Raw genomic sequence first — 55382 nt, 5'->3', positions numbered from 1 at the left:
CGTCGACCAGGTGCGCGGTCGTGTTCGACCCCAGGTCGTAGTCGGGGCCGTCCGCCAACGGCGTGCTGCGACCGCACCCGCGCTGGTCGAACAGCACCGCCCGGAACGCGGTCGGGTCGAAATAGCGTCGCGCTCCCGCGGTACTCCCCGAGCCCGGTCCGCCGTGCAGGTACACGACGGGGGTCCCGGTCGGGGTCCCGACGGTCTCCCAGTACACGCGGTGACCGTCGGAGACGTCGAGGAGTCCGGACTCGTACGGCTCTACCGCCGGATACAGTGCGTCGCCCACCGCCTCACCCTGCCACGACGCCGGACGTCCGCGCGTCACGAGATGGATTGCGGGTCCTGTCCGTACTGTGATCTCGATGCACTTCGGACTGACTGATCTGATCGACCCGCGCCTGCTGCCTCTCGTCGACGCGTCGCGGGCGTTCTACGCGAAGCGCGTCGCCGGTCGGAGTCCGAGTAGCGGGGCGGAACTTCGATCGGTCCGAGCCGATGCCCCCGCCCCCGCCCCGTCGCAACCGCCGGCTGTCGAGGAGGTCGTCGTCAGCGGTGGTCTTCGAGTCCCGCTGCGGATTCACGCCCCCGTCGGCCGGGCCGCGACGGGTGTCTACCTGGAGATCCACGGCGGCGGCTTCTACATGGGGTCGGCTGCCGGCAGTGACGTCCGCAACCGCCGACTCGCGGACGCGCTCGGCGTCGCGGTCGTCAGCGTGGACTACCGGCTCGCTCCGGAACACCCGTGGCCGGCCGCACCCGACGATTGCGAAGCCGCCGCACTCTGGCTCGTCGAGCACGCCGCGGACCGCTTCGGGACGACGAAGCTCTCCATCGGCGGCTTCTCGGCCGGTGCAACGCTCGCAATGACCACGCTTCTACGGCTGCGCGATCGGGGGATATTCGCCATTGATTCCGCCGTGCTGCAGTTCGGAACGTACGACCTCAGCGCGCAGACACCCGCCGGACGCCTGATCGCCGACGAGTACTTCCTCGACGCCTACGCGGGCGCGGCGTCGGACCGCACTCATCCCGACCTCTCCCCGATCTACGCCGACCTCACCGATCTGCCTCCGATCCTGATGGTGGTCGGGGACGCCGACATCCTGCTTCAGGACAACCTGGCAATGGCCGCACGACTGTCCGCTTCGGGCGTCGACGTCGATCTCCGTATCTACCCGGACTCACCCCACGGATTCACCGGCCACCCGACCCCGATGGCTCGGGCGGCCCACGACGACATGCAGATGTGGCTGAACGGCCACCGACGCGAGACTGCAGGAGGTGGTCGGCATCAGTGAGCACCGTTCGAATCAGTTGTCCGATAGTTCCGTAGCACCGATCGCGGCGCTCTGGGATCGCGGCGAGGTGATCGGCGCAGCGGTGCTGGCGGTCGCGGGGATCGCTTGGTTCGGCTGGGCGCAGCAGGACCCGCCCGCACCGTGGGTCCCGTACGTGGTCGCCGGGTCGGTGATCTCGGCGCTACTCCTGGTCGCGCTGGTGGTGCTGCTGGTGCGCCGACTGACGACGACCGGCTCTCCGATGGCAGACCCACGAGTCCGCCGCCGCTACTGGCTCACCGTTGCGGTGGAGGTGGTTTTGATCGTGGTCGGAAACCTCCTCCTTGCCGCGGTCGGGCATCAGGCGTACGACGCGGCGTGGACGCTGTTCGTCGTCGGTGTCCACTTCATTCCGCTGGGCAGGGTCTTTCACGCCCGGGGCCTTGCTCTGACCGGTGTCGTCGCCCCGCCCGGACGGGTGACGCCCGGTAGCCGACGCGCTCAGCAGTCGAACACCGACCAGCAGATGTCGTTCCGCAACCGCTGGTCGTCGAGGACGAGTTCGCGAATCGCCTCGGGGAGTTGGTCACGCTGCCAACGGCACTCACGTCGTCCCGCTGCGTCGCCCTCACCCGCGGGCGCGGCAGCACGTGCGGCTTTGATCGCATAGGCGGCGGCACCGAGTTCGTGCGCCGCGACGTGCGCGACCGCCCCGGCCTGCCCCGCAGCGTAGGCGGCGTGCCGAGCGGCTCCACGCAGGTCTCTGGCCGCGCCCATGGCATGGCCGCCGGCGGCGCGGGCCTCCATCATCTTGACCTCCCCACGTACCCAGGCGCGGGCGTTCTCGATCGCGTCACGCGGTCGTGGGTCGTCGGGCCGAACCGACTCGAACAGGTTCAGCACGTGCTCCGCGCACGATGCCGCCCACAGGGCCAGAAGCTGGTGATCAGCGTCGGTGAGGGTGCCACCGCGGCGGATCGTCACGAAGCGCGGGTCTCGGACCTTCGGGAGGATCATGGCTAGATCTTCCAACACGTGCACCCACCCAACCGACGTTCCCGGGCACCGGCGCTTGACCCTGACACAGTGACAAGGACTCGAATGGTCGGCGAAGGAGGTGGTTGTCGTGAACACAACCAACCAGGGTGGGCCGAATGCTCACCTCGTCGACGCTCTGGCCGCGACCGACGCGTCCGCCCGGCTGCGGGCGGCGCTCGCTGCGGGCACGCACCCCGATCCCCGATTCGCGGACGCTCTCGTCGATCGGTGTGCCGTCGAACCGGACTTCTACGTCCGCGACATGCTGACCTGGGCATTGTGCCGCCTGCCGGCCGAGGTCACGGTGCCGAGACTGGTCCACGAGCTCGGGTCCGGCTCCGCGCAGGCCCGCAGTCAGTCGCTGCACACCCTGTCCAAGATCGGGGATCGGCTCGCCTGGCCCGCGGTGTCCGCACTGCTGCACGACGAGCACGACGAGGTCGCGCGCAGCGCGTGGCGGGCGGCCGTGGTCCTCGTCCCACCCGGCGGCGAGGCTGCGCTCGCGGCCGAACTGATGATCGAACTCGGACGCGGCGACCATCAGATGCACCTCAGTCTGAGCCGTGCCTTCGTGGGACTCGGGGACGCTGCCCTACCGGTCCTCGACGCAGCCGGGGCCAGTCCCGATCCGCACGTTCGCGCGCATGCCGATGCGACGAGGCAGCTCTGCCACGACCCCGACAGCGGATTCGCCCTCTCACTCGAGATGGCGACGCGCGTCGCGGTCGCCGGTCCGGACACGTAAGGGAGGAGATGGGGATGTTGATCGGCGAGGTCTCGCGGCGGTGTGGTGTCAGCACGCGGATGTTGCGCCACTACGACAGGTTGGGACTGGTCGAGCCCACCGGCCGCACGTCGGGTGGCTACCGCGAGTACTCCGCCGATGACATCCGACGACTCTTCCACGTCGAGAGCCTGAGGACGTTGGGGCTGTCGTTGAACGAGGCCAAGCGCGCACTGGACGAGCCCGATTTCGCACCGGCCGATCTGGTGGGAGACCTCATTCGGCACACCCGCCGGCGGATCGCCGCCGAGGAGGAACTGCTCGGCAGGCTCGAAAGCGTCGACGCTGCCTCCCCCGCGGAGTGGGACGACGTCCTGAACCTCGTGACCCTGTTGCGGGCGCTCGAATCGGAGTCCGCCGCCCGGCGTCAACAGGCGATCTTGTCTGCCAGCGGGAAGGCGTCGCTGCCCGTCGAGGCGTTGGTCGAGGCCGCCCTCTCGGAGGACGACCTCAATGTGGCCGGCGCGCTGCAGTGGTCGTTGGCGAGGATCGCCGGTCGAGGACTCGCGGATCTCGCCAACGGCCTGGACGCGGCGGAGGTCGACGTCCGGCGTCGCGCCACCACCGCGATAGCGGCAATCCACACCGAGGAAGCCGTCGTACATCTGAGACGTGCCCTCGACGACTCGGACGCCACGGTCCGCGGGTACGCAGCCCTGGCGCTCGGCTCTCGCGGGAACAGCGAGTCGATACCCGTCCTCCTCCAGATGGTCGTCACGGGCCGGCTCGACGTCGAGGCCGCCGAGGTGCTGGGTCTGCTGACGACCCTCTCTCCGACGGCCGACGACATCGTCGGGGCCATGCAGGACACGCTCGACACTGTCGACGACGCGCCCACCCGGTTGCGGATCACGCAGGCCCTCGCCGAGATTCCCGGCACCGCGGCACGGACGGCACTCACCCGGCTGACCCACGACGGCGACCGGACGATCGCGTCCACCGCGGCAGCGATCATGCAGGCGCAGGATCGCGGATAATTCCTGACACAGGATGTCAGGGTCTGGGTGCGAGCATGGTTTCACCACCGACAGACAAGGACCTCCATGCGCGAAACACCCGAAGAGCTCGGTGAACTCCAGCGACTTCTCGACGCCTCGCTGTCCCGCTCGACCGCACATCTACGTTCGATCATCGACACCGAGAGAACACTGACCGCGGAGCAGCTCACCCAGGTCGTCACCGGCATGTGCACGCTTGCGCTGTCGACCGTCACAGCCACGGGCGAACCGCGGATCAGCGGAGTGGACGGGCACTTCCTGCACGGGAAGTGGCACTTCGGCACGGCGCGCGGCGCGGCCAAGGCCCGCCACCTCGCCGCCCGGCCCGCCGCCAGTGCCGCGCACATGCGCGGTGAGGACCTGGGCGTGTTCACGCACGGCACGGTGGAGATCCTCAACCCGCAGGACGGCGAGCCGGCCGCGGACTGGCCCGACCTGCTCGCCTACTTCAAAGACTTCTACGGCGAAGACTTCTTCGACTGGGACAACGACGTGGTCTACTACCGGCTGCATCCGCACTGGATGACCGTCTACGCCGCGGATTTCGCGAAGCTTGTCGCGCAGTCGGATTCACGACACTCGATCGATCCGACCGACCGCTCAGTGTGATGACGATGCCTGCATGGGATCGCCGGAACCACAGCGCGACGGGACGATGTTCCGTCGGGCGCTCGACGACAGAGTGTTGCACTGGATCGAGGGCACGGTGAAGACGCCGTACTGGGACATTGCGGCGGCCCTCTACTTCCCGCCCGGATGCGACGAGTGTGCTTCTGTGTGGCTGGCCAATTCGATCAACGCGGACCGGTAGATGTCTGTGATCGCCGCTGCGAGTTCGGGTTCACTCTCGGGGGAGGGGGATGCGAAATCGGCACTCCACACGACTTCGGCGCCCTCGGGATGGGGGTTGACGGTGAAGTTCGAGGAATAGAACGACAGGGGCAGGGGCCCGGAGACGTACTCATAGGTGTAGCTTCGCTGTGGATCGTCGTGGTGGACGATCCGCTCCGTCGCTTCGCCACCGTCGTCGGCGAAGGTCGCGTACCGCAGGTCACCGTGTTGGTGGGACTTTTCCAGCGCGGGGATCCAGTCCGCGACGTTCGCGGTGTCTCCGCCGATTTTCCACACGGCATCGGGTGTTGCCCGGATGACGTAGGTTTCAGTTACTCGCATGCGGCGCTCACTTTCTTCGTTGCGTCGTCGTGGGTGAGGAGCAGTTCGGTCAGTCGGCGGATCTCCTCCGGCCCTATACCGTTGTCCTGGAGCAGGTTGCGGGTCCCGCCGTACCGACGGTCGACGTTGCCGAGGAACCGTTCCATCGCATCCGCGGGCGCCGTCCATGCCTCCGGTGGGTAGAGGTCGGCGGCGGGGCCGTACGACGTCATCTGCCGCAGACGCCGCATGGATACGGCGACGTCGTCGGGGGCGGCCGCGTAGTCGGCGGCGATGTCCTCGCGGAGCACCCCGATGGCGTCGAGGAGCAGTGCCACCGCCACCCCGGTCCGGTCCTTGCCGACGGTGCAGTGCACCAAGACCGGGAGAACGGCGGGTTCGAGAAGCCGTGTGGTCAGGGAGACGACCCCGGCGGCATCCTCGGCCAGGTATTTGAGATAGCGGGTGACCAGCGGATCGTCGCCGTCCATCGGGGCAACCGCCGAGTCCTCGGCCACGCGGTCGCCGATGCTGAACGGGTGACGGAAGTGGCGAACCCTCAACTCGTCGAGAGGTCCTCGCCCTTCCACCGCGACCTCGTGGGGCAGCCGCAGATCGATGGTCGCCCGGATCCCGGTGTCTGCGATCAGTGCCCGCGCCGACTGCTCGTCCAGGAATTGCGGTGTCCCGCTGCGGAAGAGCACTCCGGACCGTACGTGCCCGCCGTCCCGGGTTCGCAGTCCGCCGACGTCGCGGAACCCGAGAAGCCCTGCGTAGGTCGCGGTCATGACTGTGTGGACAGGATGGTGACCACGCAGGCGTTGCCGTCCATTCCGGCCGCTCCCCCACCCATCGTCTCGACGAGCCCGACCCGGTGCCGGGCGACCTGCCGCGGTCCGGCCTGTCCGCGCAGTTGCCATGCGATTTCGGCGAGCTGCGCCATTCCGGTTGCGCCGAGGGGGTGCCCGCGCGAGAGCAGCCCTCCGCTCGGGTTGACCGGTTGCGCACCGTCGCGGGTGGTGTGGCCGGAGGGGGCGAGTTCGGCACCCTTGCCGCGGGGTGCGATGCCGAGCGCCTCGAGGGTGATGATCTCACCGATGGTGAAGGCGTCGTGCACCTCGAGCACGTCGATCTCCTGCGGGGTGCGATCGGCCTGCGCGAATGCCTTCTCGGCGGCGCGGGCGACGCTGGCAAATCCCCAGACGTCCTCGCTGCGCTGGTCCCACAGGGCACCGGAGACCATCGCGGAGGCCTCGATCCGCAGGTCGGTGCGGTTGCCGCGGTCGCCGCCGACGATGGCGGCGCCGGCCCCGTCGCTGGTGGGGCAGCACTGCAGGAACGTCAGCGGTTCGGCGATCATGCGGGAGTCGAGCACCTCCCGAATCGTGGGCACCGTGTCCCGCAGCTGGGCGCGGGGGTTGTCCATCCCGTTGGTCTTGTTCTTGACCGCGATGGCCGCGAGTTGTTCTGGGGTGACACCGAATTCGCCGACGTACCGCTGCGCCTGCAGGGCGTAGAGCCCCGGCAACGGCAGCGACGCAGCGCCTTCCGGGTCCGTCGCCTCCGGCACGATGGCACCGGAGAACAGGGTCGACATCTGGTCGACCCCGAGAACCAGCACGCACGTGAATCGACCGTGCCGCACGGCCTCGACCGCTTCGTGATAGGCGGCGGTGCCACTGGCGCAGGCGTTCTCGACGGTCCACATGGGCACGGAGGGAATGCCGAGTCCGCGTTGGATGCGGGTGGCCACCCCGGGCGGGCCGAACACGGATCCGACGATGATGGCGTCGATCGCGTCGGGCCGGATGCCGGCGTCCCGGACCGCTTCGGCGACTGCGGTCCAGGCGAGTGACTCGACTCGCTGGTCGGGGAATCGGCCGTAGAACGAGGTTCCGACGCCCCACAACATGGCCTGGTTCATCGCTGCACCTCCGAAGTGGCGACGAGGTCGCCGTCGTCTGCTCCGGTGATCTCGAGCCGTGTACCGATCTCGAGTACCGCGGGTTCGCCGAGGTGAACGAGTACCCGAGGGCCGTCGTCGAGGTCGACGTACGCCAGCCCGAACGGTGGCCGGCGGGTGCCCACGGGGATCGCGACCACGGTGGATGACCAGGTCCTGCCTGTGCGGGCGAAGCGGGCCGGTTCGGTGGAGGCGTAGCACACCGGGCACCACGGCAGATGCTGTTGCGCGGTCGGGTACCGGCACACCGTGCACCGGGAGCCGAGCACGGCATCGCCGTCGAGGACCGGCCGCGAGTCGGCGACGGGCAGTCCCCCGACGGCGGAGCCGGCACGGCGCTTGGTCGGCCGCCCCACACCCAGCTCGCTCATCGGTGATCGCCTTCCAGGGTCAGCGAGAAGTCTTCGGCCTCGATGTGCAGGTAGGCACCCACGGACGTCTCGACGAGTTCACGGATGTACTTCATCTGCTTGCTGGTCGGGGCGAAGTCGCGGTTGCGTTGCGGGGTCGCGCGCATGACGTCGATGTCGTTCTCCGGGACGAGCAGTCGCAGGAGCAATTCGTCGTCGCTGATCGATTCGCCGAACTTCTTCCGCAGGTCGCCCAGGCTCGGCTGCGGAGGCTCCCAGTTCTCGTAGCTCTTCGCCTTGGGCGAACTCATGATGGTGTCGTACACGTTCGGATCCATCGGGGCGACGGGTTTGCCGTAGAAGCCTTGCGAATAGATCATCACCTCGTCCGGAACCACGGAATACCGGGATCCCGTCACCACGTTCAGCACCGCCTGCGTACCGACCAGCTGCGAGAACGGGGTGGCCATGACGGGGTAGCCGAGTTCTTCCCGCACCCGGGACATCTCGTCGAGGACCTCCTCGAAACGATCTTCCATGCCGCGGTCACGCAGCTGCGCTTTGAAGGTGCCCGCCATTCCGCCGGGAAGCTGGTGCCGGTACTGGAACAGGGAGTACTCGGCCGGCTGGCCGACCGGCAGGTCCTCGTACTCCGCGACGCGCAGGAGGTGCTGTTCGACTGCGGCGAAGCGGGATTCGTCGAGGTCGACGTCGAAGCCGGCGTAGCGCAGGTTCGCCACCGTGTTCTCCGTCGAGGGCAGCGACACTCCCGCCGCGAGCGGGCGGCTTGCCGTGTGCACACGATCAGCGCCGGCTAGGACGGCTTCCAGGTAGTTCAGCGGCGCGAGCGCGTTGTTGCTGTGAAAATGGACCTCCACCGGCAGGTTTCCGGCCGCACCTTTGATGGCCGCGATGAGCGAGCGGGTGCGCTCGGGGGTCAGCAGGCCGGCGGCATCCTCGAGTTCGATACCGTCCGCACCGGTCGCGACCAGCTCCCGTGTGCGGGCGGCGTAGTACTCGTCGGTGTGGTACGGCGTGTCGGCGTAGAGGATGCACGGCAGCGCCTGACCACCCTCGGCCTGCACGGTCTTGACGAGGCGGCCGATCTTGTCGATGTTGAACAGCCCGTCGTAGATCCAGAAGCTGCCGACGCCGTGAGCGCTGAGCCGCTGCACCCACAGGTCCATCACGCTGTCGGCAGTGAGGCCGAATGTGACGATCCCGTTGCTGCGGGTTCCTGCTCGGACCGTCGTCTCGGGCATCGACTTCGACAGCGAGATCAACTGCTCCCACGGATCTTCCTTGCAGTGCCGCACGAGCACCTCGAAGATCGAACTGCCGGCGAGATCGATGGTGTGAAAGCCGGTGCGGTCCAGCTCGGACGCCATGGGCAGGCCCATGTCCTTGCGCAGCCGCATGCCCCACCAGCTCTGGGGGCCGTCGCGCAGGGTCTGGTCGACGATGTCGATCTTGCGCTTGCTGCCGTCGGCGTTGCGCGGGGCACTGTCGAGGAAACTCATGAGATCTTCTCCAAGTAGTCGGGGAGGCCCCGAGAGGCAATCCAGTCGGTGGTGACGGTGCCGGCGCGAAAGTCCGCATGGTCCAGAGCCACCCGCGCGAAATCCGCGGTGGTGGGAACTCCGGTCACCCCCAGTCGGCCCAGGGCGGCGACCATCCGGTCCGCGGCGACGTCCCGGTCGGGGCCGTGTGCCACGATCTTGGCGAGCAGGGAGTCGTAGTAGGGGGTGACGACGTAACCAGGTTCGCAGTGGCTGTCGACGCGGATGCCCTCGCCCTCCGGCGGTTCCCAGGTGTGCACCGTCCCGGGGTTGGGGATGAAGCCGCGGGCCGGGTCTTCGGTAGTGATGCGGACTTCGATGGCGTGTCCGGTCAGGTCGATGTCGTCCTGGGTGAACCGGAGCGGTTCGCCGGCCGCCGAGCGCAGCTGCTCGGCGACGAGGTCCACGCCGGTGACCATCTCGGTCACCGGGTGTTCGACCTGGATTCGGGCGTTGAACTCGAGGAACGCGAACTCGTGGGAGTCTGCGTCGTAGATGAATTCGACGGTTCCGGCGCTGTCGAGCCCGAGCGCCTCGGCGAACAGAACCCCGCTGCGTCGGATGTCCTGACGAATCTTCTCGGGCAGATTGGGAGCAGGCGATTCCTCGACGACCTTCTGGTGACGCCGTTGCAGGGTGCAGTCGCGTTCGCCGAGGTGGATGACGTTGCCGTGTTTGTCCCCGAGCACCTGGACCTCGATGTGGCGGGCGTTGCGGATGAATCGCTCGACGTACAGTCGTCCGTCGCCGAACGCCGATTGGGCCTCGGCCGCAGCCGACGACCAGCGGGCCCTCAGCTCGGATTCGTTCTCGACCACTGACATTCCCCGGCCGCCGCCGCCGGCGGCGGCCTTGACCAGGACGGGATAGCCGAGCTCGGTGGCCGCGGCGACCGCGGCCTCGGTGGAGTCGACCACCGGCGATCCCGACAGCACCGGGATGCCGGCCGAGCGGGCGAGTTCACGGGCGCGGGCCTTGTCGCCGGCCTGCGCGACCGCTTCCGGCCGCGGTCCGACGAAAGTGAGTCCCTGGGCGACGCAGGCGGCGGCGAATTCCGGGTTTTCCGACAGGAACCCGTAGCCGGGATGGACGGCGTCGCACCCGGCGCCGAGGGCGGCGCTGAGCACCGCGGGGATCGCCAGGTAGCTCTGCGATGCCGGGGCGGGGCCGATGCACACGGCGCGGTCGGCCATCCGGGCGGCGAGCCCGTCGCGATCCACGGTCGAGGTCACGGTTACCGTTTCGATGCCGAGGGCCCGGCAGGCCTTGATCACGCGGACCGCGATCTCCCCGCGGTTGGCGACCAGGACCCGCCGGAGTGGCGTGCGGTGCGGTGATTCGGTGGACAGGGTCGACGGGCTAGCCATCGGTCGGCCTGATCAGGAACAGCGGCTGGTCGAATTCGACCAGGTCCGCGTTGGTGGCGCAGATCTGCACGATCTCTCCGCCTTGTGGAGTGACCACCGGGTTCATCAACTTCATGACCTCGACGATGGCGATCTGCTGCCCTGCCTCGACGGTCTGCCCGACCTGGACGAACGGCGGCTCGCCGGGGCCGGGGGCCACCCAGAAGGCGCCGACGGTCTGGGCTCGCACTTCGATGCAGCCGGTGGTGTCGACGGCCGGCGGCGCCGCCGGGGCGGGCGCGGGCGCAGACGACGCTGCCACAGGGGCAGGGGCAGGGGCAGGAGCCGGCGCGGATGGAGCCACAGCGGTCGAAGCCGGTGCCGGCGGGCCGTCCTTGCCGACGGTGACGCGAATACCGTCGAGTTCGAGGGTCATCGAAGCCCATCCCGACTCTTGGAAGGTACGGAGAATCTCCTGCACCTCGCGATGGGTCACACGATCCGCCGTGGTCATGACGTGCTCCTCTGGTGTGCGATGGCTGCAAGAAGCACCGGCAGCCGATGGGTGGTGACAACCGCTTCGACCCCGGCGTCGAGGGCTGCCCGGACTCCGTCCGGAGCGCAGAACACCGCTCCACAAACGGTTTTGGTTCCGGGTGGGATGTCGGGTATGTGCTCACCGATCTCTTCGGCTGCAAGGGAGTCGGCATCGAACACCGGCTCCGCCGCCACGTCGGGACCCACTCGCAAAGAGGTGGCACTGCTCGCCCACTCGGTGAGGCGGCGCAGATCCTCGTCCTCGCTCTCGTCGACCGCCGAGGTCGGCAGTTCGCCGGCGTAGACCCGGCCGGTGGTCGCGTCCACCGTGACGGTGCGGCCGACCAGGCTTGCCACGGTGTCGGTGCCGCAGCCGACGACACAGGGGGTGTCGAGGGCGCGGCTGACGACGGCGGCGTGTGAGGTTGCGCCGCCCTGCTCGGTGACCACCGCGGCGGCCGCGATCATGCCGTGAACGTCGTCGGGGCTGGTCGATTTGCGGACCAGGATGCTTCCCGGGTTCGCCTGTGCCGCTTCGGGAGTGTCCACGACGACACCTGTGGCGACACCCGGGCTGGCGGCCACCCCGGTCACCAGTACCTCTGCGGTGTCGGCGGCACCAGGTGCGATCTCCGGGCGCAGCAGCGTGCGGATCTGCTCTGCGGTGACCCGGGACAGGGCCTCGCCCGGTTCGAGAACACCCTCGTCGACGAGTTCGACGGCGATCCGCACGGCGGCGCGGGCGGTGCGCTTCGCCGGCCGGGACTGCAGCAGGAACAGCTCGCCACTCTGCACGGTGAACTCGACGTCCTGCGCGTCGCGTCCCTCCCGGTCGAGTTGCTCGGCGGCGTCGAGCAATTCGGCGTGCACGGCCGGCCAGCGCTCCTCCAGGTCGGTCAGGGGTTTCGGGGTGACCCGGCCGGACACGACGTCCTCGCCCTGCCCGCGCTGCAGATATTCGCCGTACGGTTCGCGGGAGCCGTCCACCGGGTTACGGGTGAACAGCACCCCGGTGCCGGAGTCGTCGTCGAGGTTGCCGAACACCATCGCCTGCACGGTGACCGCGGTGCCGAGATCGTCCGGGATGCCGTAGTGCTTGCGGTAGGCGAGGGCACGCCGAGATCGACTCGATGCGAACACCGCGGCCACCGCGGCGCGTAGCTGCTCCCACGGGTCGGCCGGCACGGTGTCACCGATATCGGAGGAGATCGCCGCCCGGACCGACGCGGTATCGGGCAGATCTTCGAGTTCCTCGGTGCAGCCGAGGACGAGACGGCCGTAGAAGCCGGTGAAGCGGCGATGCACCTCGGCGGCGAAGTCGCGGTCGCCGCTTTCGGCGGCCAGGGCTGCCTCGACCTCGTCGTTGCAGCCGAGGTCGAGGATGGTGTCCATCATGCCGGGCATGCTGATCGCGGCGCCGGAGCGCACCGACACCAGCAGCGGGCGTTCGGTGCCGCCGAACGTGCGGCCGAGTTGCTTCTCCAGCAACCGGATTCCGGTGATCAGTTCGTCGGCCAGGCCCTCGGGCAGGCCGCCGTCGGCGAAGTAAGCCTCGCAGGCCGCGGTGGTGACAACGAACGCCGGTGGCACCCGCAGGCCCAGTGACCGCATCCGCCACAGGCTCCATGCCTTCCCGCCGACCAGATCGCGGCTCGGCTCGGCGGCGTTCTCGTCGGGGACGACGAGCCAGCGAAGTCCCGTTGCGGTGCTCATTCGGGGCGCTCCCGTCCGGTGAGGCGGAGGATGTGTTCGTGCATCTGGAACCACACGGTGTGGACGGAGTCGACGCGGACGCCGCTGACGTAGTCGGTCTCGCCGCCCTCTGCGCGGATCAGCGCCGCGCCGATCCGGTCGAGGAATCGATCGACCAGCGGGTTCTGCTGGGCCAGGGGCTGCAGGACCTTCTGGGTCTTCTCGTGCACGCGGCCGAGCTTCTCGACGATCTTGGCGTCGTAGTCGGCGTCGGCGTGATCGTTGCTGACGCGGGCGCCGTCGACCTCGATGGTCTGCCAATCGGTGGTCAGGGTGAGGACCTGCTTGTTGACGCCGGTCTCGAAGGAGTCCATCGCGTCGGTGACGGCCGGGTCCGCGCGCAGACCGGCGAAGGCGCGGGCGTACACGTCGTCGAGGAATTCGCGGCCGGCCGGGGTGATCATGAAGTTGCCGCGTGCGGCCATCACCGCGCCATCCGCGACGGCCTTCTCCAGCGCCGCCTCGACGTCGGCGATCGGGAGGGCGTTGATCTCGGCGAGTTGCTCGGCGGATCCGAGCTGACGCAGGGTCAGGGTGTGAACGGTGAGTTCGTTGGGGTCGAGCATGATGGGTCCTTTCGGTGTCGGGGTCACGCCTGCGCGGCGACCATGCGGTCACGCACTTCGCGGCGCAGGGATTTCCCGACCGGACTGGTGGGGATGTTCGGCCAGATCTCCAGGGAGCGAGGTCGTTTGAAACCGGCGAGTCGATCGGCGCAGAACTCGAGGATCTCGGCGGGCTCGGCGGTGGAGCGGGTGACGACGGCGGCGGCGACCCGTTCGCCCCACTTCTCGTCGGGCAGGCCGACCACCGCGGCCTCGACGACGGCGGGGTGTGTCAGCAGGGCGTCTTCGACCTCGCGGGGATAGACGTTGAACCCGCCCGAGATGATGACGTCGTGCCTGCGGTCGAGCAGGTGCAGGTATCCGTCGTCGTCCCAGCGTCCGATGTCGCCGGTGTGCAACCAGCCGTCCGGTTCGATCGTCTCGGCGGTGACGTCCGGGCGACGCCAGTACCGGCTCATCGTGTGCGGCCCCCGGGTCAGGACCTCCCCGACCTCGTCCGGTCCGAGGACCGTGCCGTCGGCGGCCCGGACCTGCACCTCGACGAAGGTGTAGGGCTTACCGGCGGAGGTCAGCCGTTCCGGTGTGTGCTCCCACGGCTGCAGGCAGGTGATCGCCAGCGGCGCCTCCGCCTGACCGTAGAGCTGCGCGAAAACCGGTCCGAGGATGTCGATTCCGCGTTGGAGCACACTGGTCGCGATCGGGGCTCCGCCGTAGCACAAGCGCTCGAGGGCGAGATCCGCTGTTGCCGTGGCGGGATCCTCGAGCAGCATCGCGATCATCGTCGGCACCATGAACGTCGACGTGGCCCGATACTTCTGCGCGGCCTCGAGGAAGGCGCCGGGCGAGAACTTCGACACGATGACGTTCGGGGCGCCCTTGACCAGGTGCGGCAGGAAGAACGCGCCGCTGCCGTGGGTGATCGGGGCGGCGTGCAGCATCACCGAGTCCGGTCGCAGGTTGGGCAGCAGGTCGACCAGGAAATTCGCCACCTCGGCAAGCTCGCTGCGCGTGGTGAGGACCACCGCCTTGGGCTTGCCGGTCGTGCCGCCGGTGTAGGCCAACCGCAGCGGTTCGTCCTGGTCGCGCCGGACGTCACACGGGCCGTCGGGCGCGCCGGCGACGAGTCCGGGCAGCTCGTCGGCGGTGATCATCAACTCGACCCGGGCAGGGGGATCCCCTGCGTAGACCAGGGCTCGCGCCTGTGAATCCTCGACCTTGTAGGCGTGCTCGTGGGCCGTCTCGCGCACGTTGAGCGGGACCCGGACCAGCCCGGCCTTCGCGAGCGCGTAATAGACGACGACGCCGTCGATCCCGTTCGGCATGAGCACCGCGACACGGTCACCGGCATCGAGGCCGCGGGCCAGCAGTGCGTGGCCGAGCCGGTCGGTGAGTTCGTCGAACTCGGCAAAGCTGACCACTCGGTCGCCGTCGATCAGCGCGGGCGCGGCACCGTACTGCCGCCCGGCGCGGCGGATCAGGTCACCGATCTGCATCGCCAGACCCCTTCGTCTCGTCCGTGGCGGGCAGGTCGGCCCGACGCAGCCCGGATCCGCGGCCCTCGATGTTCCGTGAGCCTCGCTGCGCGAGGCGATACAACTCGTCCGCCTGCGGGGTCCCGTGGTTCCACTTCACCCATTCCTCGTCGAGGTAGCGGTTGCCGCCGTCGAGCACGGCGGGAGTGAATCCCTGTGCGCGCGTGTTGTAGTCGTCGATGTCGATGCGTCCGGCGCTGGTGGCCCACAAGCCGGTCTTGCCGGGCAGGCTCGACGAGCCGGTGAACCGGTCACCTGCGGTCGGTGCGTAGTCGTCATCGGTGAGCACCGAGTAGGGGATGCCGGTGAGCATGTTGCGGTTCAGGTCGGAGTAGCGGGCCATCGTGTACTCGTTGCTCGTCTGGTGGGGCAATCCCAGCAGGCCCACCATCTCGCCGAGGTTGTCGCGTCCGTATTCGTCGTTGAGCAGAGGCTTGAACCGCTGCACTCGTTCGTCGACCTGGAACCAGTCGTCCTGCCGGTAGGTTCCGGCGAGATGAGCGAAGTCCTTGCCGACCGAGGAGTAGACCAGGGCGCCGGCGTCGATCATCTGCTCGCGTGACCAGGTCGCGATCCGCTTCCACAGGTCGGTGGTCGCCTCGTTGAGGATCTCCCGGTACTGCTCCATGGTGTCGGCCAGTCTGTCGGCGTTGTCCATGCCGACCGGAATGTATCCGTCGGTCAACGCATCCGAGGTGTACATTCCGACCGCTTCGATGTTGGCGGCGTTGTATCCGGGTTCGGCCTCGAAGGACGCCCAGTCGTCCATCAGGTGGAAGTTGGTGCCCTTGAAGACGATCGGGATCGTGAGATTGTTGAACGGCAATTGGGTCGCGATGCCGTCGAGCCACGGGTAATCGCCTTCGGTGAGGTCGAAGAAGTCCCGCATGATCATCTGCCGGTTGTTGCCGAAGTCGTAGGGGCCGCTGTTGTGCAGACCGATGCGGCACTCGCAGTGCGCGAGGAACGCGTACTGGGACAGTTGGGCGACGAGTTTGGTTGCGGCGGTGTGCAGCCGGTCACCGGGCACCACACCGTGCAGGTCGGACTCGAAGACCTGCAGGGTTCGTTCGGGCAGGAACTGGCTGCGGTCGCCGAATTCCTTGTTCGTCAGGTGTCCGTCGTTGCGGTGGTACGCCAGATTGAACCGCCGGGAGAAATCGAGCACGTCGACGACGTCGTCGACCGCGTCGGTCGGCCGCAGCAGGCCCCAGTTCATCAGCATTTCCCGGCCGATGAGGTAGAACGCGGGCATGCCCCACGCCGCGTTGACCGTGTCCACCTTCAGACTGACCTCGCGGGCACGGTCTCCGAGTTCCTCCGCCGGCGTCGCCGCGTCGATCTCGCGCAGCAGGGTCGGCAACCGGTAGAAGCTGTTGAGATAGCTCACCAGCATGTACGGGTTCATCGGGAACAGCTTCGACTCCTGCACCGTCCGCGTGATGCACAGCCAGTAGGTGGTGTCGGACAGACTCCGGAGGTAGTTGTTGGTCTCCAGCAGGGTCCGGTAGTTCAGATTCGCCATGGTCTCAGCTCTCGCTTTCGATCAGCCAGATCCGGGCATGCCCGGTGTCACCCGTCTCGTATGCATCCGCTGCCGGGGGCGCCGCGGTCACTTCGAGTTCGACCAGGTCGCCGTTCTTCAGGTCGTTGATCTTGCAGTTCATCAGCGTGGGGACGTCGTACTCCCGGGCGAGGATGCCCAGGTGCGAGCGCACGGTGCCGCCGAGGCAGATGACGCCGGCGAACCCTTCGATGATCGGTGCGGTCAAGGTGCCGCCCGAGTCGTCGATCACGGCGATCGTGCCGGGCGGGATGCCGTCGGTGAGGAATTCCATGACCTGCTCGACGGCGGAGATCAACGCGACCGGTCCGATGACCGTCTGGGACTTCTTGATCACGTTGTCGCCGATACCCACGTGACGGCGACCGTCCGAGTCCCGGTCTTCCGAGAACTCCCGCGCCTCTCGGTCGGTTCGCTTGTACTTGTGCGGCTCGGATTCGAGCGAGACCGTCGCGGAGTACTCGAACCGGTACCCGGAATCCAGGGCCTCCTGTTCGATCGCTCGCGCATCCTCCACCGAAAAGATCTCGAACTCACGTTCGAACACGCTGTCTTTCCACCGCTCGCCGGTGGCGGCGAAGCGTTGTGCCGCCAACGACCGCACAGCGGTGTTGAAGCGGCCCGGCAATGGGAGCATTTCGGTCGATCCCCATTTCGGGGGCGTAACCACGGAGTCGGACATGTCACCTCACGTTTCCTCGGGACGGACGCAGCCGCCGACGCGGCCGGAAACAGGTGGCTACCTGGTATTTTTTCTCCGGCTTCTTGGCGTTGTGACATAAAACTAGTTACGCTCCGTGGTGTGACCCAGTCCACGTTGGGGGACACTTCCGGGACAACGTCGAGTGCAAAGTCCTCGTCCCGAAACCGCTCCCCGTTCCGAGCCAACCTGAGCAAGGCCGACTACGAGCGCGCCTTCGACATCCTCGAACAGTGCTCCGGCGCGGCCTGCCTTCCCGACTTCAAGGAACGGGCCGTCGAGGCGATCAGTGAGCACTTCGCCCTGAGACATGTCTCGTTCTTCGCCGGCGCGACCTTCCACACCGTGTTCGAGGACTCAGCACCCCTGACGGCGGGCAAGACCGCCAAGATGCTGCCCGAGTACCAAGACCGGTGGGCCCGTTACGACATCTTCGGCACGCCGGCGGCGATGCGGCAACTCGTCTCCAGCGGCGTGTCGTCATTGGACGAACTGCAGTCGATGGGCCAGCTGCCGGCGGCGGCCGACGCCTACGTCAGATACTTCCTGTCCTCCACGTGGCGCATGCAGACCGCTGCCGCATTGCGCCTGGAGTTGAGCGCGGGACACACGGCACTGCTGGGAATGTTCGACCCGGAGCCCGGCAAGATCGGCACCTCCGAGGCGGCCACGCTGCGCCTGCTGAGTCAGCAGATGTCCGCGATGGCTCGCGGCCTGCCCGCGTCGAAGTCGCAGGCCGCCCTTGCACGGCTCTCCGTGCGGCAGCGGCAGGTCGTCCGGCTCGTCGCGGACGGATTGTCGAATGCGCAGATCGCCGAGATCCTCTCCCTGGCCGAGGACAGCGTGAAGAAGTACGTCACCCGAATCCTCACAACCACAGGTTGCCAGTCACGGATGGAACTGGCGCTGCTGGCGCGGGCGCAGCGGATATGAGAAAGGGGCCGCGGACTATTCGTCCGCGGCCCCGTCATGCTCCGGTCAGAGGAAGGACGTCTCCTTCGTCATCCCGTAGCGGGGATGTTCACCGATCACCATCGATTCGAAGATGCCGTACCCGACGGCGTCGCCTTCGCGGCAACGGATTACGCAGTCCCGCAACTGGTGTACCTCGCGTGCGGTGTCGGAATCGGAGACGTCCGCGTACCGTTCACCGTCGAGGTGTTCGGGTCCCTGCCATTGCCCGTGCCGCTGGCCCTTGAACCCGAAGTACAGTCCCGTGCCGAGGTGGAACCCGGTGTCACTGACGGGTTCGATCTCGAGGGTGCGCGTCTCGCCCCACCCCGCATCGAAGGTCAGGGTCCCACCGAGGAGTCGCCTGTTGTCGGGGTCGTACTTGAGGTCGTCTCTCAATCCTTGCAGCGGGCGCTGGGTTCCGTCGGGAAGATTCTCGAAGCCCGAGAAGTAGGTCACCGCACCGTCGACCCATTGCAGATAGTGGTGGATCTCGTAGCTGGACCCGTCGGGACGCTGCATCCACATCGGACTCCACGTCAGAATGAAGTCGCCATCGAGCCGCTGAGGTTTGAAGACATCCGGTGCGGGCTCACCGACGTCCATCCGCACTCCCCAGGAGTGGTCGCGGAAGCCGAACCACTCCTCGTCCCGGACCTCGATACGCTCGCCGTCGAGCCAGATCTCACCGCTGACCGTCGACGCCTGGTGGTACCGGAGCAGATCGGACTGCACCCGAAATCCCTGCGGCTCACGCTGGGCATCCTTCTGTTCGAGGAACGGCGGCAGCACTCCGGTGACGGTGAGGTCGAATCGCAGTGGGACCACGTCGTTCTCTTGCAGGACCCAGCGCACCTTCCGGAGCGGCTCGATGACCTCGTAGTCCAGCGGTCCGACACCGATTCGCTCGCCGTCGAGGTCGAGTTGGCGACTGGCTCGAACCGTCAGCTGCTCCTTCCCCCGCGAGACGCCGGCGAACATGTCCATCACGTTCCGGTTGTGGTATTTCCCGAGGCCGATGTCGACCTGGATGGACCCGTCACGAGCGAAGAGCGAAGACCAGAGCTTCTCCGTCCAGGACGTGTCGGCATGGCTGATGGTCGCGAAGGTTTCGGGCGTCTGATGACACAACAGCTCGTCGGCGTGGATGAGTTTCTGCATCGATTGGCGCATGTGAGCGCCTCCTCTCGAGTGGTTCAGCGAATGGGTGAGAAGGATCCGGGCATGTCGTGTGCCAACAACGCTCCACCGAATATGGCCGCGGCCCGGTCGTCGTCGTCGAACGGATCGGGATAGAGCGCAAGGGTCTTCGGCGACATCGCCCAGTCGACCTGATCCGTCACCCCGGCCTGGGCGGCAAAGGGGCGAAGCCCTGAGGTGTACATGGTGGTGGCGGCCATGATTCGGTCGCTCCGGTCCATGGTGGCGAATTTCTGATACAGGCCCATGTGGCATCGGCTGAGATCCGCCGCAACACCCGGCCAGTCTTCCGGCGCGATCAGCTCACGGGTGCCGTCGGCGCGATACCCGTACACGGCAGCTTCGTCGACGACGGCGAGAAGTTGATCCGGTTCGGTAAACGTCGTTCCCCAGTCGTTGATTTCGAACTCGGTGAACTTCGAGCGGTCGAACGTCAGGACCATCGTCAATCCGGTGTAGGGCGGGTCCAGATCGTCCGCCCACGGATACGCCCATGCACTGGGGCCGAGGGAGAGATAGTCCCGCACGATCGTCTGCCGGTTTCCCGTCGGCCGCGGATACGGACCGGAGTCACAGATGCCGACCCGTGAATCACAGAAGTACAGGAACGAGTATCCCGACACCGTGGCGTTCAGCCGCTTCAGGCTCTTCGCGGTGATCGCATCCAACGCTGTTGCCGCGCCGACCAGCTCGTCGACAACAGCCGTCGACAGGTACCGGTTGGTGAATCCGGCGTCCTTGTAGTCGAGTGTGCCGTCACCACGATGCGCCAGGGTGAGCCGGCGCCAGAAGTCCACGACGGTGCGAATGTCCTCCCGGTGGTCACCGGGCTCGATGGTGCCCATCTGGATCAGGCACTCTCGACCGCAGAGAAAGTGGTAGCCGATCATCCAGATCCACAGCGGGCTGACCTTGTTCGGCCCCTCACGCAACCGGCGACCCAACTCTTCCGCCGGCACAGCCGCGTCGATCACGCGAATTCGATCCACGTAGCTGTGGAAATCCTCGATGACCGACAGCGACATATAGGGCAGCATGGGAAACAGTTCGGAGGTAAACCCGGAGCGGCGGGTCAATTCGGGTTTGAATGCCCGGCCCATGTGCTGGACGAGATCGTCGAGGCGGTCGTCGGTGAGTTCCTCGGAGAGGAGTGCCTCGAGCGCAGCGCCCGAGACGCCGACCGTGAAGTCCTTGACTGCGATCTCGTCTCCCACGCGCCGGATGTATTCCCACCACGCGGCGCTCACATCCGCGGACGGGCCCGATGCGGTGTCAGGATCCGGGGAAGCAACAACCCCCGTCTGCTCTTCGATACGAAGCGTGATTTCGGTGCCGTCGAGGATGTCCTCGGACAGTTCGGTACCGACCAGACACGGGACCTCGAACTCTCGTGACACGATCGCCAGGTGTGAGCGGAGTGTTCCATCCAGGCAGACGATTCCCCCGAGCCGGCCCAGGATCGGTGACAGGAAGGTCGTACCGCCCGACGCGACCAGCGCGATCGTGGACTCGAGGTCGCTGTCGAGCGAGGCGATCACGTCGTCCGGCGACCGGAAATGGCGCACCGTTCCGGTGACCGGCGCAAAGGCGTACGACGGATTTCCCTTCCCGAGAATCGACATCGCCTAACCTCCCAGTGGACGGAAGCAACCGTCGCGGTCCTGCGGAACGAAGACGCCGCCGATCAACTGCAGCGCGAGGTCGGGATCGCTGAACTTCTGGAAGGATTCGGCGATCCGCGGCGTTATGGCCCAATCGATCTCGTCGTAGCAACCGGCGAGTCGTGCCCACGCCTTGAGCTTCCACGCGTACATCTCGGTGGCGTACAGGTTGCGTTCCTCGGCATCGGTTTCGGCCAACCGCTGGTACAGCGCTCGGTGCGCCTTGCGGATCGCTTTGGTGGCCTCCTCGACCTCGTCGGCACCGAGTGGGCGGAGGGTGCCGTCGTCGGTGCAGAACACTCGGGTTTCGATGATGTCGGCCTGGTAGTCGCTGGGTGTGAACCAGGCAGTGCCCCAGACGTTGTTGTCCATCTTCACCGTGGCGGGCAGTCGGTAGGCGATGACGAAATGATGGTAGGGCAGCGTTTCGCGGATGCCGTCGACCCAGGGGAAGTCTCCGTCACCGTCCGTGCAGGTCTCGCGCAGCGCGAGGAACGTGCCGTCCTCGAGCTGATAGGGCCCGGTGTCGCACACCGCGGTGCGTGCGTCGCAGTTCTCCAGGAATGCGTACGCGGTCAGCCGCGCACCGAATTTGCGAATCCCCGCCTTGACCTCGCCGTCGGCAGGGACCAGATGGGACCGGATCTCCGCCAGCACGTCGTCGTCGATGACATGAGAACTGTTCTCCGGCTCCGCGTCCATGTTGAACAGGACGTTGTCGGTGCGCATCGCGATGGTCGCCTCGCGCCAGAATCGGAGAACCTCGAGCTGATCCTCCAGACCATCCGACAGGGTGCTCTCTCCGAGGTCGACGAACAGCTCACGACCGGTGAGATAGTGCAGCGGGGTGGCCGCGAGGTTGATGAAGCTGCGCTTGTTGCCGATGGGCAGAGCCTTGCGCACCAGTTCGGTGGGGGTGGCGTGCTGCCGGATGGTGCGGATGCGCTCCGGCACCCTGAGGTAGTCCTCCATCATCGACATCAGGATGTAGGTGTTCATGCCGAACAGTTCCGACTCGAACACGGTCCGCGCGGACAGTTCGGACTTGTAGGCCGCACCCGCGGCGTGCACGAGCCAGTTCCATTCCTCGAGTGTGGGCTCGTAGGCCGGGTCCGTGTACAGAGCCTCCACGTTCACGGGAGTGGTCAGTTGCGCGGTCACGCCGTCACCGCCCCTGCAGCGACGGCCACGCGGGCGGTCTCGGTATCGGACAGGTCCAGCACCACGGTGTCGCCGTCTGCGATGGTTCCGGTCAGTTCGGCGGCGAGCACGCAGGGCACGTCGGACTCTCGCGACAGGATCGCGAGGTGCGATTCCCGGCTACCGGCTGTACAGACGATCGCGCGCAGATCGGGCAGGATCGGCGACAGGAAGGTCATCCCACCCTTGCTGACGAACGCGATCGTGTCCTCGAGATCGTCGTCGTCGATCGACAGCACGTCGGCCGTGTCGTTGAACCACCTCGCGGTACCGCGAACCTCCCCTGCGGTGAATAGGTTGACACCGGTCCCGACCTCGTTCAGGTCTCCGCTCATCACATACTCCGTTCGGCCCATTCGTGGGCGTGGGATTGTCTTGAACACGCACTTTCGTCGGTGTCAGGAAGGCTACGAGTGGCTGTGTCGTGCGCCACAGTCCACTTTGGGGGACAGTCTCGATACCGGTCACAGCGGCGGTACGCCCACCGAATTCCTCGCAGCTGCGGCCGATGGTCGAAAATGGATCCATGGCAGGGGAAGCAACGGAAATCGTTCTAAGTATTCAGGATCTTCGTGAGGTCACCGCGTTCGCCGCGGGGTGCGCGGAGGGGGTACTCGAGATATTCGAGGCCGATCAGCCGGACGACGCACGCCCTCGCGACGCGATCACTACCGCGTGGGATTTCGCTCGGGGTGGTGAGCGCGGGAAACCTCTGCGCGACGCGGCGTGGGCGGCGCTCGCGGCTGCCAAGGGCACGGACACCGAGGCGGCGCGCGAGACGGCGTGGGCGGCGATGGCTGCGGCGGGTGCCGCCTACCTGCATCCCTTGGCGAAGGCCACCCAGGTCAAGCACATTCTCGGAGCGGCCGCGTACGCGGCGAGAGCGACCGAACTCGTCGCCGGGGACGATCGGACCGTCGGGGCCGAACACGTCGGGCTGGCGGTCCAGCGTGCGGCACCAGTCGTCGTCGACGTGCTCGGACGCTTTCCGGCGGCACCGGGTGGCGGCGGACGGGTCGGCGAGTTGATCCGCATGCTGGACGCCGCCCTTCGCCAGTGACAGACGCGGCGGTTCTCCGACAAAGCGTGTAATTCATCAACCGTTGACCCAGGTCGCTCGGCGTGCCTAGCATCGAATATGCGCGCCATGATTCTCAAGGAATTTCGCGAACTTCGGCGGGACCCCCGCACATTGGCGATGTTGATCGCGCTGCCGCTTCTCCTGCTCGTGATCTTCGGCTACGCGGCCAACTTCTATGTGTCCTCGGTCGAGACGGCAGTCATGGGCCCCTCGGCTCAGCAGGTGAGCACGTCGTTGCCGCCGTTCTTCGACGTGACGCAGACAGACGTCGACGGCTCGACCGCCCAGGCGACGGATCTGTTGCGGGAGAACAAGGTCGACGTCGTCGTGGTGACCGGCTCGACCCCGACCGAGCAGGCGACGGCACTGGTGGACGGCTCGAATCTGTTCGCTGCCCAGTCGACGGTGTCGATCCTGAACAAACTCGGCGACCAGGTCCGCACCGAGGTGTTGTTCAATCCCGACCTGAAGACGTCGTGGGTGATGGTGCCGGCGATCATCGGCCTGATCCTCACGTTCATCGGCACGATCGTCACCAGCATCGGTCTGGTCCGGGAACGCGAGGCCGGGACCCTCGAGCAACTGGCGGTCATGCCGATCCGGCCGAGTCAAGTGATCCTGGGCAAGATCGTGCCCTATTTTCTGCTCGCCGCACTGGACATGACCGTCGTGACGGTGCTGGGCATGGTGCTGTTCGGGGTGCCGTTCAACGGCAACGTACTGGTGTTCGCGCTGGGCGCCGCGCTCTTCCTGTTCGTCGTCCTCGGTCTCGGTGTGCTGATATCGACGATCTCGCAGACCACCGGACAGGCGATCCAAACGGCATTCCTGTTTCTGATGCCACAGATTTTGTTGTCCGGCATGATTTTTCCGCTCGATGCAATGGCGGCAGGGGTTCGCTGGATCGGCTATCTGCTTCCGCTGACCTATTTCACGATGATCTCGCAGGGCGTGATGTTGCGTGATGCGCCGATCTCGTCGTTGTGGTTGCCGCTGGTCGTGTTGGCCGTGATGGCGATCGTGGTCTTCACCGGGTCGACGCTTCGTTTCCGGCGAGATCTCGCGCCGGACGTCTCGAAGGCGAGTAAGCCCGAGGGGTCGAAATCGGTCGATCCGACCGGTGCGGACGCCTCGTGATCGCCGCGACCGAGTCCGTCGTCGTCCGGTTCGGCGACCGGACAGCCCTCGACGGAGTGAGCATCGACGTGCCTGCCGGCCAGGTGGTGGCCTTGGTCGGAGGAGACGGGGCGGGAAAGTCGACCCTGTTGCGGACGTTCGTCGGGGAGGTCCTCCCCGACAGTGGGACCGTGCACGCCCCGGGTAAGCACGACATCGGATTCCTCTGCGCGGGCCCGGGGAGCTGGGCGGCCCTGACGGTCCGGCAGAACATGGATTTCGTCGGCGGCATCTATGGCCTGAGCGGCAACGAATTGGCCGAGCGGCGCGAGGAACTCATCGACCGGGCCGGGCTGGGTGATGCGGCGGACCGACTCGCCTCGGCGTTGTCCGGAGGGATGCGGCGCAAACTGGGCACGGCGATGGCCATGCTGCACCGACCCAAGATGCTGATCCTCGACGAACCGAGCACCGGCGTCGACCCCGTGAGCCGCATCGACCTGTGGCGATTGACCTCGGAAGCCGCCGCTGACGGGGCAGCAGTGGTGATGTCGACGACATACCTCGACGAGGCCGAGCGAGCCGGGCATCTCGTCGTCCTCGACTCCGGCCGGATCCTGACCCAAGGCTCCTACGACGAGGTGCGCGCCGGATTCACCGGCGCCATCACCTCGGCAGCGGAACCGGTACGACCGGAGTGGTCGTGGCGCCGCGGCCGGGAGCGTCACGAGTACTGGGAGGACGGACACCCCGGCACCGACGCGGAGACCGTGACGCCCGACCTCGAAGACATCGTCATCGCGTTGTCGCTGACACGTCGGCGGGAGGTCGGGGCATCATGACCGGTGAGGTACTACGGGCACGCTCGGTGACCCGGAAGTTCGGTGACTTCACGGCCGTCGACTCGATGTCGATGACCGTCGCCCCCGGCGAGGTGGTCGGTCTTCTCGGCGCCAACGGGGCCGGGAAGACCACGCTGATCCGGATGCTCCTGGGTCTGCTCGCCGCGACGGAAGGTGCGGTCGAGTTGCTCGGCGGTCCGCCGGACCGAACACGGAGGGCGCGCATGGGTTACGTGCCCCAGAACCTCGGTCTCTACCGCGATCTGACCGTCGAAGAGAACCTGGCCTTCAGCGCGGAGGCCTACGGTGTCCCCGTGCCCGGTGTTCCTGCCGAACTCCACGACGCGCGCAACACCCTCGTCCGCGAACTGGCCCTGGGCTCGCAACGACAGGTGGCGTTCGTCGTGGCCCTGGCACACGAACCCAACGTGCTGGTGTTGGACGAGCCGACCTCCGGCGTGGACGCACTGTCCCGGGCAAGACTGTGGGACACGATCCGGCAGCAGGCCGACAACGGCGTCGGCGTCCTGGTGACCACCCATTACATGGAAGAAGCGCAGCAGTGTGATCGCCTGTTGCTGATGTCGTCCGGGCAACTCGTCGGCGCCGGAAGCGAGGACGACATCATCGGCGACACCCGCGCGGTCGCGGTGCACACTCCGGAATGGGCGCAGGCATTCGCGGCACTGAACGATGCCGGAATCCCCGTGATCCTGGACGGCCGTGCGATCCGAGTTCCGGACACGGATCCGGCGACGATCGATTCCGTACTGGACTCAGCCGGCATCGCCGCCGACATCCGGCCCGTGCGCGCCACCATCGAAGAGCGCATGCTGGTCCTCGCGCGTGCCGGAGCACATGGATAGTCGCGCTCCCGGCCGGCCGAAGGTCGTTGCCGACTCCGCCGACAAGCGCGACACCATTCTGCGGTCGGCACGAGAGCTGTTCTCCGATCGCGGCTTCGACCGAACGACCATGCGCGCCATCGCCAAAGAGGCCGGAGTCGACCCGGCGCTCATCCATCACTACTTCGGCAACAAGAACGCGCTGCTGGTGGCCGCCCTGCAGCCGGAGGTCGACGCGAAGACCGTATTCTCCGGAATCACCCCCGAGACCGACGCGCCCGGTGAGATCTTCGTCCGACGCGTACTCGAATTCTGGGAGACGAACCCACAGCAGCGAGCACGGGCAATCGCGCTGCTGCGAGTCGCCGTCACGCACGACGAGATCGCCATGCGAGTACGAGACTTCTTCCTCGGACTCGTGCAGCGCGCACTCGGCGAGGTCGTCCGCAGTGACCACCAGGACGAGCGCTACGCACTGGTGGTCAGCCAAACGGCCGGGCTGGCGATATCGAAGTACATCCTCCTGCTACCCGACGTCGCCAATGCCCCCATAGAAGTTCTCGCTCAGCGAGTGGGGCCGAACATCGACAACTACCTCTTCAGCGACTTCGACGGGTAACTGTTCGCGGCTGCCGGGGTGTTCGATCGAGTTCCCCGGCGCTCGCTCGAGTCCGGCGCCAACCGGCTGTGCCCTGGGCGAGGCAACCGCCGGTCATGCGGCGATTACCCTGAGCTGATGGCTGCAATCCCCGATTCCACCGTGCGCACGAACACCGCGGTGCCCGGCCTCGCGAGCACGTTCGCCGACGAGCTGGGCGCCCTGACGGTGCCGTGGCAGGGCGCCCCTGTGCCGGACCCCACCATGCTCGTGCTCAACGAGCAGCTCGCGGCGTCGCTGCGGTTGGACGTCCATGCACTGCGAAGCGGGGACGGGGTCGGCGTCCTGTCCGGATCGGCGGCACCGACCGGGGCAAAACCGGTAGCGATGGCATATGCGGGCCATCAGTTCGGCGGATACGTACCGCTCCTCGGAGATGGTCGGGCGTTGCTGCTCGGCGAACTGACCACTAGTGACGGTCAGCGCGTGGATCTGCACCTCAAGGGCTCGGGGCGAACACCGTTCTCCCGGGGCGGCGACGGCTTCGCGGTCATCGGCCCCATGCTGCGTGAATACCTCGTCAGCGAGGCCATGTACGCCCTCGGCATCCCCACCACCCGCGCACTGTCGGTGATCGCGACGGGCCGGCCCGTTCACCGAAACGGTACCGAGCCCGGCGCCGTGCTCGCCCGAGTCGCGGCCAGCCACCTACGGGTGGGCACGTTCGAATACGCAGCGCGGCAAGGCGATCTGCTGCAACCGCTCGCCGACTACGCGATCGCCCGCCACTACCCGAAGCTGATCGAACTGCCGGCGAACGGTGACGGCAACCGCTACCTGACATTCCTCGAGGCCGTCGTCGAGGCGCAAGCGTCACTGGTGGCACGGTGGATGCTCACCGGTTTCGTGCACGGGGTGATCAACACCGACAACACGACCATCTCCGGGGAGACCATCGACTACGGTCCGTGCGCCTTCCTCGACACCTACGACCCGACGGCAGTGTTCAGTTCGATCGACCACAGCGGCCGCTATGCGTTCGGCAACCAACCCGCCGTCCTGAAATGGAATCTGGCGCGCTTCGCCGAAACGCTGCTCACGCTGATCGACCAGGCGCCCGATGACGCGATCACCGCGGCATCGGCAGTCCTCGACACCTTCGACGAGCGTTACGACGGCCATTACGCTGCCGGCATGGCGGCCAAGCTCGGTATGGCCGGCACACCCCTCGACCCGGCACTGATCGACGACCTATTGACGATGATGAAAGACCACGGCGTCGACTGGACCAGTGGTTTCCGTGCCCTCGCGGACGAACTACGCGGAAATTCGGCACCACTCGACGGCCTCGCACCGCGCGAGCACACCGAGCCGTGGTTGCAACGCTGGCGCAGCGCCCTGACCCACCACGGGCGCGGGGCCGCGGAGACCGCGGACGCGATGGACCGCGTCAACCCGCTCTACATCCCACGCAACCATCAACTCGACGCTGCGTTGCGGGCCGCGACCGACGGTGAACTCGCCCCATTCGAGAAACTACTGGAGGTCGTCACCCATCCGTTCGACCGCCGCGACGAATGGTCCGACTACACCACACCCGCCCCGCCGTCATTCAGCCAAACATTCCAAACTTTCTGCGGCACATAATCACTAGGACGAATACACTCGCAATCCGACAGGACCGCACCGTTCACACGGCGGCGCCGGGCCCTTGAAGTAGTTCGACGTCGCCGGCGTGCATCGACTCGCCGCAGTGTGCGCAGTGCAGGTCGGCTGTGCTGATCTCGCCGCACGCGTGGTGGCGGTAGAGGACGGGTGGGCCCGCCTCCCCCGCGAGCCAGTTGTCGCCCCAGGTGGCCATTGCCATCAGAACGTCGAGGAGTTGGATGCCCTTCTCCGTCAGGACGTATTCGTACCGCGGCCGTCGGTCGTAGGGCCGGCGCTCGAGCACTCCGCGCTCCACGAGGTGGCTGAGTCGTTCGGTCAGGACCTTGCGCGAGATGCCCAGGTCGGCCTGAATCTGCTCGAATCGGGTGAATCCGGCCCACACGTCACGCAGGATCAGCGGCGACCAGGGCTCCCCGATGACGTCGAGCGTTCGCGCGATCGAGCACGCCATCCCACCGAAATCTGTGCGTTGCATGGAACCAGTCTAACAATCGGAGTTCCCTCAAGGAACTCACACTGCTACGCTCATGGAGTCTCCTGAAGGAACCCCGAAAGGAACGGAGTCCTGGCCGCAGCCGGGGAAGCCGGCCTCGCAACCTGCGCGCCCCCACGACGTCGGCCTCGCGCCGGCAACCTCAGATGAAGGAGCAGATCCATGCTTGATCCCGACGTGCGCCGCATACTCGACGGCACCTCGATCGCTCACCTCGCCACCACCCTCCCCGACGGCTCGCCCCATACCGTTCCCCTCTGGATCGGCGCGCACGGCGACCGAATCGTCTTCCTCACCGGTCCCGGGTCACGCAAGGCACGCAACCTGCGCCGCGACCCGCGGGCGGCGCTGTCCATCGCGCCCGTGGACAACCCGTTCAAGCCCGTCGTCGTCCGCGGGCGGGTGGTCGAATGGCTCGACGGCGATGCCGCGTGGGAGATCATCGACGAGCTGTCCACGAAGTACACGGGTGCGCCGTACCCCCGAGAGGAAGAGCGCGTCGTCGCCGTGATCGAGCCCGAGCGACAGACCGTCGGCGTCGGCTGAGCCGATCACCGATACTCGCTCATCCCGGTGGTGCGCCGTCCCGGCGCTTCAGCGTCGCGGTCAGGCCCGCCAGAAGAATGTCGACCCCGCGTTCGAGTTCGGCGGCGCCGTCGTAGGACGCCAGCACCGGCGCCAGACCTCGCAGGAGCGGGAATTCACCGATCGGCAGACGGTGCAGTCCGAGGCGCAGGAGGTCGTCGGATTCGTCGGGCCGCTCGACGAGTTCCTGCAGTTCGTTGAGGATGTGGCCATAGAGGAAACCGAACAACGCCCGATAGACGTGCAGGGCGTCGGCGTCGGTGAAACCCGCCCCGGTCAGCAGGGTCAGGATGTCCTCGAGGGGGCGCAGGGTGCCGAGCGGCCTGAGCCCGAGCGGCGTCGACAGCGGCCGGGTGACCAGGAGCGGCACCACCTGCGGATGAGCGAGGGCCAGTCGGCGGAAGCCCCGCGCGACCTCCCGTAGTTGAGTGGCCCAGTCGCCGTCCCCGGTATCGACCTCCAGTTCGTCGAGTACCCGCTCGGCGAGACCGTCGAGCAACGCGGCCTTGTTCGGGGCGTGGCGGTACAGCGCCATCGGGTCGCGGCCGAGCGCCTTACCGAGGCGACGCATGGACAGCCCGTCGATTCCGTCCCGGTCGACGATCGCGAGCGCTGCTTCGAGTATCCGCTCCCGGGTGATCGGGCCGCCGTCGGAGTGGGTCGAACGACGTTCGGGCTCATCGGCCATCACGACACCTCCACCAACACTGTAGGCCTGAACTGTAGATCTACAGTGTTGACAGTCTGCAAAATGCGGCGTTCACTTCAGGGTGAGGCACGGAGCACGTCGGGAAATCGGGAGTTGAGAATGGCGATATCCGACATCAAGGAATACGCACATCTCACCGAAGAGGATGTCGAGTCGCTCCGCTCCGAACTCGACGCCATCCGGCGGGACGTCACCGATTCGCTCGGTGAGCGCGACGCCACGTACATCCGTCGCACGATCGCGTTCCAGCGTGTGCTGGACGCCGCTGCACGCCTGGTGATCCACTGCAGCCGGGAACGAATCGGGTGGATCCTCGGGACGACGGCCCTGGCCGTGGCCAAGAGCGTGGAGAACATGGAGATCGGGCACAACGTGTCTCACGGGCAGTGGGACTGGATGAACGACCCGGAAATCCACTCCAGCACGTGGGAGTGGGACATGGCAGGGGTGTCGTCCCAGTGGCAGTACTCGCACAATTATCGTCACCACGTGTTCAGCAACGTGGTCGGGATGGACGACGACCTCGGGTTCGGCGTCATCCGCATCACCCGCGACCAGCCCTGGAAGCCCGACAATCTGCTGCAGCCGCTGCGGAACCTGTTGTTGGCGTCCACATTCGAATGGGGCATCGCCCTGCACGGCCTGTATTCCGAACGGGACCGCGTCGACACCGCCGCCGAGAAGAGCGCCCACACCCGGGCACTGCTCGGCAAGATCGTTCGCCAGGCCGGCAAGGACTACGTGCTCTTCCCCGCCGTCAGCGGGCGGCGGTGGCGACGGACATTGAGGGCGAACCTCTCGGCCAACCTGCTGCGAAACCTGTGGGCGTACGTCGTGATCTTCTGTGGACACTTTCCCGACGGCGCAGAGAAGTTCACGCCCGCGGAACTGGAACACGAGACCCGGGCGGAGTGGTATCTACGCCAGATGCTGGGCACCGCCAACTTCCGGGCCGGTGCGGTGCTGGCATTCCTGAGCGGCAACCTCTGCTACCAGATCGAGCATCACCTCTTCCCCGACCTTCCCAGCAACCGCTACGCGGAAATCGCGACGAGAGTCCGCGCACTGTGTGAGAAATACGATCTGCCCTACACCACGGGTTCGCTTGCCAAGCAATACTTCCTGACCCTGCGCACCATCCACAAGCTGGCGTTCCCGGACCGGTTTCTGTCCGCGACCGCCGACGACGCTCCCGAGACCGCGTCCGAACTGAAATTCCGCACTCCCCTCACCGCGCCTTCCGACGGAGGCACCGGACGCCGAACGGGACTGCGCACCGCGTTGCGCGAGGCCCGCTCTCGAACGAAAAGGCATTGAGGCCCATCGGCTACGCGCGCTGGCCATCATCGCGGCCCATCAGCCTCAGGCGTACGTTCTGACCTCGTGCGCGCCTGCCCGTGTCGGTCGGACATCACCCGCCGCCACCACGAGTCGAGCGGACTGGGATCGGGCCACCGGATCGGCTCATCGTCGGCGTGGCCGCGAGAGTGGCTCTGGGGCGAGGCTGTGGTCGAGGGACGTTCGTCGGATTCGGTGGCGTGCACCGGCGACACCTGCGTGTCGGGTCGCGGCGGCGGGCAGGAATAGTGCATGTCAGGTGGACGACGGGTTCTCTTCGGGGGCGGCGGAACCGGGGTCATCGCGATCGGCAAACATCGCCTGAATCCGATGCAAGATCTCCGGTGTGCTCAGTACCCGGCGGGTGGGAATCGAGTGATGCGGTGCGCTCACGGACGAAGCTTGCAGGCGGGTCATGTGAATACTCTCAGTCGCACGTCGGTGGACCGAGCGGAGCGGCCACGGCGGCGGCACCCCTCCCGGTCATCCCCAGTGTGCCTATTCAGGCATCGGGGCGGGTAGAGGAGAAAGTCCTCTCCCACCAATCGGACCGAGAACCGAAGCTCCGGTGCCGACGACGAGCCGGGACCGGCCGACACAATCCGCAACCGGACCGCGGGATGCTCCCGCAATACCGCCGCGACCAGTTGTTCGGCGAGCAGTTCGGACGTGGAGGCCAGCAGCCTGACCATCACGATCCCCTGCAGCACTCCGGGATTCGGGCGGATCTCGGCCCGGGCACGCTCGAGTTCGGCCAGCACTCTCCGCGCGCGTTCGAGCATGAGCCGGCCGGGCTCGGTCAATTCCATTCCGGCACGGCTGCGCTCGAACAGGGGAACACCCAGTTCCTGTTCCAGCGTGTGGATTTGGCGTGTCACCGCCGGCTGAACGAGATGGAGGAGTTCGGCCGCGCGGGTCACGCTCCCGGCGTCGGCCACCGCAACGAGTGCGGTCAACTGCTTGACGTCCACCGGACGACCCACCTTCCCGGGCTACTCGCCGTCCCGCACCATCAGCTCGCGACATCTGACGGCGAGTTCGATAACAAGGAAGAATGTCAGTGCCCGGCGAGGAAGCTGATCGCCGCGGTGCTCGCGACTTCGCGTTCTTCCTCGAAGTAGGCGTGCCGTGCGCCGGGGAGCAATCGCACGCGCGCGTCCGGGATCCGTTCGGCGAGTAGTGGCGCGTTGTCGACCGGGGAGAGCAGGTCGTCGGTCCCGTGCAGAACGAGGGTCGGCGCGCTGATCGACGGCAACGCATCCCACGCGTCGTGCCCGTTGCTTGCCCGCAGGTGTGCGAGCCTGGCGTGCGCGGGCATGTCGGCATCGCCGAGGGTGTTGTAAGGGTCGGGATTTCGACCGAGCCACTCCCGGGTGTACATCAACTCCAGCAGGGCGCCGCGCGACCGTTCGGGATCGGGGTGTGCCAAGTTCGCGCGTACTTCGCGGCTTCGCTCCACCGCGTGGGTTCCGCCCGGGGAGGTGCAGCCGAGAATCAGGGCGCGGACACGCCGGGGATGACGCGCCGCGACCCACTGCGCCACCCGGCCTCCCATCGAGGTGCCGTAGACGTGCGCCGTCTCGATGCCGAGCGCGTCCAGCACGCACATCGCGTCCTCGGCGAATAGTTCTGTGCTGTACTTGGTCTCGGGTTTTCCGCTGGATCCGGTTCCGCGGTAGTCGATCGTGACGGTGTGAAAATTCCTGTCGAAGTCCGTGCGAACGCGGTCCCACCAGTGATGGTTGTTGGCCTGACCGGCGAGCAGCAGCAGCGCGGGTCCGGCGCCGGACTCCTGGTACGCGATCGGCGTTCCGTCGGACGCCACAGCATGGGGCACTGCGGACCTCAGACCGTCTCTGCCGTGCGGAGTTCGGAGATCGCAGCATCGGTGTAGCCGAGTTCTCCCAGGATGGCATCGGTGTGCGCTCCCAGGGCCGGGACCGGATCGAATCGCGGTTCCACACCGCTGAGGTTCGCCGGCGGCAACAGCGCCCGCGCCGGGCCGCCCGGCGTCTGCACCTCCCGCCACCGATCGCGGCCGGCCAGGGACGGGTGCGACAGGAAGTCCGACACGGTGCCCAGCCGCCCGTTGGCGATCGACACCTTGTCGAGCAGCGCGAGGGCGTCGTCGGTGCTGAGCAGACGCGTCCGCTCGGAGATCATCGCGTTGCACTCATCGCGGTGCTCCACCCGCGAGGAGTTGCGGCAGAAGCGCGGGTCGGTGGCGATCGACGCGTCGCCGAGCACCTCCGCGCAGAACGCGGACCATTCGCGGTCGTTCTGGATCGACAGCAGGACCGTGCCGTCTGCGGTGGGGAACGGACCGTACGGGGCGATCGTCGCGTGTTCCGCTCCGACGCGGCTCGGCTGCCGGCCCCCGTATTCGGTGTAGTAGGCGGGTGAGCCCATCCATTCGCCGAGCGCCTCGAACAAGGCGACCTCGACGGCGCGGGCCGTGCCGGTGGTGGCGCGCATGTACAGCGCGGACAGGATCCCGCTGTACGCGTACATGCCGGCCGCGATGTCGGCGATCGACACTCCGGCCTTGGACGGGCACTCGTCGGGGCCGGTCAGCGACATCAGGCCGGATTCGCCCTGGACGAGCATGTCGTAGGCCTTGCGGCCCGACCAGGGGCCGGTGTTGCCGTAGCCGGACACGTCGCACGGAATCAGCGTGGGGTACCGCTGCTGGAGCGACTGCGCGTCGAGGTTCATCCGGGCCGCGGCGCCGGGGGCCAAATTCTGCACGAAGACATCCGCTGTGGACAACAGCTTTTCGAGGATGCCGCGGCCCTCGTCGGATTTCAGGTCCAGCGTCAGGGACTCCTTGGAGCGGTTGAGCCAGACGAAGTAGCTCGATTCGCCGTGCACGGTCTCGTCGTACCGTCGTGCGAAGTCGCCGGCATCGGGACGTTCCACCTTGATCACCCGGGCACCGAGGTCGGCCAGTTGCCGGGTCGCGAAGGGCGCGGCGACGGCTTGTTCGATGCTCACGACGGTGATCCCTGCGAGCGGTAGGGCGGTCTGCGATGCCATGGAGTCAGCCTTCCTGGAAATGTACGGCCATTTTGCAGCCGATGCGGGCAGTAGTCAACCGCGTGGGCCCGGAGTTTTACATGCAGTTGAGGTTGGCGGCGGTGCCGACCCGCGACGCCCGGCCGTTATGGCCGTACATGACGGCCGTCAGCCGTGGTGGCGCCGGTATGCCGCGACCGCCCCCGGATGACGCGGGACGCCCGCCGTCTGGATCAGCGACCGGACGTCGAGGAACTGGGCTCCGACGGTGTCGGGAGGGATGAGGTCCTGCGCCCGATCGACGAGAAGGTCGACGAGCGCACCGCCCACGGCGTCCGGCAGTTGGGGGGACGCGACGAGCAGGCTGGGGACGCCCACCGTCGCGGTCTCGGCGGTGTCGCCGTACGTCCGGGCCGGCACCGAAACCGGTTCGTACATCGGCCCGTAGACCCTGCGCATCTCCACGTACTCGGCGGACAGGTCGAGTAGCCGGATCCCCCCGTCCGGACCGTGCCCGGGCCGCGGCACCGCCGCCGGAGTCGGCACACCCCCGGCCCACAGCGCGGCCGCGACGGTGCCGTCGGCGAGGGAGTCGAGGACGGTGGTGAGCGAGACCGGGCGCACTATCACGTCGTCGACGGTCAGCCCGCTCGCCTCGAGCACCCGCCGCCCGGTCTGCGCGGTCCCCGAACCCGGGGAACCGAGGCTGATCGTCTGCCCGCGAAGATCTTTCATCGACCGGACCGGTGAGCGAGCGGGCACCGCGCACTGGAGATAGTTCTCGTACACCCGGCCGATGGCCAGCATCGGGGTGTCCGACAGCACAGCGGAATCGGCCAACGTGAGCCCGATCAGGACCTCCCCCGACGCCAGCAGCGACAGATTCTCCAGCGAACCGGTGGTGTACCGCACCGTGAACCGGAGATCGCCACCCGAGGCGGACGGCGCGTCCGCAAGCAACTCGGCGAATTCGGACTGGAAACCGTCGCGTTCACCGGACGCGATCTCGTACGTCCCCGACGGCTGGGTCCGGGCACACCCGGACAGTGCGACCGCTGCGGCCACACCGCCGAGGAACTGTCGCCGGTTAATCATCGTCGGGCGTCTCCACGTGCGGTTCGAGCCACAAGCGTACGCGCAGACCACCGGCCGGGGCCTCGTCGATGGCGAGTCGGCCGCCGTACGCGGCGGCGACCACCTCGACGATGGACAGGCCGAGTCCCGTCCCGGCCTGATCGCTGGCCCGGAAGAAGCGGTCGGTGAGTTTGCCGCGCAGTTCCGCCGGGACGCCCGGGCCGTCGTCGGCCACCCACACGCACACCTGCGGGTGGTCCTGTGGGCGCTCCACCCCGACGCCGATCTCGATGGTGGGGTGGGGGCCCGCGTACCGGGAGGCGTTGTCGATCAGCACGTCGAGCACCTGGGACAGATCGTTCTCGGCGATCGCGACCGGTACACGGTCGACGCCGGGTGCCGCGACGGTCGTCAGTCGCGCACCACGTTCCCGGGCCGTCACCGACCAGAAGTCGACCCGGTCGGCGACCACCGAAAGGGCGTCGCAGACGGTCTCGGCTCCGAAGCGCGGCGTTTCGGCCGAGGCGAGGGAGAGCAGGCTGTCGAGGATCGTCTGCAGACGTTTGGCCTCCTCGGTGACGCTGTGATAGTCCTCGCGCGCGTCGTCCGGTATCCCGTCGTCGAGGAGGTCGAGGCGAAACTGCAACGCCGCAAGCGGGTTCCGCAGCTGGTGCGCGGTATCCGCGATGAGACGCTGCTGCGCGTCCGCCGCCCGCAGCACCGCCGAGGACATCACGTCGAACGAATGCGCGAGCCTGCGCACCTCGGGAGGTCCGCCCGCGGCCGTGGCGGGCAGGACGGACGGCGGAGGCTCGGACGCCGGGGCCGTCCCCGCGTCGGGCATGCGGCGGATGAGTTGCACGATTCCGGTGGACAGGTTCGCGAGCGGTCCGAGTACCCACCGGCTCAAGGCGATCGCGAGCACACCGAACGCGACCAACGCCAGCACCGCGCCTGCCGCGATCACGGCCCACTGCCGGAGGATGTCAGAGCGCGCCTCGGCCGTCGAGGCGCGCAGCACGATGGTGCCGTTCACCTGAGCGCCCGACCCCACGGGTTTGACGAACAGGGCCTCGTCGTCGCTCCACGGGAACAGCCGGTCGACGGTGGAGACCCGCTCGTTGCGCAGTCCGCTGCGAATCGCGGCCTCGATTCCGGGTTCGCTGCCGTCGAGGCCCACACCGAGGGTGGGCACACCGCGCGTGGAGACCACCAGAACGCCCTCGCCGTACACGTCGTCGTACGCGTCCACCTCGCCGGCGATCCTGGCGGGGTCGCCGGTCCGGACGTATTCCTCGGCGAGGACGGCGAACCGTTGGATGTCGCCCTCGCGGCCGAGAGTGAACTCCTGCGTCCGCGAGTCGGCAGTCGCGATCGCGAGGGGGATCGCGAAACTCGCGACCGCGCAGGATCCGAGGATCGCGAGGATGAGCAGTAGCCGTCGGCGCATATCGTTTCGACCTCCGGTCAGCACACCCAGCGGTAGCCGAAACCACGGATGGTGCTGATCAGCCCGGGCCGGTCCAGCTTGGCCCGCAGGGTACCGATGTGGACGTCGAGCGAGCGTGAGACCGCGACGAACGCGTCACCCCAAACCCGATCCATCAATTGCTGACGACTGACCGCGGCACCCGGGTTCTCGAGCAGAATCTCCAGGAGGGAGAACTCCTTCGACGTCAGGTCCACGTCGGTGCCCGCCACGGTGACGGTGCGGGAATCGAGGTCGACGCGCACATCCCCGGTGGCCACTTCCCGCGGTGCGCCGCCTTCGACGGCCAGGCTTCGCCGACGCACCACCTCGATGCGCGCGAAGAGTTCCGACATCCGGGCCGGCTTGACCAGGTAGTCGTCGGCGCCGCCGCGCAGCCCGCGCACCACCGACCGCTCGTCGTCGCGTGCGGTGAGAATGATGACGGGGACGCCGCTGACCTGGCGCAGCTGGCGCAGCACCTCGAGGCCGTCGCGGTCCGGTAACCCGAGATCGAGCAGCACGAAGTCCACCTCGCCGTGGTGCAGCAGCAGTTCCGACCCGAACTTCATCCGCACAGGCTGGTGCGCCTGCCGGGTCAGCCCCGCGACGAGTGCGTTGCCGACGCCGTCGTCGTCCTCGACCACCGCGATGCGCATAACCGGCATTGTCCCCCGGCCACGGTGGGCCGGGGGAACAATGCCGGAGGCGGAGGGATCAGACACGCTCGAGTTCGCGGCCGTCGCGGTCGTCCTCGCGGCCGTCGCGGGCGGGGCTGCCCGTCGCGGGATCGAGGGTGGTGCCGCCCTTGCCCTTGGGCATGAACAGTGCCGCGACGAGGGTCAGCGCGGAGCAGCCGACGACGTAGTAGAAGAACGCCGACTCGTGTCCGGCCTGCTTGAGAGCGAGCGCGAGCGGCTCGGCGGTACCGCTGAACAGGGCTGCGGTGATCGCGTGCGGCAGGCCGACACCGAGTGCGCGCACCTTCGTCGGGAACAGTTCCGCCTTGACGATCGCGCTCAGCGCGCTGTAGGCGGTCACGATGACCAGTCCGGTCATCATCAGGCCGAACGCGACGAACGCGTTGGTGGTGTTGCCGAGAACAGTGAGGATCGGCACGGTCAGCACGGTCGAGCCGATACCGAAGAACAGCATGACCTTGCGGCGGCCGATGCGGTCGGAGACGAGGCCGGCCACGGGCTGCAGCAGCATGTACACGAACAGTGCGGCAAAGTTGATCCACGCCACCGTTTCCGGGGCGATGCCCGAGGTGTTGATCATGTACTTCTGCAGGTACGTGGTGTACGTGTAGAACGCGACCGTGCCGCCGATCGCGAGGCCGAAGACCATCGCGAGCTGCTTCGGGTACTGCAGCAGCAGACGCAGGGTGCCACGCTTGGCCGACGGCGTCGTGCCGGACGCCTTCTCGGCCGCGATCCGGGCCGCCTCGTCCTTGTACTGGTCCGACTCGTCCATGCCGCGCCGGAACAGCATCACAGTCACGGCGGCGATGGCGCCGATCACGAACGGAACACGCCAGCCCCAGGAGTGCATCTGATCGAGGGTGAGAAGCTGCAGCAGAATGATCTGGACGCCGAGTGCGGCGAGCTGACCCAGGATGATCGACACGTACTGGAAGCTCGAGTAGAAGCCGCGGCGGCCGGGAGTCGCGACCTCGGACAGATACGTGGCGCTTGAGGCGAATTCGCCTCCCACGGACAGTCCCTGGATCAGTCGCGCCGTCACCAGCAGCGCCGGGGCGAGCATCCCGATCGCCTCGAAACTCGGTGTCGCGGCGATGATCAGCGAGCCTGCTGCCATCATGAGCACCGACAGCGTCAGCGCGTTCTTGCGCCCGTAGCGGTCCGCGTACCGGCCCAGGATATAGCCACCGATCGGGCGCATCAGGAATCCGACGGCGAAAACCAGTGCCGTGGAAAGCAGCTGGGCGGTCGTGCTGCTCTTCGGGAAGAACGATGCCGCGAAGAACACACTGAACGCTGCATAGACGAACCAGTCGTACCACTCCACGAGGTTGCCGATGCAGCCGCGAACCACATTCGCTACAACCCGCCTCTCGCCGGTCGACGACGCTGGGTTCGAAGTCGTGTGTCGCATGATGTCCCTTCCTCGAATGCTGTGATCGTGCGTAGCCACTGGAACCAATGTGGCCGTCACCACAGCGCGAGGGAAGGGATGAGCGGCTTTCCTTACATTCGCTTTAGACGACACCGCGGCGCGTGCCGCAGAACGGTGCCGCGCGCGCATTCGCCCCGGTCGCGGCCGTTTCCCGGCCGAGGACCGAGCAAAATGCCACGGCCCGAGGGCGCATGCCGGATCGTCATGATCCCATCACAAAACAGCCCGATCACCACCCGGCAGCAGTTCGCGAAGGTACTCGAATACATCGACCTGGCCGAGCAGGACGGCGCCCGCGCGGTGCTCGGTGGCTCGGCCCGGGCATTCCGCATGACCGAGGCGATCCAGTCGGGAACCGTGTGGGTCAACACCGGTGCCCCGTCCGGCACCCCGTTCGTCATGCGCTGACGTCGACCAGCCGGTGAGCTTCCGAACAGGGGGTGGGTAATGAGCACCCTTGGGTGGCTGTCGACCGGCTCGTTCCGGGGGCAATGTTGGTGTGGTCAAGGAACACTCGACCCCACACCAGCAAGGACTCCGCATGTTTCGCCACACCGCCATTCGCGCCGGCCTGATGTTCGCCGCAGTCGCATTCTCCGTCACCGGCGCGGCCGGAATCGCGCACGCCATGCCCGCCTCGACGGGCGGTGACGTCGCCGTCACCTCGCAGTCGGACCGCGACAACCGCGACCGGGATCGGCGCGACCGTTTCGACGACGACGCGCAGGGCGCAATGTGTGAGGGTCAAGCCGTCGTAAACCACCCCAGCTGCTCCTCGCTGCCGTACTGACCCCGATCGAGGTGACACAACGCCGCTGCCGCAGTCACTGCGGCGGCGGCGTATCGTCTGCGGCAAGGTAACCCCACGGCACTACCGGTTGTGCAGGGCCACCGATTCGGTACCGTTCGTGTCGACCCGCGACCGCGGGTCATTGGATCGGCACACATCCGAACTGTGGGAGGTTTTTCGTGGCTGGTGGACTCGTCGCCCTGTTGGACGACGTCGCGGCACTCGCGAAAGCGGCCGCGGCATCCATCGACGACATCGGAGCCGCGGCCGGCAAGGCCAGCGTCAAGGCAGCGGGAGTGGTCGTCGACGACACCGCCGTCACCCCCCGCTACGTACACGGGTTCTCCCCCAATCGCGAACTGCCCATCATCCGCAAAATCGCAATCGGGTCGATCCGCAACAAACTCCTGATCATCCTGCCGGTGGCAATGATCCTGAGCGAGTTCCTGCCCCAGGCACTGCCGTACCTGCTGATCGCCGGTGGTCTGTTCCTGTGCTTCGAGGGAGCCGAGAAGGTCTACGAAGCACTCACCGGCAATCACCACGAGGCCGCGGGCGCAACCGAAGGGCAGAGCGGACCCGAATTCGAGAAGACCATGGTCAGCGGCGCGATCCGCACCGACCTGATCCTGTCCGCCGAGATCATGGTGATCTCACTGTCCTCGGTCGAGGACGAACCGTTCCTCACCCGGCTGCTGGTGCTCGTCGTCGTCGCGATCCTCATCACCGTCCTGGTGTACGGAGTGGTCGCCCTGATCGTGAAGATGGACGACGTAGGCCTGGCGCTCGCCCAACGCGAGTCCGCGTTCAGTCAGCGGATCGGTCGAGGACTCGTCGCGGCGATGCCGAAGGTCATGGCAGTGCTCACCGTGGTCGGGATCGCCGCGATGCTCTGGGTCGGCGGCCACATCCTGCTCGTCAACATCGGCGAGGCCGGATTCCACTGGCCGGCCGATCGCCTCCACGATCTCGAACACTGGTTCGGCGATCTCGTCCACGGCGGCCTCGGCGGTGTTCTGTCCTGGACTGCCGGGACCGTGGTATCCGCACTCGTCGGGCTCGTCGTCGGCGCGATCGTCGTCCTGATCATGCACCTGATCCCGAAACGGAAGAAGCGCGCCGCCTGACCGAGGTGGCCGCCCCAGCTGCTCCTCGCTGCCGTACTGACCCCCCGGACACAACGCCGCTGCCGCAATCACTGTGGCAGCGGCGTATCGTCTGCGGCAAGGTAACCCCGCGCCCGATCGCTTCGTCCATCGGCCCGCCTACTGCGCGGGGTACGACAATGCTCGCCGACCAACAACGACGCACACCCGAACCCGGCTCGCAGCAGACACTCACGGTCTTCGTCGACGACGAGCCCGTCCCCGCGCACCGTCTCTGGCACCCCGGTGACACCGTGACCACCACACTCTCGTGGCTCGACGAACAGCACCTTCCCGCCGAGATCCGATCACTAGCCGAAGAGGGACCGAACGGTTACGGCAGAGGAGCCTTCTACGTCGACAGGTACCCGGGGTCATCGACCGCGCACGTAGCGTCCGTGCGCGGAGTGGTCGCGTCGATCGAGGTCGTCGCGAACCTCGCACTGAGCACCGACGACGGCTGGAACTTCTTGCCCGGCACCGTGCCGATGTGGTGCGTGCCCGACACGGGCACGTGGCGCATGCCGAATCTGCAATGTTCGGTACCCGGCACCACCGGCGACCTCCGGTTCATCGAGCAGCACGAATTCTTCGAGCGGTACGGTGTCGCCACACCGACCTTCCGCCGGGATTCCCGGTACTTCCGGGTGGTTCTCTACCTCACCGCGTGAGCGCCACCGCCTACCGGAGGTCGAGTCGCACGTCCCGGAACTCGAAGATGTCGACGCCCCAGTCGAACGCCGTGGGACCGTCCTTCCGCAGAGCGCGTTCGAGATCGGCGCGCACCCTGTCCCGGTTCGTCGGGTGGCACCGCTCGAGCCGCCGCCCCAGTTGCCGCGCAGTCTCCGTGTAACCGAGCGCCTCGCGGGATCTACTGCTGTTCTCCCACACGAAGTAGAAACGACCGTCCTCGGGCGTGCCGTATCCGCCCGTGAGGCAATCGGCGAAGGCATCCAGGTTGCGCCCGAAATAGCCGCCTTCGCCGCGCACTGCTTCTCCCGCCAACGTGAAGACGTCGTCGAGCGTGCGAATGCGTGCACCGTCGATCACGTACGTCACGGGTTCTCCGGTCATGGTTCGATCATTCCCCACCAGTAGATCCACTTTGATATCTATTGACAATGACTGCGCCGATTCCTCCTGGCTGGCACCCCGATCCGCAGGGTCAACCTCACTATCGATGGTGGGACGGCAACGGGTGGACCTCCGCGACACAGCCGTTCGCAGGTCCGGAGAATCCCGTGCCGCACACGCCCACCTCCGGTGCCGGCGACGTCGCGCAGACGCAACGACGGCTGTCGGTTTTCAGCGCCAAGAAGCGCGCCCAGGAACTTCAGATCGAGGTCGACAGACTGCAGCATCTGGTCGACCGTATGGGACTAGCCGGGGTTGCCGCGCTCGACGCCGAATCGACCCGCCTGACGGCAGACGTCGCCCGACTTCAGCACGAGAAGGTTGACCTGGATCAACAGATCACAGCCGCGCGGGGTTCGCTCGTCGAGGCTCATTTGCAGCAAGAATTGCAATCGGTCGGGTTGTATCGCTACCACCACCCCGCAGAAACATCTGTACAGCTCAAGGACGAGCTTCTCCGCGTGCAGTCTGCGATTAAACAAGCCGTCAAAGACAAGACGGCGATTACCGCGACCACTAACTTCACGTTCAATAACTCCGCTACTCACGGACGCAAGTTTGTATCCGACATGTCCCGAATCATGCTCCGTGCGTATAACGCCGAGGCCGAGAACTGCGTCAAGACCGTGAAGGCGGGGAATCTGCCCGTTGCGAGCCAGAGACTGTTCAAGGCCGCTGACCAGATCTCGAAGCAGGGGCAGATGATCAACTTGCGGGTCACCGATCACTACCATCGACTTCGGCTTACCGAATTGGAGTTGGCGGCAGACTTCCACATGAAAGTTCAGGAAGAAAAGGAGGCCGAGCGCGAACGCCGGGAGGAGTTGCGAGAGCAACGCAAGGCTGAGCAAGAGCTCCAGGCGGAACGCTCCAAGTTGGAGAAGGAACTCGCGCACTACCGCAACGCCCTCGCCTCACTCGAAGCGAGCGGCGATACCGCGGGAGCGCAACGCCTTCGCGACAAGCTCGGCGATGTCCAGCATGCCCTCGACAATGTCGACTATCGGGCCGCGAACATCCGGGCAGGATTCGTCTATGTCATCTCCAACATGGGAGCCTTCGGCATCAACACGGTCAAGATCGGCATGACCCGCCGCCTCGAACCAATGGACCGGGTCCGCGAACTCGGTGACGCATCCGTGCCCTTCCGGTTCGACGTACATGCACTGTTCTTTGCGGACGACGCCGTCACTGTCGAGGCCAAGTTGCATCAAGCCTTCGCCGATCGCCGCGTGAACAAGGTCAATCCGCGGCGCGAGTTCTTCTACGCGACCCCTGCGGAAGTACTCACAGTCCTGCAGCGCGAGGTCGGCGAAGTCATCTCCTTCACCGAAGAACCCGAAGCCGACGAATACCTCATCAGTATCGGGAAGAAGGATGCTTCGTTCTAGCGACGGCGTTGTGCCCGTTCACTGCCGGCGCTGCGCCTCGAAGAGATCGGACCAGCGGACTCGGGGGTGCGCCTCGAGCAGTGCCCGGCGCTGACGTTCGGTCATCCCACCCCAGATGCCGAATTCGACGCGATTGTCGAGCGCATACGCGCCGCATTCCATCAGCACCGGGCAGTGCCGGCACAGCGCGGCGGCCTTGCGCTGCGCGGCGCCGCTCACGAACAGCTGATCCGGATCACCGTCTCGGCACCGACCTCGCGTGATCCAGTGGAGTTCCGACATGTGGAGTCATTCCCCTCTCGAACACCGAACACGGTCAGGGCACTGGGAATGCGGGCACAGCCCGATGAAGCATGTGAAAGATCCAGCTGCGGACAGGTTTTCGCAACACATCGGCTCCGGCGACGAGGCACGAGACAATCGCACCGATGACAGATTAGCTGCACCCCGTGCCGATCGCGCGTCGAAGCTCGCCCGGGTGGACAGGCGGTACCCCTCCTCGCGGATCAGGGACGACGGGACGAGCGGATCGCGTAGATCACGGCCCCGAGCCCGAGGACGATCACACCCGGAATCACCGAGGCCAGGGGAAGGAACGCGGCGAGGACGATGCAACCGACGGCGCCGACGGCCGCCACCAGGCGCGGCCACGGTTTCGCGGACAGGGTCCAGGCGGACGCGTTGGCGATCAGGTAATAGAACAGCACCGCGAACGAGGAGAACCCGATGACGCCGCGCAGGTCCGCCGTCGCGGCGAGGAGCGCCACCACCACCCCCACCGCCAACTCGGCCCGGTAGGGCACCGCGAACCGGGGGTGGACGGCGTCGAGCAGACGTGGCAGGTGGCCGTCGCGCGCCATCGCGAATGTCGTCCGCGAGACCCCGATGATCAGGGCGAGCAACGAGCCGAGCGCGGCGATCACCGCGGCCACCCGGACGACCGGCTCGAGACCCTCGAATCCCGCAGCGGCCACCGCCTGCGCGAGCGGATCCGTCGCGGCCGCGAGAGTGTCGGCACCGAGCGCGTTCAGGACTGCGACCGCGACGCACAGGTACACGACGAGGGTGATGGCCAGGGCGAGGGGAATCGCCCGGGAGATTGTCCGGGCCGGATCCTTCACCTCCTCGCCGAGCGTGGCGATCCTGGCGTACCCGGCGAACGCGAAGAACAGCAGACCGGCGGCCTGCAGGACCCCGGTCACGCCGTGGCCGGAGGCGATCTCCAGGCCACCGAACCCGGTATCGGGTCCGTTCAGGCACACGATGACGACCACGGCGAGGACGGCGAGGACCGTGAACACGATGATCCGGGTGACCAGGGCCGACTTCTGCACACCGAAGTAGTTCACGGCGGTGATGGCGACGACGGCGACCACAGCGACGAGATGCTCGCGGCCGGGCCAGGCGTAGGCGCCGACCGTTAGGGCCATCGCGGCACACGAGGCGGTCTTGCCGACCACGAAGCCCCAGCCCGCCAGATACCCGAAGAACGGTCCCAGGCGTTCACGCCCGTAGACGTAGGTGCCACCGGATTGCGGATACAACGCGGCGAGCCGGGCGGAGGAGTTGGCATTGCAGTAGGCGATCACCGCGGCCACGGCCAACCCGACGAGCAATGCACCGCCCGCGGCGGACGCGGCAGGCCCCAGCGCGGCGAAGATCCCGCCCCGATCATGGACCCGAGGCCGATCATCACCGAGTCGAACACCCCCAGCCGCCGGCGCAACTGCGGCGTCGCGTCCAGGTGCGCGTTCTCGCCGTCCGAAATCTCGTCACCGGCCATGCGAGGCAGTTTCTCCTTCGAACGTGCGGATGTCGGGCAGCCCAACGCTAGCGCCCTCCGGTACACAGACGTGAACTCCACGGGGTCACACGGTTTCGACACTGCGGCACGCTCGGGGCTGCGAGCAGGGCCGCGACGGCCGGTGTGGACTGCGCATTCGAATTGCCGGTAACCACGCGAAGGGGTGATTTTCGCCGACGGCTCGGACCATAATTGTTCCATCGGGATAGATAGCCCGAAGATTGCTTGTAACCCGAGAATCATCGGCCGGTGAAAGCCGGGCGACAATCGAATCAAAGGTGACATCAGATGAACACGTTCGCATTGCGCACGGCGGTTACATCGGCCGCGATCGCCACCGCTTTTGCACTCGGCTCCGGCATCGCGGCGTCGGCACCGGCATTTCATGGAGACCCGAACACACCCGGTACGCAACTCCACGTCCACAACGACACCCCGAACGACATGAACAGCTACCAGTGCGGGGCGATCGGCGTCGGGGGTGCCGGTGTCGGATCGAACTCTCCTGGAGGCAGCGGGCAACTCAATGGCGTCTTCTTCGGCAGCGGCCCGGTGCAGGGGGGTTGCATCGGCAACGACGGGTCAGTGCATTTCCCGTCCGGACGCTCCGAGTAGTAAGGACCCGGCCTGAGGCCGCCCGAGGAGGATAAGCGGCAGGGCCCCGGGTTCCGTAGGCGAGCACATCACTGCTATCGAGTCGGGTGGTGAACTCGTCCGATGGTGACCGTGCCGCACCTGCACGGTCAGGGACGTCTTCGCGCCACCATCGAAGTCACCGGAGCGCTATATCATCATTTCACTGCAACCGATAGAGTCGCATGGATGCAAATGCGACTCCGCGCTCATCGAGCGCACCAGACCGGACAACCTTCCCGTGGCCGCTGACAGCGCTGATGCGTTCTTTGATGGCGACCAGACCGACGATCGCCTCGCCCGCGCGGTGATCGAGGCCCTCCAGGCGGGCAGGTCGTGGGCGCACATCGCCACGGATCTCGGGGTTCCACCTCCAGCCGTCCGCGACGGGCTCGGCGTGACCGATCGGGACTGGCAGGAGGCGATCGTCGCCCACGAGAATGCCCGCGCGGCCCGGCTCGACGATCTGTCCTGGTCCCGGCTCTCGTAGACGAGACACGGCCGACCGCAGTACCGGACGGTCCCACGGGGAACGTGTCAACCCGCCCGTCAGAGTTCGGCGAGAGACACCAGACCGTCCTGAAGTGCCCGGACCAACAGTCCGGACTTGTCGGTGACAGGGCGTCCGACGGCGGCGTACTTCGCTCGGATCCGGGCGAGGTGGGTGTTGATCGTGCCCAGGCTGATTCCCAGGTCGGATGCGGCAGCCGTTTTCGATTCACTCCGCAGCCACAGACGAAGGATTTCCAGCTCCCGCGGCGACAGCGCGGGCATCCGCCGCTGCCCAGCGATGGAGTCGGGCAGCGGGCCCGTGCCGGAAGTCATAGCCATCTCACCTTCTCCAGTCGCACTGGGTGCTCCCTGACGCCACACACCTGTCGTCCGACGCAGCACGCACGCTGTTTACCGCGGTGAACAAACCGTACCTGAAGCCGGTTTGTGGACGTGCCGACGCGAACGCACCTGGTGGAGATTGGTTGCGCCGCCATTGCTCATGGGCTCGCTCGAGGAAGTCGTCGACCGGTGCCCGGTAGGCGACGTTGATGCGACAGCGCGCAGGCAAAGCCAAGTCACCGGCGAAAATGTGGCAGCGGCGCTTCCTCCCGACAGCGCTCCGACCGGGACCGCAGTCCAAGCCGGCAGTTCCGCGACAAGCCCCTCCGGCGAGTCGTATCCCGGACTGTCAAAATCTCAACCCGACGGGATACGGCCCGCACCTTCCAGATTAAGTCGTCGCCGGACGGACCTCAACGGTCGATTCGATACCAGACACACGCCGCTTCCAGGGTGGAACAAATGCGCTGTAAATCAGCATTCTCGAGCGACACGAATTCGTACGCGCGGCGACGCATTCGAGCGGGGAGTGCGTGCCGACGCGGACGGGTTTCCGGATTCGGGATCACCGCAGCTGAAGCGCTGTTTCATAGGGACTGGTCGGTCCGTGACACCTGCGAGCTGATCGGCTAAAACGGAAATGGAGGTCAGGGCTCGTCGCCGCATGGCACCACGAGCCACAAATGGGTGTGACCATGTGAGGGAGTGCGCTCCTCATGGGTCGAAGGGGTCGTTTCAGCATGAATATTTCGGGGTTTTCGCAGAGTCGATCGGGCGTGTACTGGCAAGAGCAGGTCGCGGCCGAACACGATGCGGGGCACCGACGATATGTCGAGTTACCGCGAAGGCGATCTGTCGGAGACCCACCCAGCCTTGCCGACCACGTGAGCGCTTATCTGTCCGACGTGAGTGACGCGCGCGAGCCGGGGAAGTAGCACAACGTATTTCGTCGATCGCCACCGGATTCCTGTCTCACCTCGCCGGTGACCGGATCGAGGTCCGCTCCGCCGGGACCGCCCCGGCCGAGACCGTCAAAGCTACCGGGACTGGGCGCTCGACGATCCGGCAGGCAAGGGCGTCGACGCGGTGCGCCCGATCCGCGACGAGATCAAGACCCGGGTCGAAGCCCTGATCGCCGAACTCGTGACGGTCAGATCGCGGTCTCCTGCGCAGACAGTGCCATCCAGGTTCCGTTCTGCTTGACGAACACATCGGTGAAGCGTTTCACGGGCCAGCACATTGCCGGACTCGGTAAGGGTGTTGGCACCGTGGATCACGGCGGTGTCGCCGACGATGTCGACGGTCTGCTCGGTGGCGTTCATCGTGAGCGCCACCGGGACGATGCTCGCGACCTCCTCGTCGCGTCCGAGGAGTTTGCCCTCGCTGGTGATGTGTGTGAAATCGGGACCGAGGATCGATTCGATCGTGTCGCGGTCACCGGCCGTGATGGCCGTCAGCAGGTCAGGCGCGAACGAGAACCTTCAGATCCGGAAGACAACGTTCCCGCTTTCCAGGAGAATTCTCAGTCATGGCCGACCCACTGATCGAACAGCTCACCGACCGCATCGGGCAGGCCGTCGCCCGCGCCGCCAAGAATGGTGATCCCCTGTTCGGCACCGTTGAACTCACCATCGGAGAACTCATCGAATTGCTCGAACACATCGAACGACTGTCACCCACATCGGAATAGGTCCCCACCCACGATTCTGTGTGCGCCAAAGTGTTGTCGATCCGCCGGCGGCTCAGCAGTCTGGCATCCGTGCACTGGTCAGATGTCGGCGAGCTGGTTGCGGAGCGGCCCGGCCGATGCCCTCGTTGTGGTCACCCCGCTACCTCTGCCCGAGGATCGCGCTGGGTGGAGCGATTTCTGCGCCTCCCGCCGCTACCTGCCCGGTGCGCCGAAATCATGATGATGGATCCGTACATCTGGCTCATCGGGTTTTGCCAGTGCCGGGACCACTTCCACGGCTCCTGAACGACGACGCCTGCGAGGTTCGACGCAGTCGGATCGCAACCCTTGGGCGCACGTCGATGCGACCGATAACCTGCGCACCAGCCGCGCCTCGGCCGGCCATTGCAACATTCGCGATTGTGGACCCTCGAGGACGGACCTCCCATCATGCTCGCCCGAAACTCTTCGCCGCCCAGGCAAGCGCCGACCCTCGCGCGTGGGCGCGGCCCCCGCCGACAAACGATGGTTCCGGCGATCGTGTATCGGTGGTTTCGAGCAACGATGCCGTGGGCACCCTTCGTTCTTTGCGCTTTCGGCCTCATCGCCTGCATACGGGAGGGGACCCACTTCGGTGCCGCCTTCTACCTGTTGCTCGGCGCACTGCACACACGCCGGGCCCTCCTGATCCTGTGGGAGAGCGTGACATCGGTACTCCACCGAGCAAGTGTTCGGATCCGTGAGAGTAAATCTCGCACAACAGGAATAGCAGCTCTTCGAGGGAGGTTGCGTCACACATGACCAAATCTGTTGTCGCGCAATCATACGGAACATCCGAGGCCCTGACCGTGGTCGATGTGGAGGTTCCGCCGCCCGCATCGGGGGAGGTGCTCGTCGAAGTCAAGGCGATCGGCGTCAATCCCATCGACTACAAGCTCTACAGCGGCGCCTTCGGTGACGATCCCGAGAAGCTGCCGGTCAGGGTCGGCGGTGAGGCCGCCGGCGTGGTCGCGGCCGTCGGGGCCGGAGTCACGGAGATCGCGGTGGGCGACGAGGTGATTGTCAGCCCAGGCACCGGTCTCTACGCCGAGAAGGTGGTCGTTCCCGTCTCCGCAATCACTCCCAAACCTGCCGGCCTCGGCTGGGAACAGGCCGCCGGTCTGCTGCTGGTGGGCGGCACCGCGGTCGACGCCCTGGACACCATCGGGGTCGGTTCCGGCGACACCGTCCTGATCCACGGCGCCTCCGGCGGCGTGGGTGCCCTCGCCGTGCAACTCGCCGTCGCCCGCGGCGCGACGGTCGTCGGCACCGCGGGAGCGGCGAATCAGGACTACGTCCGGAACCTCGGAGCAACTCCCGTCGTCTACGGAGACGGACTCGAGGAGCGGGTGCGGGAGGTCGCACCCCAGGGCATCGACGCGGCCCTCGACACCGTCGGAACCGACGAGGCCGTCGACGTGTCGCTGGCATTGGTCAAGGACAAGACCCGGATCGTGACCATCGCCGCTTTCGGTCGGGCGCAAGAGGACGGCTTTGCGTCGGTCGGCGGCGGCAACCCGGCAAGCGCCGAAGCCCGGCTGAAGGCGCGCGCCGAACTGGTCGAGCAAGCCGGCGCCGGACATCTGACGGTCACCATCGCCAAGACGTTTCCCCTGATCGATGCCGCGCAGGCCCACAGCGAACTCGCGCAACCCCACCCCGCGGGGAAATTCATCCTGATCCCATGAGACGCGGGACCACGCCCCTGCGCGGAGACTCGAATTGTCCGTCTTCAGCGCAGGGTGCGGCGCGTAGAATTTGGCGGGTGCAGACCTGCCGCGAGCTGCTGCTCACCCGTCGCCGCACAGTCGACCTGTGTCGCGTCGGCGGTTGCTGTTGCCTTTGGCGTCGCTGACCGCGCTTCTGTGTCATTTTCGATTCGCCCTGCGGTCACGTGCTGACTTCCCTGCCTTTTCGGTGATCGACTCGATCGCGTTCCATCGCATTCCCTCGGCCATCCGACACATTCTGTGGAGCACAGTCAATGCCCACCACACCAGCAACAACACCCACCACCACCCCGACCGCGGCCGTCGACCAGGTCGACGTCCGCGGTCCCCGGTTCGCCGCCTGGATCACTACGGCGGTTCTCGCCGCCGTCCTGCTCTCGGCGTCCTTCTCGACCGTCGTCGCCGGTGTGATCCTGGCGGTTCAGACCGTCGTGTTCGCCGTCGCCGCCGTCGTCGGGCCGCGGCGCAGCCCGTACGGCCAGATCTTCGGAAAGCTGGTCGCCCCACACATCAGCCCGCCGAGCGAGCGTGAACCAACCGCGCCGCTGCGCTTCGCCCAACTGGTCGGCTTCATCTTCGCGGCGGCAGGTCTGGTCGGATTCGCGTTGAGCGCGCCCGTCGTCGGTGCCGTCTTCACCGGCTTCGCACTGTTCGCGGCGTTCCTCAACGCGGCCTTCGGAATCTGCCTCGGCTGCCAGATCTATCCGTTGGTCGCCCGATTCCGATCGTCCGCCTCCGCCGACCACCCGACCCCCAATGGAAAACCCCGGCAAGTTCTCAGTGAAGGAAAGAACATGGCTCGCTCCGACGTCCTGGTCTCCACCGACTGGGCTCAGCAGAATCTGAACGCGCCCACCATCGTGTTCGTCGAAGTCGACGAAGACACGTCCGCCTACGACGGCGGCCACATCGAGGGCGCCATCAAGCTCGACTGGAAGAAGGATCTGCAAGATCAGGTCCGCCGTGACTTCCTCGACCGTGAGCAGTTCTCCGATCTGCTGTCGACACGCGGCGTCGCCAACGACGACGAGGTCGTCCTCTACGGAGGCAACAACAACTGGTTCGCGGCGTACGCCTACTGGTACTTCAAGCTCTACGGCCACGACAACGTCAAGCTGCTCGACGGCGGGCGCAAGAAGTGGGAACTCGAGCAACGCCCCCTCTCCGAGGACACCGTCACCCGCCCGTCCACCACCTACCGGGCGGCCGAGCCCGACCTGTCGATCCGCGCGTTCCGCGACGAGGCCGTCGACGCGATCGGTGTGCTGAACCTCGTCGACGTCCGATCGCCCGACGAGTTCACGGGCAAGATCCTCGCGCCGGCGCACCTGCCGCAGGAGCAGAGCCAGCGTCCCGGCCACATCCCGGGTGCACTCAACGTTCCGTGGAGCAAGGCGGCGAACGAGGACGGCACGTTCAAGTCCGACGAGGAACTCACCGCGATCTACGGCGCAGCCGGTCTCGACGGCTCCCGGGACACCATCGCCTACTGCCGGATCGGCGAGCGCTCCAGCCACACCTGGTTCGTCCTCAAGGAACTGCTCGGCCACAAGAATGTCAAGAACTACGACGGCAGCTGGACCGAATACGGCTCGCTCGTCGGCGTGCCGATCGAGCTGGGCAAGTAGCGGACCGCGGGGAACAAGCACATGAGCGCAGCATCAACGCAAACCCACACCATCCCCGCCGGCGTCGACCTCGGCAGGGAAACGGCCATCACCGGCAAGGTCGTCACGGGCGACGGAGAACCTGTCGGTGGCGCCTTCGTTCGACTCCTCGACGGCACAGGCACGTTCACCGCCGAGATCGTCGCCTCCGGCAGCGGAGACTTCCGTTTCTTCGTCGCACCGGGCGACTGGACCGTGCGGGCCCTCTCGCCGGTCGGCAACGGCACGGCATCGGTGAAGCCCACGACCAGCGGCATCCACACCGTGGACATCACCTTGACCGCATAGCATTTCGCCTCCGAACACCCCAACAAGCCCAGCTCAGGAGCCCTCACCCTGCGATTCCACGACCCACGCCGCGATCTGCGCGCGTGAGTTGAACCCCAGTTTCGTCAGGAGGTGCTCCACGTGCCCCTGCGCGGTGCGGGGCGAGATGACGAGCCGGGCGGCGATCTCCTTGTTGGTCAGTCCCTCGACGATCAGGGCGGCAACTTCACGCTCCCGCTTCGTCGGTTTGGGGGACTGGCCGGCGGAGGTAGACGAGGCCGAGACCTGCTCGCCCAGTGCGTAGGCGACGGCTGCGTCGAAACCGAGCGACTCGCCCTTTCGTCGGGCGGCGGCGAACGCGGGTTCGGTCATCGCCTGCCGGGTCGCGCGTTCGCACTCGTCCTGGTACACGCTCAGTCCAGGCACCAGCACCGCCGAACTGCCCACCGACCGGGTGAGCGCCTCGGCCGCCCCCATCAACACGACGGCCCGCTCCATGTTCTGCTCCTCGGCGGCGATCCACGCGAGGGCCTGCAGGCACACACTGGAATTGAGCCGGTCGTTCACCCGGCGATCCACCTGGAGCGCTCGCCCGAGGAGTCGCACCGCTCGGGCTCTCTCCCCCTTCTGCCACACGGCGACGGCCAGCGCCCACATCGAATACGACCGGTACACCGATTCGCCCTGAGCTTCGGTGATCGCGAGGATGCGCTCGTGGCATTCGACGGCACGTTCCGTGTCGTTCAACAGGTCGTACATCATGCCGAGACCCACGACCGCGGCCACCTCGAAGACGTCGTTGCGTGCCGTGAACACAAGGACGGCCTTCTCGAGATGCGCGCGCCCCTCGGGGAGGCGGCCCGCGAACAAGGCTGCGTATCCGATTGCGTGGTCGAGGTGCGCGCGCACCTCCGGGTCGGGCGTCCGGGCGGCGAGCGCCCGCGCTTCCTCCGCCAGGGTGTCCGACACCGAAATGTCGCCCTGCACTCCGGCCAGCACGGCGGCGCCGTAGAGCGCCTTGGCCCGATCGATCGTGGGCTCGGAGACCTGCCGCGCAAGGAGGCGATCGAGCCACCGTCGCCCCTCGACGAACAGCCCCCGGGCCAGCCAGTACGGGTATAACGCGGCCGCGATCCGAACTCCGATGCCCGGGCTGTCGGACACGCAGAAGTCCAGCGCTTCGCGGATATTCGGCAGTTCCCGTGACAATTTGGCGATCAACGGAAGTTGCCGGGAGCTGATCCATTCGGATTCCGCTTCGACCGCGAGGCGGTCACACCAGTCCCGGTGCCGACGGCGCAGTTCGGTGTACACGCCACTCTCCTGCGCCTTTTCGCGCCCGTAGGCTCGCACGGTCTCGAGCATCCGGAACCGCACCGCGGCGCCCGACTCCTCTCGCGTCAGGATCGACTTGTCGACGAGGAAGGTCACCGTGTCGAGAAGATCGTCGACGTCGTCACCGTCGCAGACCTGTTCGGCCGCCTCGAGTTCGAATGTGCCCGCGAACACGGACAGCTGCGCCCACATCCGTTGTTCCACAGGAGTACACAGGTCGTAGCTCCAGTCGATGCACATCCGCAGTGTCTGCTGCCGCGAGGGCGCGTCCCGGCTGCCGCGGGTCAGCAGCAGGTACCGATCGGTCAGGCGCTGCAGGATCTGGTCGGGTGTCATCGCACGGAGCCGGGCCGCAGCCAACTCGATCGGCAGCGGCAAGCCGTCCAGCCGCTGACAGATACGGGCGATGGTGACCTTGTTGTCCTCGGTGAGTTCGAACCCGGGGACGGCGGCGACACCGCGTTCGACGAACAGGGTGACTGCATCGTTGCGGGGCAGCCCTTTCGGGAGATGGTCGGGATCCGGGACGGGCAGCGGAGGGATCAGCAGCGCCGCCTCCCCGCCGATCCCGAGCGGTTCGCGACTCGTCGCGAGAATCCGCAATTGCGGGCATGCGCGAAGCAGGATCTCGGCGAGCTTCGCGGCCGCGGCCACCACCTGCTCGCAGTTGTCCAGCACGAGCAGCAGGTCTCGCGGGGCGAGGAACTCGACGAGCATCTCGTGGGGGTGTCGCGTCGACTGACCCCGCAACCCCAGGGCAGCAACCACCACCCCCGCCAACAGCGAATCATCCAGTAGCTCACCCAGTTCCACCAGCGTCACGCCGTCCGCGAAATTCCGTTGTGCCTTGGTGGCAGCACGAATGGCGAGCCGGGTCTTCCCCACCCCTCCGATCCCGGTCAACGTCACCAGCCGCGACGTCGACAGCAAGTTCGTCGCCTCCGCCAGTTCCGTGCGGCGGTCGACGAAGCTGGTCAGCTCCAGCGGGAGTCCACCTGTCCGGCCCGAGTCCGCCGGCGCTCCGGCAGGCCGGCTCCACGCACCTTCTCCTCCGGGACCGGCGCCCGGTTCTGACGTGCTGCCTTGCACTGCAACTGTTCCCGCATACATCGCCATCTCGTCGACCGGGAAGCCGTGACGCAGTTGCGCGTCGCGGAGTTGCCTGCCCAGTTCCACGGCGGACGGGCGGGCCCCGGGTTCGGACGACATGGCACGTTCGACGACCGCGCTGATCTCCTCGGATACGCCGTGCTCGCGCGGGTTCGGGACCGGCTCGGACGCGATCCTCAGGAACTGCGCCACCAGCTGTTCACCGCTGCGGCGTTCGAACGCCGCGTGACCGGTGATTGCCGCAAACAAGGTGGCGCCGAGCCCGTAGACGTCGGCGGCAGGACTCGGGGCCTCGCCGGCCACGACCTCGGGGGCGGTGAACGCCGGCGACCCCGTCACGATGCCCGCGCTGGTCTCGAACCCGCCCGCGATGTGGGCGATGCCGAAGTCGGTGAGTGCGGGCTCGCCGTAATCGGTGATCAGGATGTTCCCGGGTTTGACGTCGCGATGGAGGATCCCGAGCCGGTGGGCGGTCTCCAGGGCGCCTGCCATCTTCACCCCGAGACGCAGCGCTTCGTCCAGCGGGAGCGGCCCGTGGCGGCGGATCCGTTCGTCGAGCGAGCCCTGCGCCTGGTACGGCATCACGATGTAGGGCCTGCCGTTCTCGGTGACGCCGGCGTGGAGAACATTGACGATGTTGGGGTGACCGGTCAGCCGGCCCGCAGCACGCTGCTCCCGCAGGAATCGGGCTCGGTTCTCCTCGTCGAGGTCGGCGGTGAGGACCTTCACC

55 protein-coding genes and 4 pseudogenes (2 of these 59 cut by a window edge) are annotated in these 55382 nt (G+C 66.8%); 25 read left to right on the top strand and 34 right to left on the bottom strand.

The annotated features are described in order from the left end of the window. A protein-coding gene (gene pip / locus BLV94_RS30100; protein ID WP_072946783.1) for a prolyl aminopeptidase crosses the window boundary here: on the bottom strand, positions 1-289 show its 5' portion. Its footprint begins 668 nt before the window's first position; only the first 289 of its 957 coding nucleotides appear in the window; it begins with the start codon at positions 287-289; its stop codon lies off the left edge, out of view. A gap of 76 nt (positions 290-365) precedes the next feature. Between pip and BLV94_RS30095 the strand changes: the two genes are divergently transcribed. Then, complete coding sequence (locus tag BLV94_RS30095) at positions 366-1301, top strand: alpha/beta hydrolase (protein WP_072946784.1); 936 nt, start codon at positions 366-368, stop codon at positions 1299-1301. A gap of 480 nt (positions 1302-1781) precedes the next feature. On the opposite strand, the gene BLV94_RS30085 is transcribed toward BLV94_RS30095, so the two are convergent. After that, positions 1782-2297, bottom strand: a complete 516-nt coding sequence (locus tag BLV94_RS30085) for a putative immunity protein (protein ID WP_072946729.1) — start codon at positions 2295-2297, stop codon at positions 1782-1784. 100 nt (positions 2298-2397) lie between these two features. On the opposite strand from BLV94_RS30085, the gene BLV94_RS30080 reads away from it, so the two are divergent. From BLV94_RS30080 to BLV94_RS30070, 3 genes are all read left to right on the top strand, one after another. After that, a complete protein-coding gene (locus BLV94_RS30080) occupies positions 2398-3063 on the top strand; it encodes a HEAT repeat domain-containing protein (protein WP_083395716.1) in 666 nt (221 codons plus the stop codon). Positions 3064-3077: 14 nt separating this feature from the next. Continuing rightward, positions 3078-4079: a MerR family transcriptional regulator gene (locus BLV94_RS30075; RefSeq protein WP_072946728.1), complete on the top strand. Its 1002-nt coding sequence runs from the start codon at positions 3078-3080 to the stop codon at positions 4077-4079. 66 nt (positions 4080-4145) lie between these two features. Continuing rightward, a complete protein-coding gene (locus tag BLV94_RS30070; RefSeq protein ID WP_072946727.1) occupies positions 4146-4709 on the top strand; it encodes a pyridoxamine 5'-phosphate oxidase family protein in 564 nt (187 codons plus the stop codon). Positions 4710-4841: 132 nt separating this feature from the next. On the opposite strand, the gene BLV94_RS30065 is transcribed toward BLV94_RS30070, so the two are convergent. Genes BLV94_RS30065 through BLV94_RS30010 form a run of 12 tightly spaced genes read right to left on the bottom strand, consistent with a single transcriptional unit; the run spans position 4842 to position 17058 of the window. Further along, on the bottom strand, positions 4842-5273 hold the full coding sequence (locus tag BLV94_RS30065) for an SRPBCC family protein (protein WP_072946726.1): 432 nt from the start codon (positions 5271-5273) through the stop codon (positions 4842-4844). Then, positions 5264-6040, bottom strand: a complete 777-nt coding sequence (locus BLV94_RS30060; RefSeq protein WP_072946725.1) for a tyrosine-protein phosphatase — start codon at positions 6038-6040, stop codon at positions 5264-5266. Before BLV94_RS30060 ends, BLV94_RS30065 begins: the two co-directional genes overlap by 10 nt. Continuing rightward, complete coding sequence (locus BLV94_RS30055; protein WP_072946724.1) at positions 6037-7176, bottom strand: thiolase family protein; 1140 nt, start codon at positions 7174-7176, stop codon at positions 6037-6039. The genes BLV94_RS30060 and BLV94_RS30055 overlap by 4 nt, the downstream gene beginning before the upstream one ends. Further along, a complete protein-coding gene (locus BLV94_RS30050; RefSeq protein WP_072946723.1) occupies positions 7173-7586 on the bottom strand; it encodes a Zn-ribbon domain-containing OB-fold protein in 414 nt (137 codons plus the stop codon). The genes BLV94_RS30055 and BLV94_RS30050 overlap by 4 nt, the downstream gene beginning before the upstream one ends. Further along, positions 7583-9085: a carboxyltransferase gene (locus tag BLV94_RS30045; protein ID WP_072946722.1), complete on the bottom strand. Its 1503-nt coding sequence runs from the start codon at positions 9083-9085 to the stop codon at positions 7583-7585. The genes BLV94_RS30050 and BLV94_RS30045 overlap by 4 nt, the downstream gene beginning before the upstream one ends. Beyond that, positions 9082-10491, bottom strand: coding sequence for an acetyl-CoA carboxylase biotin carboxylase subunit (locus tag BLV94_RS30040; protein WP_072946721.1), 1410 nt, complete (start codon positions 10489-10491; stop codon positions 9082-9084). Before BLV94_RS30040 ends, BLV94_RS30045 begins: the two co-directional genes overlap by 4 nt. Continuing rightward, positions 10484-10984: an acetyl-CoA carboxylase biotin carboxyl carrier protein gene (accB, locus tag BLV94_RS30035; RefSeq protein ID WP_072946720.1), complete on the bottom strand. Its 501-nt coding sequence runs from the start codon at positions 10982-10984 to the stop codon at positions 10484-10486. Before accB ends, BLV94_RS30040 begins: the two co-directional genes overlap by 8 nt. Further along, positions 10981-12720, bottom strand: coding sequence for a pyruvate, phosphate dikinase (locus tag BLV94_RS30030; RefSeq protein WP_072946719.1), 1740 nt, complete (start codon positions 12718-12720; stop codon positions 10981-10983). Before BLV94_RS30030 ends, accB begins: the two co-directional genes overlap by 4 nt. Further along, entirely contained in the window at positions 12717-13325 is a 609-nt protein-coding gene (locus BLV94_RS30025; protein WP_072946718.1) for a hypothetical protein, read from the bottom strand. The genes BLV94_RS30030 and BLV94_RS30025 overlap by 4 nt, the downstream gene beginning before the upstream one ends. A gap of 23 nt (positions 13326-13348) precedes the next feature. Further along, positions 13349-14818, bottom strand: coding sequence for an AMP-binding protein (locus BLV94_RS30020; protein WP_072946717.1), 1470 nt, complete (start codon positions 14816-14818; stop codon positions 13349-13351). Next, positions 14805-16382: a hypothetical protein gene (locus tag BLV94_RS30015; protein ID WP_072946716.1), complete on the bottom strand. Its 1578-nt coding sequence runs from the start codon at positions 16380-16382 to the stop codon at positions 14805-14807. The genes BLV94_RS30020 and BLV94_RS30015 overlap by 14 nt, the downstream gene beginning before the upstream one ends. Positions 16383-16386: 4 nt before the next feature. Then, positions 16387-17058: a PEP-utilizing enzyme gene (locus tag BLV94_RS30010; RefSeq protein ID WP_083395943.1), complete on the bottom strand. Its 672-nt coding sequence runs from the start codon at positions 17056-17058 to the stop codon at positions 16387-16389. A gap of 165 nt (positions 17059-17223) precedes the next feature. On the opposite strand from BLV94_RS30010, the gene BLV94_RS30005 reads away from it, so the two are divergent. Continuing rightward, a complete protein-coding gene (locus tag BLV94_RS30005; protein ID WP_083395715.1) occupies positions 17224-18054 on the top strand; it encodes a helix-turn-helix transcriptional regulator in 831 nt (276 codons plus the stop codon). Between the two features lie 45 nt (positions 18055-18099). Here BLV94_RS30005 and BLV94_RS30000 read toward each other — a convergent pair whose 3' ends face one another. Genes BLV94_RS30000 through BLV94_RS29985 form a run of 4 tightly spaced genes read right to left on the bottom strand, consistent with a single transcriptional unit; the run spans position 18100 to position 22468 of the window. Beyond that, positions 18100-19245 (bottom strand): Rv3169 family protein, encoded by a 1146-nt coding sequence (locus BLV94_RS30000; protein ID WP_244163689.1) that lies wholly within the window; start codon positions 19243-19245, stop codon positions 18100-18102. A gap of 23 nt (positions 19246-19268) precedes the next feature. After that, entirely contained in the window at positions 19269-20894 is a 1626-nt protein-coding gene (locus BLV94_RS29995) for a PEP-utilizing enzyme (RefSeq protein ID WP_072946714.1), read from the bottom strand. Positions 20895-20897: 3 nt separating this feature from the next. After that, positions 20898-22094 (bottom strand): hypothetical protein, encoded by a 1197-nt coding sequence (locus tag BLV94_RS29990; RefSeq protein WP_072946713.1) that lies wholly within the window; start codon positions 22092-22094, stop codon positions 20898-20900. After that, positions 22091-22468 (bottom strand): PEP-utilizing enzyme, encoded by a 378-nt coding sequence (locus BLV94_RS29985; RefSeq protein WP_072946779.1) that lies wholly within the window; start codon positions 22466-22468, stop codon positions 22091-22093. The genes BLV94_RS29990 and BLV94_RS29985 overlap by 4 nt, the downstream gene beginning before the upstream one ends. A gap of 191 nt (positions 22469-22659) precedes the next feature. On the opposite strand from BLV94_RS29985, the gene BLV94_RS29980 reads away from it, so the two are divergent. From BLV94_RS29980 to BLV94_RS29955, 6 genes are all read left to right on the top strand, one after another. Further along, positions 22660-23193 carry a putative immunity protein gene (locus BLV94_RS29980; RefSeq protein ID WP_072946712.1) on the top strand — a complete coding sequence of 178 codons (534 nt, stop codon included), beginning with the start codon at positions 22660-22662 and terminating at the stop codon, positions 23191-23193. Positions 23194-23271: 78 nt separating this feature from the next. Continuing rightward, positions 23272-24351, top strand: coding sequence for an ABC transporter permease (locus tag BLV94_RS29975; protein WP_072946711.1), 1080 nt, complete (start codon positions 23272-23274; stop codon positions 24349-24351). Beyond that, positions 24348-25172 (top strand): ABC transporter ATP-binding protein, encoded by an 825-nt coding sequence (locus tag BLV94_RS29970; RefSeq protein ID WP_072946710.1) that lies wholly within the window; start codon positions 24348-24350, stop codon positions 25170-25172. The genes BLV94_RS29975 and BLV94_RS29970 overlap by 4 nt, the downstream gene beginning before the upstream one ends. Beyond that, positions 25169-26038 carry an ABC transporter ATP-binding protein gene (locus BLV94_RS29965; protein ID WP_072946709.1) on the top strand — a complete coding sequence of 290 codons (870 nt, stop codon included), beginning with the start codon at positions 25169-25171 and terminating at the stop codon, positions 26036-26038. The genes BLV94_RS29970 and BLV94_RS29965 overlap by 4 nt, the downstream gene beginning before the upstream one ends. After that, positions 26031-26636 (top strand): TetR/AcrR family transcriptional regulator, encoded by a 606-nt coding sequence (locus tag BLV94_RS29960; RefSeq protein ID WP_083395714.1) that lies wholly within the window; start codon positions 26031-26033, stop codon positions 26634-26636. Before BLV94_RS29965 ends, BLV94_RS29960 begins: the two co-directional genes overlap by 8 nt. A gap of 117 nt (positions 26637-26753) precedes the next feature. Continuing rightward, on the top strand, positions 26754-28262 hold the full coding sequence (locus BLV94_RS29955) for a protein adenylyltransferase SelO (protein WP_072946708.1): 1509 nt from the start codon (positions 26754-26756) through the stop codon (positions 28260-28262). Between the two features lie 43 nt (positions 28263-28305). On the opposite strand, the gene BLV94_RS29950 is transcribed toward BLV94_RS29955, so the two are convergent. After that, positions 28306-28758: a winged helix-turn-helix transcriptional regulator gene (locus BLV94_RS29950; protein WP_072946707.1), complete on the bottom strand. Its 453-nt coding sequence runs from the start codon at positions 28756-28758 to the stop codon at positions 28306-28308. A gap of 180 nt (positions 28759-28938) precedes the next feature. Between BLV94_RS29950 and BLV94_RS29945 the strand changes: the two genes are divergently transcribed. Next, the gene (locus BLV94_RS29945) at positions 28939-29322 is read left to right on the top strand and encodes a PPOX class F420-dependent oxidoreductase (RefSeq protein WP_072946706.1); all 384 of its coding nucleotides are present in this window, start codon (positions 28939-28941) and stop codon (positions 29320-29322) included. A 19-nt stretch (positions 29323-29341) separates the two neighbouring features. On the opposite strand, the gene BLV94_RS29940 is transcribed toward BLV94_RS29945, so the two are convergent. Beyond that, positions 29342-30049 (bottom strand): TetR/AcrR family transcriptional regulator C-terminal domain-containing protein, encoded by a 708-nt coding sequence (locus tag BLV94_RS29940; RefSeq protein ID WP_072946705.1) that lies wholly within the window; start codon positions 30047-30049, stop codon positions 29342-29344. A 120-nt stretch (positions 30050-30169) separates the two neighbouring features. Between BLV94_RS29940 and BLV94_RS29935 the strand changes: the two genes are divergently transcribed. Further along, on the top strand, positions 30170-31387 hold the full coding sequence (locus tag BLV94_RS29935; protein ID WP_072946704.1) for a fatty acid desaturase family protein: 1218 nt from the start codon (positions 30170-30172) through the stop codon (positions 31385-31387). A gap of 434 nt (positions 31388-31821) precedes the next feature. Here the strand turns inward: BLV94_RS29935 and BLV94_RS29930 are convergent, their stop codons facing one another. The 7 genes from BLV94_RS29930 to BLV94_RS29900 form a co-directional block, all read right to left on the bottom strand. Next, positions 31822-32379, bottom strand: coding sequence for a LysR family transcriptional regulator (locus tag BLV94_RS29930; protein ID WP_244163688.1), 558 nt, complete (start codon positions 32377-32379; stop codon positions 31822-31824). An 86-nt stretch (positions 32380-32465) separates the two neighbouring features. After that, positions 32466-33245, bottom strand: coding sequence for an alpha/beta fold hydrolase (locus BLV94_RS29925; RefSeq protein WP_244163687.1), 780 nt, complete (start codon positions 33243-33245; stop codon positions 32466-32468). Positions 33246-33253: 8 nt separating this feature from the next. Further along, entirely contained in the window at positions 33254-34444 is a 1191-nt protein-coding gene (locus tag BLV94_RS29920; RefSeq protein WP_072946702.1) for a CaiB/BaiF CoA transferase family protein, read from the bottom strand. 147 nt (positions 34445-34591) lie between these two features. Beyond that, on the bottom strand, positions 34592-35518 hold the full coding sequence (locus BLV94_RS29915; protein WP_072946701.1) for a TAXI family TRAP transporter solute-binding subunit: 927 nt from the start codon (positions 35516-35518) through the stop codon (positions 34592-34594). After that, entirely contained in the window at positions 35511-36947 is a 1437-nt protein-coding gene (locus tag BLV94_RS29910) for a sensor histidine kinase (protein ID WP_072946700.1), read from the bottom strand. The genes BLV94_RS29915 and BLV94_RS29910 overlap by 8 nt, the downstream gene beginning before the upstream one ends. Positions 36948-36964: 17 nt before the next feature. Further along, positions 36965-37624 (bottom strand): response regulator transcription factor, encoded by a 660-nt coding sequence (locus BLV94_RS29905; protein ID WP_072946699.1) that lies wholly within the window; start codon positions 37622-37624, stop codon positions 36965-36967. A gap of 58 nt (positions 37625-37682) precedes the next feature. Further along, a complete protein-coding gene (locus BLV94_RS29900) occupies positions 37683-39083 on the bottom strand; it encodes an MFS transporter (protein ID WP_072946698.1) in 1401 nt (466 codons plus the stop codon). Positions 39084-39308: 225 nt separating this feature from the next. Between BLV94_RS29900 and BLV94_RS29895 the strand changes: the two genes are divergently transcribed. From BLV94_RS29895 to BLV94_RS29880, 4 genes are all read left to right on the top strand, one after another. After that, positions 39309-39512, top strand: coding sequence for a hypothetical protein (locus tag BLV94_RS29895; protein ID WP_143051434.1), 204 nt, complete (start codon positions 39309-39311; stop codon positions 39510-39512). A gap of 133 nt (positions 39513-39645) precedes the next feature. Then, positions 39646-39894 (top strand): hypothetical protein, encoded by a 249-nt coding sequence (locus tag BLV94_RS29890; protein WP_072946696.1) that lies wholly within the window; start codon positions 39646-39648, stop codon positions 39892-39894. A gap of 179 nt (positions 39895-40073) precedes the next feature. Beyond that, positions 40074-41021: a DUF808 domain-containing protein gene (locus tag BLV94_RS29885; protein WP_072946695.1), complete on the top strand. Its 948-nt coding sequence runs from the start codon at positions 40074-40076 to the stop codon at positions 41019-41021. Between the two features lie 158 nt (positions 41022-41179). Next, positions 41180-41710: a hypothetical protein gene (locus BLV94_RS29880; RefSeq protein WP_072946694.1), complete on the top strand. Its 531-nt coding sequence runs from the start codon at positions 41180-41182 to the stop codon at positions 41708-41710. A gap of 10 nt (positions 41711-41720) precedes the next feature. Here BLV94_RS29880 and BLV94_RS29875 read toward each other — a convergent pair whose 3' ends face one another. Beyond that, the gene (locus tag BLV94_RS29875) at positions 41721-42113 is read right to left on the bottom strand and encodes a barstar family protein (protein ID WP_072946693.1); all 393 of its coding nucleotides are present in this window, start codon (positions 42111-42113) and stop codon (positions 41721-41723) included. 47 nt (positions 42114-42160) lie between these two features. On the opposite strand from BLV94_RS29875, the gene BLV94_RS29870 reads away from it, so the two are divergent. After that, positions 42161-43564, top strand: coding sequence for an SNIPE associated domain-containing protein (locus tag BLV94_RS29870; protein ID WP_072946692.1), 1404 nt, complete (start codon positions 42161-42163; stop codon positions 43562-43564). Positions 43565-43582: 18 nt separating this feature from the next. Here the strand turns inward: BLV94_RS29870 and BLV94_RS29865 are convergent, their stop codons facing one another. Then, positions 43583-43846: a WhiB family transcriptional regulator gene (locus BLV94_RS29865; RefSeq protein WP_072946691.1), complete on the bottom strand. Its 264-nt coding sequence runs from the start codon at positions 43844-43846 to the stop codon at positions 43583-43585. Between the two features lie 224 nt (positions 43847-44070). Next, a pseudogene (locus tag BLV94_RS29860) lies at positions 44071-45347 on the bottom strand (APC family permease). Positions 45348-45656: 309 nt separating this feature from the next. Between BLV94_RS29860 and BLV94_RS29855 the strand changes: the two are divergent. Together BLV94_RS29855 and BLV94_RS29850 are read left to right on the top strand one after the other, a co-directional pair. Continuing rightward, a complete protein-coding gene (locus BLV94_RS29855) occupies positions 45657-45983 on the top strand; it encodes a hypothetical protein (RefSeq protein WP_072946690.1) in 327 nt (108 codons plus the stop codon). A gap of 259 nt (positions 45984-46242) precedes the next feature. Then, positions 46243-46491: a hypothetical protein gene (locus BLV94_RS29850; RefSeq protein WP_072946689.1), complete on the top strand. Its 249-nt coding sequence runs from the start codon at positions 46243-46245 to the stop codon at positions 46489-46491. 59 nt (positions 46492-46550) lie between these two features. Here BLV94_RS29850 and BLV94_RS29845 read toward each other — a convergent pair whose 3' ends face one another. Beyond that, a complete protein-coding gene (locus BLV94_RS29845) occupies positions 46551-46826 on the bottom strand; it encodes a response regulator transcription factor (RefSeq protein ID WP_072946688.1) in 276 nt (91 codons plus the stop codon). Between the two features lie 952 nt (positions 46827-47778). On the opposite strand from BLV94_RS29845, the pseudogene BLV94_RS51070 reads away from it, so the two are divergent. Continuing rightward, a pseudogene (locus BLV94_RS51070) lies at positions 47779-48038 on the top strand (low molecular weight phosphatase family protein). A gap of 101 nt (positions 48039-48139) precedes the next feature. Here BLV94_RS51070 and BLV94_RS51065 read toward each other — a convergent pair. Then, positions 48140-48250 (bottom strand): annotated as a pseudogene (locus tag BLV94_RS51065) (nuclear transport factor 2 family protein); the annotation flags it as partial. 107 nt (positions 48251-48357) lie between these two features. Then, entirely contained in the window at positions 48358-48495 is a 138-nt protein-coding gene (locus tag BLV94_RS49680) for a hypothetical protein (protein WP_167372192.1), read from the bottom strand. Between the two features lie 806 nt (positions 48496-49301). Here BLV94_RS49680 and BLV94_RS29830 point away from each other — a divergent pair. The 4 genes and pseudogenes from BLV94_RS29830 (at position 49302) to BLV94_RS29815 (ending at position 52228) form a co-directional block, all read left to right on the top strand. Further along, positions 49302-50231, top strand: a complete 930-nt coding sequence (locus BLV94_RS29830; protein ID WP_072946687.1) for an NADP-dependent oxidoreductase — start codon at positions 49302-49304, stop codon at positions 50229-50231. Positions 50232-50527: 296 nt separating this feature from the next. Beyond that, positions 50528-50980, top strand: a pseudogene (locus BLV94_RS51060) (DUF4395 domain-containing protein); the annotation flags it as partial. An 87-nt stretch (positions 50981-51067) separates the two neighbouring features. After that, positions 51068-51901 carry a sulfurtransferase gene (locus BLV94_RS51055; RefSeq protein WP_072946777.1) on the top strand — a complete coding sequence of 278 codons (834 nt, stop codon included), beginning with the start codon at positions 51068-51070 and terminating at the stop codon, positions 51899-51901. Positions 51902-51922: 21 nt separating this feature from the next. After that, positions 51923-52228, top strand: coding sequence for a DUF1416 domain-containing protein (locus tag BLV94_RS29815; RefSeq protein WP_072946686.1), 306 nt, complete (start codon positions 51923-51925; stop codon positions 52226-52228). A 33-nt stretch (positions 52229-52261) separates the two neighbouring features. On the opposite strand, the gene BLV94_RS29810 is transcribed toward BLV94_RS29815, so the two are convergent. Then, a protein-coding gene (locus tag BLV94_RS29810) for a protein kinase domain-containing protein (protein WP_072946685.1) crosses the window boundary here: on the bottom strand, positions 52262-55382 show its 3' portion. Its footprint extends 158 nt past the window's final position; 3121 of the gene's 3279 nt are visible here — the last part of the coding sequence; the start codon falls outside the window, past its right edge; the stop codon is at positions 52262-52264.

The organism is Rhodococcus koreensis (assembly GCF_900105905.1).
Lineage (GTDB): Bacteria > Actinomycetota > Actinomycetes > Mycobacteriales > Mycobacteriaceae > Rhodococcus_F > Rhodococcus_F koreensis.
Note: the sequence above shows the minus strand (reverse complement) of the source record. Positions and strands in the feature narration are given on the sequence as shown.

What these genes read in the sequence shown, in the direction of transcription:
- BLV94_RS30095 (WP_072946784.1), top strand. Translation starts at nt 366, where the DNA reads ATGCACTTCGGACTGACTGATCTGATCGACCCGCGCCTGCTGCCTCTC.
- BLV94_RS30085 (WP_072946729.1), bottom strand. Translation starts at nt 2,297, where the DNA reads ATGATCCTCCCGAAGGTCCGAGACCCGCGCTTCGTGACGATCCGCCGC.
- BLV94_RS30075 (WP_072946728.1), top strand. Translation starts at nt 3,078, where the DNA reads ATGTTGATCGGCGAGGTCTCGCGGCGGTGTGGTGTCAGCACGCGGATG.
- BLV94_RS30070 (WP_072946727.1), top strand. Translation starts at nt 4,146, where the DNA reads ATGCGCGAAACACCCGAAGAGCTCGGTGAACTCCAGCGACTTCTCGAC.
- BLV94_RS30065 (WP_072946726.1), bottom strand. Translation starts at nt 5,273, where the DNA reads ATGCGAGTAACTGAAACCTACGTCATCCGGGCAACACCCGATGCCGTG.
- BLV94_RS30060 (WP_072946725.1), bottom strand. Translation starts at nt 6,040, where the DNA reads ATGACCGCGACCTACGCAGGGCTTCTCGGGTTCCGCGACGTCGGCGGA.
- BLV94_RS30055 (WP_072946724.1), bottom strand. Translation starts at nt 7,176, where the DNA reads ATGAACCAGGCCATGTTGTGGGGCGTCGGAACCTCGTTCTACGGCCGA.
- BLV94_RS30050 (WP_072946723.1), bottom strand. Translation starts at nt 7,586, where the DNA reads ATGAGCGAGCTGGGTGTGGGGCGGCCGACCAAGCGCCGTGCCGGCTCC.
- BLV94_RS30045 (WP_072946722.1), bottom strand. Translation starts at nt 9,085, where the DNA reads ATGAGTTTCCTCGACAGTGCCCCGCGCAACGCCGACGGCAGCAAGCGC.
- BLV94_RS30040 (WP_072946721.1), bottom strand. Translation starts at nt 10,491, where the DNA reads ATGGCTAGCCCGTCGACCCTGTCCACCGAATCACCGCACCGCACGCCA.
- accB (WP_072946720.1), bottom strand. Translation starts at nt 10,984, where the DNA reads ATGACCACGGCGGATCGTGTGACCCATCGCGAGGTGCAGGAGATTCTC.
- BLV94_RS30030 (WP_072946719.1), bottom strand. Translation starts at nt 12,720, where the DNA reads ATGAGCACCGCAACGGGACTTCGCTGGCTCGTCGTCCCCGACGAGAAC.
- BLV94_RS30025 (WP_072946718.1), bottom strand. Translation starts at nt 13,325, where the DNA reads ATGCTCGACCCCAACGAACTCACCGTTCACACCCTGACCCTGCGTCAG.
- BLV94_RS30020 (WP_072946717.1), bottom strand. Translation starts at nt 14,818, where the DNA reads ATGCAGATCGGTGACCTGATCCGCCGCGCCGGGCGGCAGTACGGTGCC.
- BLV94_RS30015 (WP_072946716.1), bottom strand. Translation starts at nt 16,382, where the DNA reads ATGGCGAATCTGAACTACCGGACCCTGCTGGAGACCAACAACTACCTC.
- BLV94_RS30010 (WP_083395943.1), bottom strand. Translation starts at nt 17,058, where the DNA reads ATGCTCCCATTGCCGGGCCGCTTCAACACCGCTGTGCGGTCGTTGGCG.
- BLV94_RS30000 (WP_244163689.1), bottom strand. Translation starts at nt 19,245, where the DNA reads ATGCGCCAATCGATGCAGAAACTCATCCACGCCGACGAGCTGTTGTGT.
- BLV94_RS29995 (WP_072946714.1), bottom strand. Translation starts at nt 20,894, where the DNA reads ATGTCGATTCTCGGGAAGGGAAATCCGTCGTACGCCTTTGCGCCGGTC.
- BLV94_RS29985 (WP_072946779.1), bottom strand. Translation starts at nt 22,468, where the DNA reads ATGAGCGGAGACCTGAACGAGGTCGGGACCGGTGTCAACCTATTCACC.
- BLV94_RS29980 (WP_072946712.1), top strand. Translation starts at nt 22,660, where the DNA reads ATGGCAGGGGAAGCAACGGAAATCGTTCTAAGTATTCAGGATCTTCGT.
- BLV94_RS29975 (WP_072946711.1), top strand. Translation starts at nt 23,272, where the DNA reads ATGCGCGCCATGATTCTCAAGGAATTTCGCGAACTTCGGCGGGACCCC.
- BLV94_RS29965 (WP_072946709.1), top strand. Translation starts at nt 25,169, where the DNA reads ATGACCGGTGAGGTACTACGGGCACGCTCGGTGACCCGGAAGTTCGGT.
- BLV94_RS29960 (WP_083395714.1), top strand. Translation starts at nt 26,031, where the DNA reads ATGGATAGTCGCGCTCCCGGCCGGCCGAAGGTCGTTGCCGACTCCGCC.
- BLV94_RS29955 (WP_072946708.1), top strand. Translation starts at nt 26,754, where the DNA reads ATGGCTGCAATCCCCGATTCCACCGTGCGCACGAACACCGCGGTGCCC.
- BLV94_RS29950 (WP_072946707.1), bottom strand. Translation starts at nt 28,758, where the DNA reads ATGCAACGCACAGATTTCGGTGGGATGGCGTGCTCGATCGCGCGAACG.
- BLV94_RS29945 (WP_072946706.1), top strand. Translation starts at nt 28,939, where the DNA reads ATGCTTGATCCCGACGTGCGCCGCATACTCGACGGCACCTCGATCGCT.
- BLV94_RS29940 (WP_072946705.1), bottom strand. Translation starts at nt 30,049, where the DNA reads ATGGCCGATGAGCCCGAACGTCGTTCGACCCACTCCGACGGCGGCCCG.
- BLV94_RS29935 (WP_072946704.1), top strand. Translation starts at nt 30,170, where the DNA reads ATGGCGATATCCGACATCAAGGAATACGCACATCTCACCGAAGAGGAT.
- BLV94_RS29920 (WP_072946702.1), bottom strand. Translation starts at nt 34,444, where the DNA reads ATGGCATCGCAGACCGCCCTACCGCTCGCAGGGATCACCGTCGTGAGC.
- BLV94_RS29915 (WP_072946701.1), bottom strand. Translation starts at nt 35,518, where the DNA reads ATGATTAACCGGCGACAGTTCCTCGGCGGTGTGGCCGCAGCGGTCGCA.
- BLV94_RS29910 (WP_072946700.1), bottom strand. Translation starts at nt 36,947, where the DNA reads ATGCGCCGACGGCTACTGCTCATCCTCGCGATCCTCGGATCCTGCGCG.
- BLV94_RS29905 (WP_072946699.1), bottom strand. Translation starts at nt 37,624, where the DNA reads ATGCGCATCGCGGTGGTCGAGGACGACGACGGCGTCGGCAACGCACTC.
- BLV94_RS29900 (WP_072946698.1), bottom strand. Translation starts at nt 39,083, where the DNA reads ATGCGACACACGACTTCGAACCCAGCGTCGTCGACCGGCGAGAGGCGG.
- BLV94_RS29895 (WP_143051434.1), top strand. Translation starts at nt 39,309, where the DNA reads ATGATCCCATCACAAAACAGCCCGATCACCACCCGGCAGCAGTTCGCG.
- BLV94_RS29890 (WP_072946696.1), top strand. Translation starts at nt 39,646, where the DNA reads ATGTTTCGCCACACCGCCATTCGCGCCGGCCTGATGTTCGCCGCAGTC.
- BLV94_RS29880 (WP_072946694.1), top strand. Translation starts at nt 41,180, where the DNA reads ATGCTCGCCGACCAACAACGACGCACACCCGAACCCGGCTCGCAGCAG.
- BLV94_RS29875 (WP_072946693.1), bottom strand. Translation starts at nt 42,113, where the DNA reads ATGACCGGAGAACCCGTGACGTACGTGATCGACGGTGCACGCATTCGC.
- BLV94_RS29870 (WP_072946692.1), top strand. Translation starts at nt 42,161, where the DNA reads ATGACTGCGCCGATTCCTCCTGGCTGGCACCCCGATCCGCAGGGTCAA.
- BLV94_RS29865 (WP_072946691.1), bottom strand. Translation starts at nt 43,846, where the DNA reads ATGTCGGAACTCCACTGGATCACGCGAGGTCGGTGCCGAGACGGTGAT.
- BLV94_RS29855 (WP_072946690.1), top strand. Translation starts at nt 45,657, where the DNA reads ATGAACACGTTCGCATTGCGCACGGCGGTTACATCGGCCGCGATCGCC.
- BLV94_RS29845 (WP_072946688.1), bottom strand. Translation starts at nt 46,826, where the DNA reads ATGACTTCCGGCACGGGCCCGCTGCCCGACTCCATCGCTGGGCAGCGG.
- BLV94_RS29830 (WP_072946687.1), top strand. Translation starts at nt 49,302, where the DNA reads ATGACCAAATCTGTTGTCGCGCAATCATACGGAACATCCGAGGCCCTG.
- BLV94_RS51055 (WP_072946777.1), top strand. Translation starts at nt 51,068, where the DNA reads ATGGCTCGCTCCGACGTCCTGGTCTCCACCGACTGGGCTCAGCAGAAT.
- BLV94_RS29815 (WP_072946686.1), top strand. Translation starts at nt 51,923, where the DNA reads ATGAGCGCAGCATCAACGCAAACCCACACCATCCCCGCCGGCGTCGAC.